General features: G+C 36.3%; 35 protein-coding genes. 15 read left to right on the top strand and 20 right to left on the bottom strand.

Features of this window, described 5'->3' with window-relative positions:
* The first annotated feature begins 122 nt into the window (after positions 1-122).
* Positions 123-701 (top strand): hypothetical protein, encoded by a 579-nt coding sequence (locus tag ABD792_RS12675; protein WP_345006589.1) that lies wholly within the window; start codon positions 123-125, stop codon positions 699-701.
* A 27-nt stretch (positions 702-728) separates the two neighbouring features.
* On the opposite strand, the gene ABD792_RS12670 is transcribed toward ABD792_RS12675, so the two are convergent.
* The 5 genes from ABD792_RS12670 to lysA all read right to left on the bottom strand — a co-directional run bounded on the left by ABD792_RS12670 (position 729) and on the right by lysA (position 7,492).
* Positions 729-1,670 (bottom strand): hypothetical protein, encoded by a 942-nt coding sequence (locus ABD792_RS12670; protein ID WP_345006588.1) that lies wholly within the window; start codon positions 1,668-1,670, stop codon positions 729-731.
* 323 nt (positions 1,671-1,993) lie between these two features.
* A complete protein-coding gene (locus tag ABD792_RS12665; protein ID WP_345006587.1) occupies positions 1,994-3,298 on the bottom strand; it encodes an APC family permease in 1,305 nt (434 codons plus the stop codon).
* 154 nt (positions 3,299-3,452) lie between these two features.
* Positions 3,453-4,775 carry an MBOAT family O-acyltransferase gene (locus tag ABD792_RS12660; protein WP_345006586.1) on the bottom strand — a complete coding sequence of 441 codons (1,323 nt, stop codon included), beginning with the start codon at positions 4,773-4,775 and terminating at the stop codon, positions 3,453-3,455.
* Between the two features lie 95 nt (positions 4,776-4,870).
* Positions 4,871-5,908: a hypothetical protein gene (locus ABD792_RS12655; protein WP_345006585.1), complete on the bottom strand. Its 1,038-nt coding sequence runs from the start codon at positions 5,906-5,908 to the stop codon at positions 4,871-4,873.
* 345 nt (positions 5,909-6,253) lie between these two features.
* A complete protein-coding gene (gene lysA, locus ABD792_RS12650) occupies positions 6,254-7,492 on the bottom strand; it encodes a diaminopimelate decarboxylase (RefSeq protein ID WP_345006584.1) in 1,239 nt (412 codons plus the stop codon).
* 197 nt (positions 7,493-7,689) lie between these two features.
* Between lysA and sucC the strand changes: the two genes are divergently transcribed.
* A complete protein-coding gene (gene sucC / locus ABD792_RS12645; RefSeq protein ID WP_345006582.1) occupies positions 7,690-8,880 on the top strand; it encodes an ADP-forming succinate--CoA ligase subunit beta in 1,191 nt (396 codons plus the stop codon).
* 136 nt (positions 8,881-9,016) lie between these two features.
* The gene (locus ABD792_RS12640) at positions 9,017-9,361 is read left to right on the top strand and encodes a hypothetical protein (RefSeq protein WP_345006580.1); all 345 of its coding nucleotides are present in this window, start codon (positions 9,017-9,019) and stop codon (positions 9,359-9,361) included.
* A 36-nt stretch (positions 9,362-9,397) separates the two neighbouring features.
* Here the strand turns inward: ABD792_RS12640 and ABD792_RS12635 are convergent, their stop codons facing one another.
* A complete protein-coding gene (locus tag ABD792_RS12635) occupies positions 9,398-9,646 on the bottom strand; it encodes a DUF1456 family protein (protein ID WP_345006577.1) in 249 nt (82 codons plus the stop codon).
* Between the two features lie 372 nt (positions 9,647-10,018).
* On the opposite strand from ABD792_RS12635, the gene ABD792_RS12630 reads away from it, so the two are divergent.
* The gene (locus ABD792_RS12630; protein WP_345006574.1) at positions 10,019-10,420 is read left to right on the top strand and encodes a TerB family tellurite resistance protein; all 402 of its coding nucleotides are present in this window, start codon (positions 10,019-10,021) and stop codon (positions 10,418-10,420) included.
* A gap of 66 nt (positions 10,421-10,486) precedes the next feature.
* Here the strand turns inward: ABD792_RS12630 and uvrB are convergent, their stop codons facing one another.
* The 7 genes from uvrB to ABD792_RS12595 form a co-directional block, all read right to left on the bottom strand.
* Entirely contained in the window at positions 10,487-12,490 is a 2,004-nt protein-coding gene (uvrB, locus tag ABD792_RS12625) for an excinuclease ABC subunit UvrB (RefSeq protein ID WP_345006571.1), read from the bottom strand.
* 25 nt (positions 12,491-12,515) lie between these two features.
* Entirely contained in the window at positions 12,516-17,615 is a 5,100-nt protein-coding gene (locus ABD792_RS12620; protein ID WP_345006569.1) for a T9SS type B sorting domain-containing protein, read from the bottom strand.
* Between the two features lie 181 nt (positions 17,616-17,796).
* The gene (locus ABD792_RS12615; protein ID WP_345006567.1) at positions 17,797-21,384 is read right to left on the bottom strand and encodes a T9SS type B sorting domain-containing protein; all 3,588 of its coding nucleotides are present in this window, start codon (positions 21,382-21,384) and stop codon (positions 17,797-17,799) included.
* Between the two features lie 59 nt (positions 21,385-21,443).
* Complete coding sequence (locus ABD792_RS12610; protein ID WP_345006565.1) at positions 21,444-26,255, bottom strand: choice-of-anchor L domain-containing protein; 4,812 nt, start codon at positions 26,253-26,255, stop codon at positions 21,444-21,446.
* A 149-nt stretch (positions 26,256-26,404) separates the two neighbouring features.
* Positions 26,405-29,122: a T9SS type B sorting domain-containing protein gene (locus ABD792_RS12605; RefSeq protein WP_345006561.1), complete on the bottom strand. Its 2,718-nt coding sequence runs from the start codon at positions 29,120-29,122 to the stop codon at positions 26,405-26,407.
* Between the two features lie 28 nt (positions 29,123-29,150).
* Entirely contained in the window at positions 29,151-29,975 is an 825-nt protein-coding gene (locus tag ABD792_RS12600) for an ABC transporter permease subunit (RefSeq protein WP_345006559.1), read from the bottom strand.
* Positions 29,976-29,980: 5 nt separating this feature from the next.
* The gene (locus ABD792_RS12595; RefSeq protein ID WP_345006557.1) at positions 29,981-30,889 is read right to left on the bottom strand and encodes an ABC transporter ATP-binding protein; all 909 of its coding nucleotides are present in this window, start codon (positions 30,887-30,889) and stop codon (positions 29,981-29,983) included.
* 121 nt (positions 30,890-31,010) lie between these two features.
* On the opposite strand from ABD792_RS12595, the gene ABD792_RS12590 reads away from it, so the two are divergent.
* Positions 31,011-32,069, top strand: coding sequence for a hypothetical protein (locus ABD792_RS12590; RefSeq protein ID WP_345006555.1), 1,059 nt, complete (start codon positions 31,011-31,013; stop codon positions 32,067-32,069).
* A gap of 11 nt (positions 32,070-32,080) precedes the next feature.
* Here the strand turns inward: ABD792_RS12590 and ABD792_RS12585 are convergent, their stop codons facing one another.
* The 4 genes from ABD792_RS12585 to ABD792_RS12570 form a co-directional block, all read right to left on the bottom strand.
* On the bottom strand, positions 32,081-32,596 hold the full coding sequence (locus ABD792_RS12585; protein ID WP_345006553.1) for an IS1096 element passenger TnpR family protein: 516 nt from the start codon (positions 32,594-32,596) through the stop codon (positions 32,081-32,083).
* A gap of 37 nt (positions 32,597-32,633) precedes the next feature.
* On the bottom strand, positions 32,634-33,653 hold the full coding sequence (locus ABD792_RS12580) for a COX15/CtaA family protein (protein ID WP_345006551.1): 1,020 nt from the start codon (positions 33,651-33,653) through the stop codon (positions 32,634-32,636).
* Between the two features lie 29 nt (positions 33,654-33,682).
* Positions 33,683-35,101, bottom strand: a complete 1,419-nt coding sequence (locus ABD792_RS12575; protein WP_345006546.1) for a CCA tRNA nucleotidyltransferase — start codon at positions 35,099-35,101, stop codon at positions 33,683-33,685.
* 65 nt (positions 35,102-35,166) lie between these two features.
* Entirely contained in the window at positions 35,167-35,727 is a 561-nt protein-coding gene (locus ABD792_RS12570; RefSeq protein ID WP_345006543.1) for an L-threonylcarbamoyladenylate synthase, read from the bottom strand.
* 68 nt (positions 35,728-35,795) lie between these two features.
* Here ABD792_RS12570 and ABD792_RS12565 point away from each other — a divergent pair, with 68 nt between their 5' ends.
* Complete coding sequence (locus ABD792_RS12565; RefSeq protein ID WP_345006540.1) at positions 35,796-36,560, top strand: lipopolysaccharide kinase InaA family protein; 765 nt, start codon at positions 35,796-35,798, stop codon at positions 36,558-36,560.
* Here ABD792_RS12565 and ABD792_RS12560 read toward each other — a convergent pair.
* Positions 36,546-37,310 (bottom strand): glycosyltransferase family 2 protein, encoded by a 765-nt coding sequence (locus tag ABD792_RS12560; protein WP_345006537.1) that lies wholly within the window; start codon positions 37,308-37,310, stop codon positions 36,546-36,548. The genes ABD792_RS12565 and ABD792_RS12560 overlap by 15 nt on opposite strands.
* Before the next feature lie 53 nt (positions 37,311-37,363).
* Here ABD792_RS12560 and ABD792_RS12555 point away from each other — a divergent pair, with 53 nt between their 5' ends.
* Positions 37,364-38,191 carry a glycosyltransferase family 2 protein gene (locus tag ABD792_RS12555; RefSeq protein WP_345006535.1) on the top strand — a complete coding sequence of 276 codons (828 nt, stop codon included), beginning with the start codon at positions 37,364-37,366 and terminating at the stop codon, positions 38,189-38,191.
* Here the strand turns inward: ABD792_RS12555 and ABD792_RS12550 are convergent.
* Positions 38,188-39,021, bottom strand: a complete 834-nt coding sequence (locus tag ABD792_RS12550; RefSeq protein ID WP_345006532.1) for a glycosyl transferase — start codon at positions 39,019-39,021, stop codon at positions 38,188-38,190. The genes ABD792_RS12555 and ABD792_RS12550 overlap by 4 nt on opposite strands.
* Positions 39,022-39,134: 113 nt before the next feature.
* Between ABD792_RS12550 and ABD792_RS12545 the strand changes: the two genes are divergently transcribed.
* On the top strand, positions 39,135-39,950 hold the full coding sequence (locus ABD792_RS12545) for a glycosyltransferase family 2 protein (protein WP_345006529.1): 816 nt from the start codon (positions 39,135-39,137) through the stop codon (positions 39,948-39,950).
* A gap of 2 nt (positions 39,951-39,952) precedes the next feature.
* Here ABD792_RS12545 and ABD792_RS12540 read toward each other — a convergent pair whose 3' ends face one another.
* Complete coding sequence (locus ABD792_RS12540) at positions 39,953-40,768, bottom strand: 2,3,4,5-tetrahydropyridine-2,6-dicarboxylate N-succinyltransferase (protein WP_345006528.1); 816 nt, start codon at positions 40,766-40,768, stop codon at positions 39,953-39,955.
* 327 nt (positions 40,769-41,095) lie between these two features.
* Between ABD792_RS12540 and ABD792_RS12535 the strand changes: the two genes are divergently transcribed.
* The 7 genes from ABD792_RS12535 to ABD792_RS12505 all read left to right on the top strand — a co-directional run bounded on the left by ABD792_RS12535 (position 41,096) and on the right by ABD792_RS12505 (position 45,663).
* Positions 41,096-41,410 (top strand): hypothetical protein, encoded by a 315-nt coding sequence (locus ABD792_RS12535; RefSeq protein ID WP_345006525.1) that lies wholly within the window; start codon positions 41,096-41,098, stop codon positions 41,408-41,410.
* Between the two features lie 100 nt (positions 41,411-41,510).
* Positions 41,511-41,921, top strand: a complete 411-nt coding sequence (ruvX, locus tag ABD792_RS12530; protein WP_345006523.1) for a Holliday junction resolvase RuvX — start codon at positions 41,511-41,513, stop codon at positions 41,919-41,921.
* A gap of 265 nt (positions 41,922-42,186) precedes the next feature.
* A complete protein-coding gene (locus ABD792_RS12525) occupies positions 42,187-42,765 on the top strand; it encodes a T9SS type A sorting domain-containing protein (RefSeq protein ID WP_345006520.1) in 579 nt (192 codons plus the stop codon).
* 75 nt (positions 42,766-42,840) lie between these two features.
* A complete protein-coding gene (def, locus tag ABD792_RS12520; protein WP_345006517.1) occupies positions 42,841-43,431 on the top strand; it encodes a peptide deformylase in 591 nt (196 codons plus the stop codon).
* 57 nt (positions 43,432-43,488) lie between these two features.
* Positions 43,489-43,914, top strand: a complete 426-nt coding sequence (locus tag ABD792_RS12515) for a DUF5606 family protein (RefSeq protein WP_345006515.1) — start codon at positions 43,489-43,491, stop codon at positions 43,912-43,914.
* A 137-nt stretch (positions 43,915-44,051) separates the two neighbouring features.
* Positions 44,052-44,732, top strand: a complete 681-nt coding sequence (locus tag ABD792_RS12510; protein WP_345006513.1) for a Crp/Fnr family transcriptional regulator — start codon at positions 44,052-44,054, stop codon at positions 44,730-44,732.
* 64 nt (positions 44,733-44,796) lie between these two features.
* Positions 44,797-45,663 (top strand): anti-sigma factor, encoded by an 867-nt coding sequence (locus ABD792_RS12505; RefSeq protein ID WP_345006511.1) that lies wholly within the window; start codon positions 44,797-44,799, stop codon positions 45,661-45,663.
* Positions 45,664-45,787 lie beyond the last annotated feature (124 nt).

The following is a 45,787-nucleotide window of genomic DNA, read 5'->3' as shown; positions in this document are numbered from 1 at the left end:
AGGACAAACTCTTCGATAGGTTGGTTATTGCTAATATCACAGGATTATGACGAAAAACGGATATTCAAATAATTTTATAACAAAATTTAGCGTCATTAATAGATACACAAAATTTTAAACGTATGAAACAGTTAGCCTTTTTCGTTCTCCCTTTGCTTTTTTTTAATCAATTAACAGCACAAGACATGTCAAAAGAAGCGTTACCATATTATGAAATCCCAGAATATCCCGAGACATATACTGCAGGTACTGTTGCCGCTAGGGTTGTTGATGGTTTGGGTTATAGATATTATTGGGCCACTGAAGGGTTACGTGCTGAAGATTTAGCCTATAAGCCAAGTGATTCGGGGCGGACAACAGCAGAAACTATAGACCATATTTACGATTTAAGTAATGTAATCCTTAATGCAGCATTGCAAAAGGTTAATGCTAAGAATGATGATAAGGAAATGAGTTTTGAACAGAAGCGAAAAAAGACCTTAGAAAATATTAAAGTAGCCGCAGATATTTTTAGAGTTTCATCAGATATTTCCATGTATACAATAAAATTTGGTAAGCGTGAGTTTCCGTTTTGGAATGGAATAAACGGACCTATAGAAGATGCTGTTTGGCATTGTGGCCAAGTAGTTTTGTTAAGACGTGCTTCTGGAAACCCTTTTAATTCGAAAGCTAACGTTTTTACAGGTAAGCTTAGGGAATAAAACTCCAAGGCTTGTTCTTAGAGGGGATTACTTGTAATCTAAAACCCTGTTGTTTGGATCTAGTGGTTCTTTTAATAGAATTCTACAAATCTGGTAATACCCATTTCTGTAGCCAGTTATCAATAGGTTAATATCGTTTGGTGACCACGTGGGGAGAATATCCTCAACGTCATTGTAAGTGATTTGGATTTTGCGTTTGGCATCATTACGCATTATAAATATTTCCGAATGTTGCATGTCATCTACTTTAGCGGAGAAAGTTACTCTACGTCCGTGGCTATTGGACCAGTTTGGAAATTCGCTATGATCTTTAAAGTAGCTTAACCTGTTTCTATCTTCAGTTATGATATTATAAGAATAGATAATGTTACTTTCTCCCTGCGTATTTTTGTTTGAATAATAGATAACATTGTCACCTCTTGGCGAAAAGTGGGGGTATAAATTGATATGTTTGTCGGCTATAACCTTTTTTAATCGTTTGCCTTTATTGGAGCACATATAAATATCAACAATGTCATTTTTGGCCTGATGACTAAAAATTACTTGTACGCCATTGGGAGCAAATCTAGCAAAAGATTTATTGCCATCTAAGGCAATAGGAACCTTTTTTATTGTGTTCGTTTCCAGATCGTAGGTGAATATTTCGGTTGCGCCATTTCTGTCGGATTCAAATAATACAATGTCCTTGTAAGGGTGCCAAGTTGGGCGTCTGTCATTAAAACTACTTTTAAATAAGGGCTTTTGGTGATTGCCTTTAACGTCCATAGTGTATATCTGCCAACGACCATCACGATTTGATTCAAAGACAATCTTTTTGCCCGTTTTGTTATAACTGGCGTATCTGTTGTCGGCACTCGTATTTGTTAATTGCTCTTCTTTATAGCCTAGATCCTGACAAAATCCAAGATAAACTTTAAAAATAAAAGCGAGGAGAAGTGTTGCTGTTCTTAAAGCAGGTATTTTTAGCATGTGCCGTATTCTATATTATTGGAAACCCTAATATATAAAATAATAACGAAAGCATGCTGTAAGCATTAAATACCCACTTAAGTGTTTCTGGGTAGATAAGCTTAACTGTTGAGCTAAAAAAATGTCCAACATAAGCATTGTACATTTTTATAATTAAGATTTACTCGATAATCGAGGTTTAAATACTCCGAGGTAGTTTACTGGGCAACTAATCTTTTAAGGCCAGATCGCTTCACTGCCAGAGCAAAGATGATGTACGCATTGAAAATTAGTTAGCCTAAATCTTTTTTGTCTAAAAGCAAAATGGTTTTTAGTCAAACTTTTTAATTGCCATGATTTTTTTTAAGTAGTCTAATAAGTAGATATATAAAAGAGAGGACGATAAAAACACTGCCAGTCCCAATAAGTTCGTTTAAAGGAAGGTTTGATAGAAAATAGATTATAATTAATATTGAAAGAACAGGTACAGTCCAGCCTCCAGGGATTTTGAATTCTTCTGGTTGTGTTTCATGAGATTTTCTTAGTTTGATTACAGAAACAACCACACCTAAATACAGTATTAACATAGAGCTACTGGCTATAATTGCCAATTGCTTAAAGCTACCGGTTACAGCTAAAATCAAGCCAATTGTTGCGTAGCTAATAATAGCTATGTGAGGGGTTGTGTATGATTTATGGATTTTAGCTAAAGGTTTAATAGGTATAACATGGTCTCTAGAAAGCGCATATAATATTCTGGGACTGTTAAGTAAAGTGCCACTCATATAGCCAAACATAGAAATGAAAGCACCAACTGTTAAAAGTACATAGCCAAAAACGCCTAATGCAACTTTAGCTGTTTCGGCTAGTGGGGCTGCTTCAAAATTAGGAAATACATCTCCCAATACACCTTGGGCTACAGTTTGTATTGAAATATAGATTATCAAAACAGTAGCAATACTTATTAATATTGCCTTAGGAACGGTACGTTTGGGATTGGTAATTTCGCCACCAACAATTATACCGGTTTCACATCCTTGGAAAGCAAAAAAGAGGATTAACGATGTTTCCCCCAGCGTTTTTATACTCGGATAATCATGAATAACCAAATTGCTTGGGGAAATTGCTTTGAAACCAAAGATTATAAGAACAAATAATGGAAGAAGTTTAATAATAGTGTTAAACTTTACCAGTCCTATTCCTTTTTTTATGCCTATTACATTTATGTAAGCTAACCCATAAAAGAGAATAAAAAGGAAAGTTAACCGCAGTCCTTGATTCTCAAAGATAGGATACGTAGATGCCATAATATTAACTAAGGCATTTGAAACAGCTGCATCGGCAAATAAGTTACTTCCAACTGCAAAACAGCCGCCCACAAATCCAGCATAGTCACCAAAGGCTGTTTCAATGTACGTATAGGGGCCTCCCGTATTATTTATTTTACTGCCAGCTTCTGCAAAGCAAAGCATTACAAGTGTTATTAGAAGACCACAAAACAGGTATGCCATTATACTAGATGCTCCCATATAAGAAGCTATTATGGCAGGTATGACAAAAATACCGGAACCGATTATGATATTGATAATGTTAGCCGACAAGCCTAAAACACCAACCTGTCTTTTTAATTTTTCACTATTTTGTGGCATAGTTAATATATAACTTTTAATAACTCGAAAGAGACAAAGTACTGATTCAATGACTTAGCGAGTATAACCGCACCATCTAAAATATGCATGGATCCTCAATTTTGTTGAATCTATAGGATCATTAATTGATTTTTAAATTTCCTATTGGTCGCGATTAAAATTGAAAATAAATAAATTGTTCACCACTACCTTGAGCAATTACAATAAGAAAAACCATAATGCCCCAAAAAACACCTAATACCCAAGGCTTTGTTTTTAACGAAACGTCTTTCATGCTTGTATCTCTCATAAACCAATGGCATAAAAACAGGATGGCTATTAAGACACTCACTTTTACAATAGTAAAAGTATCTAGGATTTTTGCTCCTTCGGTTTGCGCATAAAACATGGACTTGATCATGTTCCAAGCTGTGTCAAATTTACGAGCTCTAAAAAACACCCAAGTAATGTTTATACAACTAAACGTTAAAAACGCTAAGGGTATTCCATTCCATGCTGTTATTTTGAATGGCACATAACGTTTTTGAAGTTTTTCCAGTATTAAATAAATGCCATGCAAGCCTCCCCAAACAATAAAAGTCCAGGCAGCACCGTGCCACAAACCTCCTAAAAGCATTGTAACCATTAATGCGACATACATTCTTATTATGCCATGACGATTACCGCCAAGGGGTATGTATAAATAATCTTTTAACCAAGAAGACAGAGATATATGCCATCTGCTCCAAAGATCCGAAAACCCTAGAGAAGCATAAGGATACCTGAAATTGTCGGGCAAAATAATACCGAGCATAAGTGCAATACCAATAGCGCAGGTTGAATACCCCGCAAAATCAAAAAATATTTGTCCTGAAAATGCTATGGTGCCTATCCAAGCATCTAAGCCATGCAATAGTTTATCTGAACCAAAAACAGTATCGGCGGTTCCGGATAAGAAGGTGTCAGCTAATACTATTTTTTGAAATAAGCCAATTGTTAAAAGAAACACCCCCCAAATAAACTGGTTGGTGGTGGCTTTTTTTTCTTCATAAAATTGGGATATTAAATCTTTAGCCCTTACAATAGGCCCGGCTACTAATTGTGGAAAGAATGTTACATATAGTGCAAAGTCTAGAAATGTTTTGGCTCGTTCTGTTTGTCTTTTGTACATATCTATAGTGTAAGACATGGTTTGAAACGTGTAGAACGAAATTCCCATGGGTAAAATAATATCCATAGGTTTCGATTGATAACCATAACCATATGAATTAACAACTGTTGTAAAATTATCCAAAAGAAAATCGCGATATTTAAAAAATGCTAGAAATCCTAGGTTAACTACCATACTTAAAATGAGCCAAGCTTTTCTTTTACGTTCATCATCTTCTATAGCCAATTTTTTTCCAGCAGACCAGTCAACAAACGTTGAGATCCAAAGTAAGATTACTAAGGGAGGATTCCATAAACCATAGAAGACATAACTAGCTAATAAAAGCATACGCTTTTTATTAGTCCAACTAAACAGCTTAGTATAATAAAGAATTAATACTAAGATTAAAAAAACTAAAAAACTTAATGAATTGAATAACATACTTAATTGGATTTAGAATTAGGGACAATACCTTCGTTAAGCATGATTTTTGCCAGTTCTCTAGTGAAATATTGAGCATCTTTAGCAGATAAATGCGACTCTTCAGGGCATTTTAAATGTTTAAATTGTTCAAGATCTTCAAAGTGATAGGTTTTGACATTTGCTTGACTTACCAGATCGTCCCAGAAATCGGCTTTGGGCAACCCCATATTTTCTCCCATTCTTACTCCACCACTAGAAGGGCATCTAACCAACACAACGGTGCCATTTTTTTCTTTAAAGCGTTTTAAATCTTTCATGAAAAACGCCATAGTTGATTTTTTATCAGGTGGAGGCGCTCCTTTTCCAAAAAAATGCCACACTTTAATAATACTGTTGGCAAATGCAGTATCTGTAACGGTACGTTCCATCATTTTAATATTTCTGGGAAGGGATACATCTCCAAAATTATAAAAGGGAGGCATTATGGGGTCAGCGCTTCTGTGCCCCATCTGTATGCCTTTTAGTAATGATTTCAAGTCAATATCATCCGACCATTCTTCTTCGTCGGCCGACATCAATACAAGATTTTTTTGTAAAGGGACAGACAGTCGATAGTTTAGGCGTTGTGCATAGGTTCTGTTTTCATAAAAATCTACTTTGGATTGTGGTCTTTGCCATGGAAAAGCTTGAGGGTAGGTCGTAGAAAAGAACAACCCAGGTGTTACTCCTATTATAATAGTGCCATTAAAGCTTGTATTATTTACAATGTCGTGAAAGGTTGGTAATGGAGACGAACCTGTTGAAGCCAATTGTAGGGGCTGTTTTCCTGTTAATTTTTCCCATTCATCGACCTGAATGTCAAAGTAGGCTCTAGATGAGCCTAGGATAATGACGTCTTCTTTTGTGGCATCTTCAACTTTTGATCTTGTTATGGCCCAAAGTGCTTTTTCGTCATTAAGGGTAGGATGATAACCTTGTGAGCGCCAATAGAGTTCCCACGAGATTATACTAATTATACTTATTGCAACGGCAATAAGTAAAGATTGTTTTAGCTGCATGTTGGTTATTTTGGTTAGTATATAGTAAAGGTCAATAGTTTTATTGTTGTTTGGAACTAGTTCAATAATAAGGAATACAGTTAGGGTGATATAAGGTTTCTGAATAATAACTTCTGTTAAATGTATTTGATCGGCTGGGTAATCCTGAAGTTATATATGGCATATCTTGTCTTTTGATAGAATTACATTTTTAAAACAAGATTCAGGGGATGGTTTTGTGAATTTATAAAAAAACTAATATTTAAGCAAATAATATTTTAAAGTTAAGAAAGCCATTGTTTTTATAAAAAAAAAAGTTCAACAAATACATGCTGAACTTTTTTAACTAAGATTTAATACAATGGTTTATTTAGTTAAAACAGCTTCTTTTTTAGAGTTGCTAAAATCAACTTCTACTTGATTTTTTATAATATCATCAAAGGTTTCTCTTTTTCTTATTAAATGGGCAGCACCATTGTACCACAGCACTTCGGCAGGACGGAATCGGGAGTTATAATTGCTGGCCATTGAAAAACAGTAAGCACCTGCATTTTTAAAGCGTAAAATATCTCCTTCTGTGATTTCATTGATACGACGGTTATTGCCAAAAGTATCTGTTTCACATATATATCCTACTACAGTATAAAAGCGTTCTCTTCCTTTAGGGTTCGATATATTAATTATATCGTGATGTGAGCCATAGAACATGGGTCTTATTAAATGGTTGAACCCAGAGTCGACCTGCGCAAATACGGTGGAGGTTGTTTGTTTTACAGCATTTACCTGTGTTAAGAAACTGCCCGCTTCGCTAACTAAAAATTTACCTGGTTCGAAAGCTAGGGTTAGATCCTTGCCATATTCTTTACAAAAGGCATTAAACTTTGTAGTCAATTTTTTTCCTAACTCTTCAATGTTGGTCTCTATATCACCATCCTTGTAAGGTACTTTAAAACCAGAACCAAAATCGATAAATTCAAGGTTTTTAAATGACTTTGCAGTTTCAAACAGAATTTCACTAGCATATAAAAACACATCAATGTCCAAGATATCACTGCCTGTATGCATGTGTATACCGTTAATAGTCATTTTTGTGTTTTCTATAATTCTCAATAGGTGTGGAATCTGATGGATTGAAATGCCAAACTTAGAATCTATATGTCCAACAGAAATTTTACTATTACCACCTGCCATAATATGCGGGTTTATTCTGATGCATACGGGAATATCTGGATGTTTGGTTCCAAATTGTTCCAATATAGATAAGTTGTCGATGTTTATCTGAACGCCTAATTTGGCAGCGGTTTCGATTTCGTTTAGCGATACACCATTAGGAGTAAAGATTATTTGTTCGGGTAAATAACCAGCAGCCAATCCCAGATTAATTTCTTGAATAGAAACAGTATCTATACCAGATCCCAGTGTACTAAGGAATTTTAATATAGATATATTAGACAAAGCCTTTACTGCATAATTAATTTTTAGGGTATTAACACCTTTAAAAGCATTGGTTAACCGTTTGTATTGAGCAGCGATCTTATCGGCATCATACACATAAACAGGGCTTCCATAATCTTGTGCTATTTTTAGCAATTGATCATTAGTCATATGTTCTATTTTTTTGCAAAGATATTTCTTTAGCTTTAATAAAAAATAAATAAACAAAATTTATACAAATTAAACATTTTGTTAATTATATAACACGCCTATGGGCTGAAGTAGTTAGTTACGGATTCTTGAATAAAATATTAGTGTAATTAATGGCTATTATTTACATTTGCCATTCATAAACGATTAAGAAAATTATGAATTTACACGAATATCAAGGTAAGGAAATATTAAGTAGTTTTGGAGTGCGTATCCAACGAGGTATTGTTGCTCAAAATGCACAGGAAGCAGTAGCAGCTGCTAAACAATTAACAGCAGAGACAGGTACTGGTTGGCACGTTATAAAAGCTCAGATTCATGCTGGTGGACGTGGAAAAGGCGGTGGTGTTAAGCTAGCCAAGAACCTTCAGGAAGTTGAAGAGATAGCAGGTCAAATTATAGGTATGAACCTAATTACACCCCAAACATCTGCCGAAGGTAAAAAGGTACACCAGGTTTTAGTCGCTGAAGATGTTTATTATCCAGGAGATAGTGAAACGAGTGAGTTCTATATATCTGTACTTTTAAACAGATCTACTGGTCGTAATATGATTATGTATTCTACCGAAGGCGGAATGGATATTGAAACGGTTGCTGAAGAAACTCCCCATTTAATATTTACAGAAGAGATTGACCCGGCTGTTGGTATTATGCCATTTCAAGCTAGACGTGTTGCTTTTAATCTTGGTTTGTCTGGAACCGCTTTTAAGGAGATGACAAAGTTTGTTACCAGTCTTTACACAGCTTACGTAAAATCTGACGCGTCTTTATTTGAAATTAATCCAGTTTTAAAGACAAGTGATGATAAAATAATGGCTGTTGATGCTAAAGTAACTATTGATGATAATGCGCTTTACAGACATAAAGATTATACGGATTTAAGAGATTTGCGAGAGGAGAACCCTATAGAGGTTGAAGCTAAGGAAGTTGGTTTAAATTATGTGGATTTAGATGGTAACGTAGGATGTATGGTCAATGGAGCAGGTTTAGCAATGGCAACCATGGATTTAATAAAACAAGCAGGAGGAGAGCCAGCTAACTTTTTAGATGTAGGAGGTACAGCAGATGCTGCGCGTGTTGAAGCGGCTTTTAAAATCATTTTAAAAGATCCTGCTGTTAAGGCTATCTTAATAAATATTTTTGGAGGTATTGTACGTTGTGACCGCGTAGCACAAGGAGTTATAGATGCTTATAAAAATATGGGGGATATAAATGTTCCTATTATTGTACGTTTGCAAGGTACCAATGCAGATATTGCTAAAGAGTTAATAGATAATTCTGGACTGGATGTATTGAGTGCTACCGAATTCCAAGAAGCAGCAGACAAAGTACAGCAGGTGTTAGCTTAGGCTTAACATGTAGTAAAATTTATTAATTTTTAGATATAGTTTTGTTAAGAGTAGTGTAAAGCACTACTCTTTTTTATTGTATAGTTTTGAATCGTAATTTAAAAGGAATAACAAAAACAATAATAAAACAAAAACTATGAAAACAATTAAATTATTAACAGTACTGGCAATTTTAGTATGTACGAACCTGAGCATTGCTCATACCGATCCTAAAAAAGAAGCCCCAAAGGTGGAGACCATATCCAATGAAATACAAAGGATTTTGGGACGTTCTAATTTGGTAGTTAAAGAAGACGCATTGGCAAAAGTCTATTTTACTATAAACGTAAAGAATGAGATAGTAGTTTTAAATGTGGATTCAGATTTGTTTGCACTGGAAGAATTTATTAAGTCCAATCTGAATTACAGTAAAATAAAAACAAAAAGCGTAAGACAGGGAAAAAGATACGTTATACCTGTTAAGTTCGAAGCGCGGAAATAGTAAATAAGTAGCAATGTTTAATTAAGCTCCTAAATTTTATTTAGGAGTTTTTTTTTCTCCTTTTGGTGGCATTGGCCCTCGAAGGTGAATTACAAGGCCATTTAAAAAATTACGTAAAATTTGATCACCGCATTCTACATATTTAGGATGGTCTTCTCGTCTAAAAAAAGCGCCCAATTCACTTTTGGAAACTCTAAAGTCTACAAGAGCCAAAATTTTTATTATATCGTCATCGCGTAACTTTAAGGCCACTCGAAGTTTCTTTAAAATATCATTATTGGTCATAAGTTTGGTTTTGGAAACAATATATTTATTTTTTTGCATAAATAATTAATAAAATACGCTTTAGCTAGCGTTTTTGCGATTTTTGTAAAATGTACCAAATTAAATTCTCAAGTTATCATTATTTGTTAATTGTTTTGCTGTTTTTAAATAGCTGATAATTAATGGTTTATTCTTAATTTTGATCGAAAACCACTTGGTTCTATTATGTCTTTTTTTGTCAAAACATCGATTGTTTTTTTTTCTTTATGAGATGAAGTCAATAAAATCTACGATAAAATACGAGGTGGTTTTCGATAAGAGACAATATATATACGATTAATAAAGTACGGTTATGCGTATCTTTATAGTATAATTAATTAATCCTTCCTAACGATGATTAATAGGGTAGAAAAATTAAGTCTTCTATCAGAAATGATAGCATTTGCTAAGTATGATAAAGATATAAATAATGTTGAATACAATTTTTTGCTGGGAGTGGCAAAACAGTTGGAAATCAGTCGTTCTGATTTTGACTATTTGATAGAACACCCCGTAACCTATACACATTTAAAATCGCATAGCGAGCGTATTGTCCAATTTCATCGATTGGTATTATTGATGAATATTGATAGCGAAAGTGGTTCTTCTGGGGTTATAAAGTTATATAACTTTGGTTTACGTATGGGATTAAGTCATGAGTCTATTACTAAGGTGTTATATTTAATGGAAAGTTTTCCAAATAAAATTGTACCACCAGATGTACTAATAGATATTTTTAAAACACAGTATAATTAATAAATAAATTCTGCTAAGTTTAATTATAATGTGTTATTGCCCTTAAGAAAAAGAAAAGCTAAAAGTTTAAACTTTTAGCTTTTCTAGTTTTGTTTGGTAATTTTTAATTTCGTCCCTTAGTTTAGCTGCAACCATGAAATCTAATGCTTTAGCAGCAGCTTCCATAAGTTTGCGTTTTTCTTTAATTTTCTTTTCCAATTCAGGTTTGCTTAAATAATCATTTTCGGGTTCTGCCGCCTTTAAGGCCTCTAATTCATAACTGTATGTACTTACAGAGTTTTTTGCCAGTGCATTATCCAAGCTTTTGTTTAGAGCTTTAGGAACGATATTATTTTTTGTATTGTAATCAATTTGCTTCTTACGTCTGTACTCGGTTTCATCTATGGTTTTTTGCATGCTCTTGGTTATGGTATCGGCATACATAATGGCTTTTCCGTTTAGGTTTCTGGCAGCACGCCCAACTGTTTGCGTCAGGGAGCGCGCAGATCGTAAAAAGCCTTCTTTGTCGGCATCCAAAATGGCCACTAAAGATACTTCGGGTAGATCCAAGCCTTCGCGTAATAAGTTTACACCAACCAATACGTCAAACAGCCCCTTGCGTAAGTCCTGCATGATTTCTACACGCTCTAATGTGTCAACGTCACTATGAATATAGCGACACCGTATTTGAATGCGATCAAGATACTTTGTCAGTTCTTCTGCCATACGTTTGGTAAGTGTAGTTACCAGAGTGCGCTCATCTTTTTCAACACGTAATTGGATTTCTTCTATCAGGTCGTCTATTTGGTTTAGACTTGGTCGCACCTCTATTTCTGGATCTAATAGTCCCGTTGGCCTAATTACCTGTTCAACGTATACACCATCTGTTTTTTGCAATTCGTAATCTGCTGGTGTTGCGCTAACATAGATAACTTGGTTTTGAAGTGCTTCAAATTCTTCAAATTTTAAAGGACGGTTATCCATTGCTGCGGGTAACCTAAAGCCGTATTCAACCAAATTCTCTTTACGGCTCCTGTCGCCCCCATACATGGCGTGTACTTGCGAAATGGTCACGTGACTTTCATCTACTACCATTAGGTAGTCGTCTGGGAAATAATCCAGAAGGCAAAAGGGGCGTGAACCAGGTTGTCTGCCATCCAGATATCTAGAATAATTTTCAATGCCAGAGCAATAACCCAATTCCCGAATCATTTCTAAATCGAATTCGGTGCGTTCTTTTAGGCGTTTTGCTTCAAGATGTTTACCAATTTCCTTAAAATAATCATATTGTTTTACCAGATCGTCCTGAATATCCTTAATAGCATTTTGTAGTACTTCGGGAGAGGTTACAAACATATTTGCTGGATAGATATTCAAGCGGTCATATTTCTCCACAATTTGATTGGTTTGTATATTAAAGGCTTCAATATCTTCAATTTCGTCCCCAAAGAAATGGATTCTAAAGGCGTCATCAGCATAACTAGGAAAAATATCAACGGTGTCTCCTTTAATTCTGAAATTCCCCCGGTTGAACTCGCCTTCGGTACGTGAATAAAGACTTTGTACCAATTGGTGCAATAATTTAGTTCTTGAAATTACCTGATCACGTTTTAATGTGATGACACTTTTCTGAAACTCAACAGGATTTCCGATACCATACAAACAGGAAACGGAAGCAACTACCAATACGTCCCTGCGCCCGGATAGTAGTGAAGAGGTAGTGCTTAAGCGCATTTTTTCTATTTCTTCGTTAATAGATAGATCCTTCTCTATGTAAACACCCGAAACGGGAATGTAGGCTTCTGGTTGGTAATAATCATAATAGGAAACAAAATACTCAACAGCATTGTTAGGGAAAAACTGTTTAAACTCTGAATATAATTGAGCAGCCAAAGTCTTATTATGTGCTAATACCAACGTAGGGCGTTGCACTTCTTGAATGACGTTAGCAACTGAAAATGTTTTGCCTGATCCGGTTACACCAAGTAGTGTTTGGTATTTCTCACCAATATTAATGCCATCGACCAATTGATCGATAGCTTGGGGTTGATCTCCAGTAGGATCAAATTCTGATTCAATTTTAAAACGCATGTTGCAAAATTACATAAAATATATGTCAGCGTTTCAAACTAAAATGTCCCATAAATGTTCTTCCGTCCTGAAGCATAACCTTGAACCAGTAATCGTCGGATCTCATGCGCTCTCCGTTGAAGGTTCCGTCCCATCCACTGGAGGTGGTGGCGAGCTGTTTTAACAGCTTGCCATAACGGTCGAAGATGTATATGCTGCTGTTGGGCTGGAACTGTGCGTTGATCCCTTTGATTTGCCAGTGGTCATTGTACCCGTCGCCGTTGGGCGTAAAAAACTTGGGGTAGCCTATAACGGATATGTCAATGGAAGCGGTACCGCATCCCTTTTTGTCCCTTACGAAGAGGGTATGTATGCCAGCCTTTACCCTCTCAAAGAACGGTTCGTCCTGATAGGGCCCGAACTCGTCGTCCATTGCAAACTCGTAATCGCCCAGTCCCAGGTTGTTCTCGTTGATGGTAACGGTATTGTTGTCCGAAAGGTCCACAACGGTAATATCCTCCTGTGTAATGGTAGCCAGTTCGGAGGCATTGACAAAGACCTCTCTGGACCTGGAACAACCAGTGCCATCCGTTTTGGTCAAAGTCACGGTATAGATCCCAGGGGTTGATACGGTTAGTGTGGGGGCATTGGACAGGACGCTGCCGTCCTGGTATTGCCACAGGTAGTCGAAAACTTCGTTGGGGTCTGCTTCAACGGGGTCCAACACGATGGTAAAGGTGGGATCGGAAGAGCATACGATCTGTGGGGTTTCAATGGTGAAATCGGGCAGCGGGTTGACCGTCAGTTGTATATCTGTAGCTGCCGAACAGGTGTTGTTCAGTGGGTTTCTGACCTCTACCGTAATGGTCTGTGACCCCGACATTAATGGGTTGGGCAGGGTAGGGCTATCGGTGACGGCATTTCCGTTTTGGTCTATATAGCCGTAATAGATCTCCATAGTAGATTGTGTACCCAAAATAATACCTGCAAAGCTTGAGGTATCAAAAGGGTACACACCGTCATCATCTATATCTCCAGCATCGCCGTCACAGACAGGAGAAACTGTTACAGGGTCGGCAATAACAGGTTGTGTGTCAACAATAAATTCTAAAATAGTTTCATCGAAGCATGCATTATTGGTGTTATTAGTTAATCTGGCAGTAACGGATTGACTGGTAGTTAAAAAGGGGTTTGGCAGTGGACTTGGTAAGGCATTGCCTCCCTGATCTGTATATGTAACGGTAACATTGGCCGGATCCTGAGTGCCTAACAGTTGGCTTTCTATTAAAGAGGTGTCAAAAGGAAATGTTTCGTCTGCGTCTGTGGTGTCGTAGTCACATTGCCTGTCTATGGTAAGGGGATTAGCTACTGGCAAGGCTTCTACAACAAGGGTTATATAGGGACCAAATGCCTGGCAATCGTTATCAATTTGGCTGTCAACTCGAATGTATATTTGCTGCGTATTAGGGTAACCTATGTTTCTGTAGTTGGAAATATCTATTATCGGATTCATCTCTGTTAAGGCATCCGTTTCGTTTCTGTAAAAGTTAATATCGGGTGTTTGGGGAAGAAAAAAGCTTTCTACCATGGTTTTTACATAGCTAAAATCAAAAGAGGCAATCCCATCGCGGTCATCGTTATTGGCCGTGTTATTACCATCTATGTCCAGAAAATCGTCGCATTTGATAAGGGTTTCATTAATAGCGCCATTAGGGATTTGACTAACAGCTACGTTTAGTTGTATCTCAGCAACCATGGGGCAACCGTATTGTGATACTACTCTTGCCCAAATTGTCTGAGCATAAGGCGAACTAGTATTTTCGTAGGCCGTTGGAGTGGTGATATAATCTGGACTGTTAAGGTCACCAGAAAGTGCAGCACTTTGTGTTAGGTAATAACTGAACGTTTCGTTGCTAGCATTTGCAGATATTTCATTATTGGCTTCGGTTAGGTTAAAAAGGCTGATACCATCGGTATCGTCATCGCATTGGATTAATACCACTGGTGTATTGATAACAGGAAGTGGATGTACAGTCAGTGTAACGGTGTTTGAATAGATACCGCAACTATTACCGTCTTTGTCTAATTTTACTCTGTAGATGTAGTTGTTGTAAGATAGGGGCGTTGCGTTAATCGACAAATCAGAAGTTTGAGAACCGTTATAAATAGCATCGTCAGTTAGGGTAATCCAGTTTATGCTATCGGAGCTCATTTCCCATTGGAATGTGTCGGCATCGGAGACTACCAAAATGGTACCAGATAAGGATTCGCAGATTTCGGTATTCTCAGGTTGTGCTGTTATGCTTATAGGGGCTCCTGTTAAATAATCGGGATTGGGAAGTGTATAACCATCAGGAGCATTATTGACTAATCCAAACGCATCAACAGTTATCATAGAATCACCTAGTAGCCCGTCATCATTTCCATCTGAAAAACCGGCTTCGATAACATCGTTACAACCATCGCCGTCACTATCGAGATCTGTATAGCTAAATATACCATTGTTATCAGAATCATCGAGGATGTAGGTAATCATACCACTATCGGGACTGGTCTCGGCAGCATCAACCCAACCATTTAAACCAAAAGGGAATCCGCTATCTACAATACCGTCTAAATTAGTATCGGATAAAAGCCCCAATTGTCCGGTTTCAATTAAATCGTAAATGCCATCATTATCACTATCCAGATCATAAAAATCCGGAACGCCATCGGAGTCACTATCAACGGGTGGGTAGGGCGGATCAAAAGCATCGTCTAGCCCATCCAGATTGGTATCCAGATTGGTCGGATTTATTATGGTTCCGGTATTTTCAATAACATCAGGAATGCCATCGTTGTCACTATCTAAATCCAGAGCATCTTCAATGCCATCCATATCACTGTCTTTTGCAACGCAGGTTGCAGAAATACGGAATGTTACTTGATTGTTGTTTGTATCTGAATTGTTTTTATGTATATAAATAAGGTTGTCAACTGCATTGGCAGAGAAACTAAAGGTACCGGCTCCCAGAGCTAATGAACTGCCTTTTAACTTGAATCTAATTTCAAATGCCGAAATTTGAGTAATACCGGATTCGTATACACCGTCAAAATTCGTGTCGACTAACAATTGATCGTCGGGATCTAGAAGCGTTATTGTTTTAGTGTTTGGAACGCGAATTATAAATTCTTCATCATTCGTTAGTAATCCGCTACCCAAGAGAGTTGATGCTCCGTATTCAAATAACAGGTTTATATTATCACTGAAAGCCAGATTGTAGGCAACACTGGTTTCTAGGGCTCCATTTTTACCGGGAACTTCACTCATGAAGGTGCCATCGGAGCTTCCGATTAGTGGGGTTGTTGCTACATTTCCAGTTGTTGATATGGCACCTGTATAGCTATAATTACCGACAGATAAAGCGCCTCCATTTAAATTTGAGAGATCAATATTTTGGTTGCCATAGGATTCGGTACAGTTTAAAATGCCATCGTTGTCATTATCGATGTCAATATTGTCAATAATACCATCGTTATCTACATCATCAGGACAAATACTAACAGGAACTTCTATGGATTCTAAGGTTAAACCTGAACATGCCAGAACACCAACTAGTTTGTAAGTTCCGGAAGCGTTAGGGGTATATTGTAAGGTACTTATTCCAGTTGCCACGTAGCCCGTTCCGTCATCAAAATACCATTCAATGCTGTCAAAATTATCCATATTAGCAACCTCTAAAGTAACATTAGGAATACATATACCCAGTGGTGTTAGGGTGATATTGAAATTGATTTCGGGAGCTGAAGGAAAGCCAGAATAGAAGCTGCCTGATGTGGCTACACCATTAAGATTGAAGTAGGCACAATATAATTCGTCGGTACTTTGTACGGATATATTGCCACTTAGATTGGATACTTTGTAAGTTACATAATCGCTTTTACCTGTAACGGTACTGGGGCCAACAGTGGAGAAACTGGATATTGGCGAATTGTTTATGGTAACGGTGGCACCTGCCTTGGTAACAATTGTGATACCTCCTGTATATATTGTGTTTCCTATGCTTGTAATGTTGGCTATATTGTCTAGGTTTCCACGGGCTTCGCAACTTAAAGGGGGGACGAAGAACATGCCTTGATTTGCTTCATTGTTAGAGGCTCCTATGCCTTGATAAACAAAGACATCTTCTGAGGTTTCAACATACATGTTGCCGTTTGAGTTGTAATAGTTACCTTCGATCAAATGGTATTCACCAGCATTAATAGTAGCTACGGGAGCGCTGCCATTTATGCTAATCGTCGTGTTATTTGTATGTGCAACAACCAGAATATTTTCCCAACCGTTATCGCCAGAACCTCTCACAAAAATATATTCCTTGCCAACTTTGGACAGGTCAACAATTTGATCGATACCATAATCTCGCCCGTTGCCATTATGAAAGCTGCCATTGGCAGATCCGCAATTAACAACAACGTTTTTATCTGAGCTAACAAGGCATCCAATAAGCCCATCCCTGTTGGTTGTTGTATTGGAGCTATTTGTTGCTATAATGTAACTTTCTCCTTTGTTTAATGAGACGTTTACAGGTGTTGCGCCCGAATAGTTTTCTATTATCAGTCCTGTGGGAAGGTTGCTAAATGTTACTTGGGTATTGTCTTCGGTAGCCATTACCGAAACAAAATTTAAGTAATTGGTTTGTGGGTTTTCATTGGTATAACTACCAACTCTAAATGTGGTGCCCAAGGCCGCAAGTCCTTTGCTAACGAGCGCTCCTGCCTGGGCTCCAGCGTTGATCCGTACGGAAACGTAAACGGCGTCCTGTGCTTCTATAATGAAACCTTTATTAGATTTTACGGCACTGGTTTCAAATGCGTTAACAAATAGTTGTGTGTTTCTTCCGCTACCAATATTGTGTGTGTAAGGACTGGTGTTGGAAACTGTTCCTGTTATATGGTTTGCTGTGCTCAGTCCTACTGGTTTTATGGTAAAACTAACTGGGGCCGTACTAGGTGTGGAAATGTATATATAATGATCTTCGGGTGTGGAAGAATTTTCACCTGATTCTGTGATAGGGGGGATATAATGGGTTTTACTCAATTGGGAAAAACCAGTAGCTGTTAAAAAGAAAAATATTGCTATGTATCTTAATTGCCAAAGTGTTTGCATTTATATCTTAAAAATAATCGTTAATCTTTTAAACTTGGGATTAAATAACCAAAGTAATGTATTTAACTTGTTTAGACTCAAATAGAAGCAAAAGGTTTAACGTTTTTAGATAAAAGCAAATGAAAAAGATATCATTATAATTTTTTGAAATCTTTTTCTTTCGTAACTACTTGAAAAATGGTTACCGCTTCAAACTAAAATGTCCCATAAATGTTCTTCCGTCCTGAAGCATAACCTTGAACCAGTAATCGTCTGATCTCATGCGGTCTCCGTTGAAGGTTCCGTCCCACCCATTGGAGGTCGTGGCTATCTGCTTTAACAGTTTACCATAACGGTCGAAGATGTATATGCTGCTGTTGGGCTGGAACTGTGCGTTGACCCCTTTGATTTGCCAGTAATCATTGTACCCGTCGTTGTTGGGTGTAAAAAACTTGGGGTAGCCTATAACGGATATGTCAATGGAAGCGGTACCGCATCCCTTTTTGTCCCTTACGAAGAGGGTATGTATGCCAGCCTTTACCCGCTCAAAGAACGGTTCGTCCTGATAGGGCCCGAACTCGTCGTCCATTGCAAACTCGTAATCGCCCAGTCCCAGGTTGTTCTCGTTGATGGTAATGGTATTGTTGTCCGAAAGGTCCACAACGGTAATATCCTCCTGTGTAATGGTAGCCAGTTCGGAGGCATTGACAAAGACCTCCCTTGATCTGAAACAACCAGTACCATCTGTTTTGGTCAATGTCACGGTATAGGTTCCGGGGGTCGATACGGTTAGTGTGGGGGCATTGGACAGGACGCTGCCGTCCTGGTATTGCCACAGGTAGTCGAAAACTTCGTTGGGATCTGCTTCAACGGGATCCAACACGATGGTAAAGGTGGGATCGGAAGAGCATACGATCTGTGGGGTTTCAATGGTGAAATCGGGCAGCGGGTTGACCGTCAGTTGTATATCTGTAGCTGCCGAACAGGTGTCGTTCAGTGGGTTTCTGACCTCCACCGTAATGGTCTGTGACCCCGACATTAATGGGGTGGGCAGGGTAGGGCTATCGGTGACGGTATTTCCGTTTTGGTCTATATAGCGGTAATAGATCTCCATAGTAGATTGTGTGCCCAAAATAATACCTGTAAAGCTTGAGGTATCAAAAGGGTACACACCGTCATCATCTATATCTCCAGCATCGCCGTCACAGACAGGAGAAACTGTTACTGGATTTGCGACTGGCTGTACATCCACGATGAACTCCAGTGAGGTTTCATGAAAGCAAGCGCCATCGGGATCACTAGTGTTGTTATTGGTTAGCCGTATTGTGATGGTCTGGCTGTCCATTAAAAGTGTATTGGGCAGCGGGCTGGTTACGTCGTTGCCACTAAAATCCTTTAAGGGGTTTCCGGTGTTGTCAAAATACGTTATGGATACATCATTATAGGATTGCCCCCCCAGTACGGTAGTTTCCAGGGTAGAGACATCAAAAGGGTAGGCTCCGTCAAAATCGTCGTCGCATTGCCTGTCGATACTTACGGGGTTGGCATAGGGCAGGGCTTCCACAATGAGCAGCCCCGGGAATTCTTCTAGTCCTAGACAGTTGTTGTTGAGGTCGCTTTTAACGCGTACCCAGATGTCCTGACTGTTGGGGGAATTTATATTTTGGTGGTTCGTCAGGTCGGTTATTTCATTGATCTCCAGCTCGGCATCGGATTGGGTTTCATAAAGGTGTGCGGAGGCATTGAACGTTGAAAAAACAACATTCTCTATGTGGTCTTTAAAACCAGACAGGTCGAAGGTCGAGATCCCGTCCCTGGGATCCATACCATCATCGCACTGATGTATCGGGTTCGGGTTATAAAGGGCCAAGGCGCCACTGTAGGGGTTCACTTCGAGTGTAAGGGGCACGACTCTGTAACAGTTATTGGGGTTTTCAACCCGTATGTAAACGATTTCAGGGACGAAGCCGGGCGCATCAAGATAGGCTCCGGGATTGGTTATGGCAGTGCCGTTGTTTTCTGCTTCGTTTAGGTCTTCGTAATAGGTGAATTGAAGTCCCTCTGTAGTATGGTTTGGGTTGATCTCGCTTTTGATACTGTCCAGGGTCAGGTTAAAAAGGGCCTGGCCGTCATTGGAAACATCGTCGCATTGCGAATAGGTGCTGGGATTGTTAACTACAGGAAGTTCGAGTACTTCAATTTGAACTGCGGTACCGGCATAGCAATCGCCATACTGGTTGTTGGTGACCCGTACGTATATGGTTTGTCCGCCGGAAACCGTATTTTCAAACGATGATGGATTGGGGATGGGGCTGTTATAGGTGTCATCGGAATAATATGAGATGTTAAAACCATTTGGATCCTGTCCGTTTAGGATATCGGTTTCCCTTTGGGTTATATCAAATACCACGAGGCCATCGGTATCTGTACCTACGGAGGTATTGTCACATTCCTGTATGGGAAGGATACTGGAGGCATCCATAGGGACGGGTGTTTCGTAAACTTCCAGGTCAAAACTGGAAATGGCATAACAAGATGGGTTCAGGTTGTTTTCAACCCGTGCAAAAATAGTGGTGCTTCCGCTTTCAAAAGGGCTTGTTAGTGGTGCATTGCCGGATTCGGCCAAGGGTTGTGAGGTGTGGTAGGTTATGGTTACCTCATTGGAATCGTTTATATAGCTTTTTTGTGATGCTAAATTAAAAAACATCAATCCGTTGTTGTCATCATCACATAACTGCATCACTGGAGCAGTATTGGCATAGGTTCTATAGTAGGAGATAGGTTCTGTAAAGAAATGACACTTTGAGTTGAGAAGGTTGTTGGCGTTGTGAGCGAATTTAAGTCTTAACTGATAAAAAGCACTTGTGCTAGGAATGGTATAATTTAAAGTATTGCCTGTTTCTCCAGTCATATCTGTCCATACGCCAGAGACTGTTGATTCTTGCCATTGCATGACAAAAGTGTTGGGGATATTTGCGGAGATACTAATAGAGGTGTCATTGGAGTCTTCAATACAATAGGTTTCATTAGTTATTATGTTATTTGTAAATGTATCTGTAAGATCTATTTGAGGACCACAGGGTCTTACTTCTATATCATCAATAGCCAGATCGTTTCCTGCTACTCCTGAGACATTATTTCTTAACATAAAGTAGATGTTTTCAGTTCCTGTAGGTACAGTAAAGATCAAACTTTTACGATGCCATCTGTTTGCTCCGACACCTTCTATAGGCCCTGTGTCTGCTTCGACAATACTGCCAATATTTTGGTCGTTTATATCTGTAAAGCCTATTATAAGTTTAATATTGGGGTCTATGAAGTAATCGGGAGCGTTTGTTTTTGCAAACCAAGCGGATAGCTCGTATTCAATATCATCGCATAAGCCATCTATTTTTTGAGCATAAAACACATTGAGGTCTTCTTTAGCATCGCAATAGTATAAATAGCCATTAGGATTGCCTGTGTGGTCTGGAAAACTATCGTTCCATCCAGCACCACCGGGAGCGGCATCTTTTGGGTCTTTCATGATACCGTATTGGTCATGTCCTACACTTCCTGAGCCAACGTAGGTATATAAACTGGCAGGTCTGTAATTGGGGTGAACATTTGCATTTGGATCTTGGTTTAAGGACGGGCCTAGACGGTTTGTGCCTGAGCCAAAGTTTTCAACAAACACAGGGTCTCCTAAGGAACATGCGGTTTGGGTGTGAGCATTTTGAGTAAAAAAAATAAAAATTATAATAAGGTTTATTACAATTTTAAAATGGTTGTTAAGGTCTAGGTCTTTCAATGGTTAAACTATTAGCGTAGCTAACAAATATATAACTATGCTTTAAGTAATCAAAGAGCCTAACGTTTTAAAGCAAAGTGTCCTCTTAAATCAAAGGCCACACCATCTTTTTTAACTTTTGCAAAGAACCAATAATCATCTGCTGGCATATTTTGACCGTTAAAAGTACCATCCCAACCGATTGAAGTATGTGGTAGGGTTTTAAGAAGTTTTCCGTAGCGATCATAAATATATACGACGGTTCCCGGAAGTTCTTCGATACCAACTATATGCCAATAATCAAAGGCACCATCGTTATTTGGGGTTACGAATTTAGGGGCATCAATAACGATAACTTCTTTACTAACATCGTTACAGCCGTTTAGGTCTCTTACCGTAACTGTGTGCAGTCCAAGCCATACATTTTCGAACACATTGGAGGTTTGGGGGTCGCCGTCATCCAGAATGTATACATAGTCTCCCATTCCACTTATATCTACGTTAATACTGTTAGGGTCGGCAAAGTCGACCGTAGTTGTAAAGTTTATAGTAGCTGCTTCAGACTCTATTAATGTGAAATCTTTTGTGTAAGCACAGTTGTCAGGGGTTGTAACGGTTACCCAATGATCTCCTAAATTGGAGAAGTCTACTTGTATTTCGGGTGTTGTGGCACCGTTGGACCATAGGTAAGTGTCACCTGTATTTCCTGTTTCAGCACTTAGGTTTTTAGGTATGTCGTTAATGCATAAAGGTTCTATGTCGTTAATTGGAATAACAGGTAAGGGGTTGATTATGATATTAAATTGCGTGATGCTGTAACATTCTGTATTATTGTGCTGTACCCTTGCATAGATCGTTTCTCCATTTACGGCTTCATGTAATGTATCCAATCTATTGGTGTCATTTTCTGCATTGTTAATATTGTTGTTATAGTAGTAAACAGAAAAATTGTTAGGGTCTTGGGAGCCTAATATGATGTGTTCGTTTTCTGTTAAGTCAAATTCTAAATATCCATCAAAGTCATCGTCACAGTCTTCTAAATTTGGAGGTGTGTTGGCTATTGGGTTTGGGTTGATTTGTAAGTTGAAAGTGGTAAACGCCAGACATCCGGTAACGGCATCTTCAATGCGCGCATAGATGGCATATGTGCCTGGTGTTGGATAGTCAAATTGTTTGTTGACATATGTACCTGTGTTGTTTTGGGCATTAGTTTGGGAGTCATGATAACTTATAATGGCATTGGTGCTGCTATGGATTAAGAAGGTGTCTATTTGACCTAAATCATAACTATTAGTTGGGTTTTCACAATCTGTAAAAGTGTTTACACTTAACAAGGTAGGGGGAAGATTAACTTGTAGTTCTAAGGGTGAAGAATGGCTGCAACCTGTATCAACTTCAGCTTTTATATAAATGGTTTTACTGGTGTTAACTGGATAATTGGTAATCTGTCCAGACGGTATTTCGGTTGTTAGGGCTTCATCTTCAAAATAGGATATGGTCACATCGCTAAATCTCACATTTTCTATATCGTACACGGCATTGGTCAGATCAATGGTCGTACTGCCATCATAATCAGTATCACACACGGGATCTATGGAAGCGGATATAATATTGGGTGTAGGAAATGTTATAAATCTAACTTCTTCAACGACAGTACAGGAGTTTGCTGTATTTTCAATTCTAACATAGAATTGTCCTTGGAGTGCTTGCGATGTATATTGGTCAGGTAACGGCGTACCTGTATTGTAATAAGCATCATTTTCAGATAAATAAAACTCAATGCTTAAATTATCTGTGCTTCCTTGTGCTATTTCTTGTCGTTTGGCTTCTAAGTCAAATGTATGGTTTCCAGCAATGGTTTGGCATACGGGAGGGAAGTCGTCGAAATCCCTGTTATAGTCAGGGTTAGAGGCGATTTCTAAAGTAAAAGAAGATGTGCTGTTACAATCTGGATCTGTTATATTTTCTACACGTACATAAATGGTTTGAGCTCCAGAACTAGAGTAAGGGCTGTATTTGTTAATAGGGGTTGTAAATGCAGCATCTTCATAGTAAAAAACTTCTTTGCTTGTCTGACCGTTTAAAATTTCAGAGTCTTTGTCGGCTAAAACAAAAGTTGTTGAAGTAACGCCCTCATCTACACACATTTGGAAAGGTGTAAGGGGTGGGATTACTGGTATGGTGTTTATAATAACATCAAAGGAAACAATATTGTAACATCCTGGAGATGCAGTGGTTTGTACTCTGACATAGATGGTTCTTGAGATCGTGTTATAGGCTTGGTCGTCGAGTGCTTCTACATTGTTGTTGGCGTTATCGAAGGATTCGAAAAAATCTATTATAAGTCCAGTGGGGTCGGATACAATTTCGGAAATTTTATCTTCTAATTTTATGGTGGCGTTGCCGGTACTGTTACAAATTACAATATTGGAAGGTTGATTTACAGACGGGGCTGGAACGATATTTATGTCAAATTCATTTACAGTATAACAGTTTGTGTTTATATTTTCTATCCGGGCATAAAAGGTATTTGAAGCGGAATCATAGTAGCGGGGTAATTGGTTTGTTCCAGAATCTGCATCGTTAGGATCTAGAAAATACCGCACACTAAAACCAGGGGTTCCTCCAGTTAAAATGGAATCCAAAGAATCGAAATCTATGGTTGTAAAACCATCATCGTCATTGTCACAATAATTTATTGGCTCTGTATTTGGAAAGGCAACAACAGGGTTTATTCTTAATAAAACTTCCGATACTTCAGAGCAACTACCATTTTCAAGATTAATGTAAAGTGTTACGTCGCTTGTTATGGTTAATGGTGATGAGGTATCTAAGGCCCCTATGTTGTTATCTCTGTTGCTTTCTGTATCATAAAAAGAAACAGTAACATTAGGAATTCCGTTAGCAATAACACTCTCTAATGGGTTTAAATAGACATCAACGCTACCGTCATTATCATCATCACAAAAAGCAAACCCTAATTCTGGTATATTTGTAGCGGTTAGTAAAAGATTGCTGTGGATTTCTATGGGTACAATAGCATAGCAGCCTGTGGTACTGTCTTCTAATCTAACATAAATGGTTTGTTCTTCTGGATTTGTGTTTTGATAGTTTGTAGGGTTTGGGATTGGGTTGGATCCAGATTCGGCATCACTTTGGCTGGTATGGTATGTAGGAGGCAAAAAGCCTGTTTCTCCATTTAAAATAGTGTTGATTGCTTGTGTAAGGTTAAAATTGGCTGTACCATCGTGATCTGCATCGCAGGCATCAATGTATTGAGTGTCCCTGACAATGCCAGTGTTACCATTGGTTATGTTTAAAACTAAAGATCCGGTTGATATACAGCTGGTAAGGGTGTTTTCTACTCTAACATATAGTGTTTCATTTGGATTAGAGTTTACATAAGGAGGAGGGATTGGGCTATTACCATTGGCAGCATCGAGAGGTGTATAGTGGTAACTCACATTAAGGTTAGCTTGTCCATTGGTGAATTCGTTATCTTTTTCCCTTAAGTCTATTTGCGTGCTGTTATCTGGAACGTTGTCGTTATCACATACATCCCAAGTTACCTGTTGGGTAATTGTTGGTGGATTATTGACTTCCAAGGAAATATTTCCAAAAATAACACAACCTTGATCGGTATCTTCTACACGGACATATATAGTGCGGGAAGCAGTTGATATAGGAGATGTTATGTTATTTGAATCGTTTCTTGAATCTGCGTCTGTATAATAATATTTAATGGTATAGTTTACTGGTAGGTTAGGAATGGCATTGATAACATCTTGGTCTTTAGTTGATAAATCAAAAACTTCTTCACCATCACCATTGTCATCGCACAATAAATAAGGTTCTATAGGGTTAGTAGTAAGCTCGCTATCTATGGTAACATTGACTTCATCTGATATGGTACAGCTAACACCATTAATGTTGATTTCAACTCGATACAGGCCACTTAATGACGTATTTAGCGTAGGGTTGGTTTCTCCTGGAATAAGTCCTCCATTTCTATACCAAGAATAAGTGGCTAATGGGTTTTGTATTTCTCCGTTAAGGGTAATATTTCCTGAGCAGCTACTAATATCTTCACCAAGTTCTAATTCGGTAAAAGTATTGGCTTCAATAAACACGGCGGTATCGAAAGAGGGATCATTGCCTTGATCGGCAACGATTAATTTTACATGGTATTGTACGTTAGGAGTTACATTACTTGCAGCGGTAAGCACAGTTGTTCTTCCGTTATAATTTGTATCTCCAAAGCTATAACCATCAAAATACGTATCGTTGGCTGCCGCACATTGGGTTAAAATCTCATCATGGATATTGTTAATTGTTACAGGTGTATTGGTTCCAGGAACGAGGGCTATGTTTTGATATGGCCCCGTGCTTGTACTTTCCCGTATTAAAAAAGCAAAACCGTCTGAGGAATTACAAGGGTAATTGGCGTAATACTCTTCGGAAGCCAATAAGTAATTAAACTGTATGTTGTCTGAAAGTGCAATAAAATCAAACTCAATAACAGTAGCATTTACAGTATTACTAACACCAAGTGCCGTTTCTATATCTGCATCTGTCCCCCAATTTAATGTACCATCACTTAAGTCGGTTGTATTTTCACCATTACCTGCCGAAGCTGCGTTTCCTGTAGAAAGTACAATACCATTATTTAAAGGAAAATTGGAGCTGCCTCTTTGAAAGGCACCAAAGCTGGAAAAGCCATCTGAGGTACCGTTAAGGGATGATGTGACATTGGAAATTTCCACACAACCATCGGCGAAATTGTTTTCTATAAGGTCTTGTGCAGGAATATTATTATCAACGGTAATTTGTTGGGATAATGTTATGTTATAACAGCAAATACATATAATCAAGATAAGACGTATTGATCTCATACTAAAAGTAGGTTTCTTTTTATTTGGTGTTTTAGGCATAAATAGCACCGTTTCAACGGATTAATTCAAGGCGAAAAGTAGGTATAATTTAGATGAAATGCAAAAAAAATCAGATGAAAAGTAGGTTTAGTGTCTTTTTTGGAAGAAAATTATAGTTTTAAGCTAAAATGATTCTTAACGATTCTTCCATCTTGCAGAGTAATTACAAACCAATAATCGTCTGAAGGTAGTTTTTCGCCATTAAAGGTGCCGTCCCAACCCTTTCCAAGAGGGTTTAGTTGCTTTAATAGTTTACCGTACCTGTTATAAATAAGAATTTTAGTGTTTGGTTGGAACATATCGGAGACACCATATATCTGCCAAGTATCATTAAAACCATCATTATTGGGAGTAAAATACTTAGGAAATCCAATAACAGAAACGGGTTCTTGTACGGTTCCACAATCATTTTTTACATCTTTTACAGAAATAGTATAAATTCCGGGAAAAACATTCTCAAAAGTAGGGTTTTCTTGAAAAGGTTTGTAAATCAAACCATTATCATCAAGTAATGCATATTCATAAATGCCTTCGCCAGAAACCGTTACAGTAATCGTATTGTTAGGGGAGATGTCAACTACTTCTATGGATTGAAAACTAGCAGTATTTGAGGCTTCAACGGTAATAGTACGTGTTTCAGAACAGTTATTGGAATTTATAACTTCTACAGTATACAAGCCGGGCATGTTTACACTTATTTGGTGGGTGCTTTCTCCTGTAGACCATGAGTAATTGTAATCGTTTATTGAACCGTTAACAACACCTGCATTTATATTAATCGTTTCTGGGTATTTATTAAGGCAATAATAAGCAATACTTTCAGTAACGATCTCTGGAAGTTTATTGACTGTTAGTTGTACTTCACTAATGCCATAACAGTTGTTTGCATTTTCAACACGGGCGTAAATAGTTTGCGAGTAGGGTGTTGTGTTTGTATAGTTTGTTCCTAAATTGTTTTGCTCGGTCAGAGCATCATGGTAAGTTTCAAAATAGGAAATATTTAAGCCATCGGGAAGTCCAGCAACTATTAAATCATCGGCTTCACTTAAATTAAAAGCATGTAATCCGTCTTCGGTACCATCGTCATCGCAAACGGCAGGGAGTTCTACATCATTGGAATCTGTAACACTTACAGATAGGGTTAATTCACAGGTATTGGAGCATCCTGTATCGTTGTTAATAACTTCAACATATAGGGTTTGTGGATTACTGGTATTGTTAAATGTAGTACTATTTGTAACTATGGTGGTCATAGATGCATCCAGATAGAATACGGTGAATAGGTTTGCGTTACCCCCAGTTAGTTCTTCATTGGCTTCATTAAGATTGAATATAGAGATGCCATCTTTTAAACCATCTTCATCGCATTGTAGTAGTGTCGTGTTAAAGGCTTCCGGATTTTTGTTAAAGCTAACGTATGCTTCTCCTTCAATTGGGCAGTCTCCATTATTACGGTCAATAAGCACTTCGTAATGCCCACTTTTAGTAACTTCAAGTTGGTATGTGTTTGCACTTAAAGTTGAGCCATCTTGTTGCCATATATAGGTAGCGCCAGTAATATCTTCGGCTTTTAAAGTATATGAATCTTCTTCGCACAGAAGCAAGCTTACAGAACTTTGGCCATTTTGGATGATATCAATTTCTATGTTAAAAAAGGATGTAATAAAAGGAGGTAAGCCTTGTGAGGATTCAAAGGGACTTAAGTTTATCGCATTGTGTATATAGTTACAGTTTGTTCCAAGTTCGTTTGGACTGTTAATAACACCAAGATAAGATGAGCCTTGTTCATAAGTGATGCTTAATGCTCGATATATTTTTCCGTCGGGACCTAATTGAAGACCGCCTCTATACAATTGTCTTTCTTCTAATGTTATTTGGCTATTTTGTATGTCTGTAGCTATTAAATCGAATTGTGTTAAGGTAGATTGATGATTTATAGGGTTATTATCGGCTGCGCTTTGAGAAAAGAAATCATTGGAAGAACTTACGTATAATAGCTGACTATTGGGAGAGAATTCGATACCATATGGAAAGGAGCTTCCGTTTCCTGAATTTATAGTAAGGGAAATATCGTTTGAGAGCTTTCCGGATGTTGGATCGAAATCATAGATAAACAAACCGTCCCTTACATTGGCACAGGCTACTTTTGATCCATCAGGTGATAATTTTAAGTAGCCCCTAGCATCTCCAATGAGTGTTTGGAATGTAGATTTTACGGATGTTGCATTAACTCCGGATTCACTAACTTCAAAAGCATGAAATGTATCATAAACATTTTCAGTTCCATCTTGAGAGGCAAATGTCATGACCCAAACAGATTTGCTTACACAATCTTTTAGAACAGCTGTTAATTTTTCGGAGCATTTTTCGAGTAAAGGTCTATTTTTAGCAGTAACGGCACCAAGGCCACCATCTGATGTGATATCAACAATAGAATAATTTAAGCCTAGATTTACATTCCTTTGGTTTCTGCTATCTACAGTAAAAATATAATAGATGTTTGGATCTTTTGGTTTTGGTACAATAATGGCAGATTGTGTACTGGAAGCATCTCCATATAAACCAGAGCCATTTTGCATTAAGCTGTGATTTTTATTCCAAACATTAGAACCATCGGTGTAAAAAAGTAAGTTGCCTAATCCATCAGAAATAGAAGCACATCCTTCATTTGTTGTTAATTGTCCATCAGTAAGTTTTGTAACGGTGTTGGCTGCCTGGTTGAAATTGATACCAGCATTATACCCAAAATACCAGTTTGCAGCCTCATTTTGGGAAAAAACAGATAGGCCAAAAAAACTAAATAGTATAACAAGAAAAGGTGTTTTCATATTTTGGAAGCCATAGCAACCAAAGATATTACAAATCCCGGTGTTTTAATAATCTATACGATAAAAAGACAAAGAGAGCTGTCCAACCCATAACAATTACAATTTCATGCCAATGTACAGCGTAGTCGTATACCAGATTTTCTTTGTCTGGGAATTTGGACATGGCTATGCGTTGAAAGGGTTGATCTATAAGTTTATGCATAGATTTTAATGGGAAGAAGTTCTGTGTTTTTTCAGCTATAACAGCATTGAATTTCCAAGTAATGAGCCCAAATGTTATCCATTCTAGAATAAATAGGATAAATAAAAATGCTAGGGCAAAAGCCGAACGTTTTGCTAATATGCCAAAGAAAAGGCATAAACTAAAAAAGCCAATGAGTTTAATGAAATAGGCGAGTAAGAACTCTGTTTCTCGAAGAATGATTGATGCTTCTGTATAACTTGAATAGTAGAGTCCAATGCATAATGAAAGTAAGCAGATTAAAAGAGTTGATACTAAAGAAAAGAAAGTAATGGTATAAAATTTAGAAAGAATAAATTCCTTTTTACTTAAGCCATCAATTAAATTTTGTTTAATGGTTTTATTGCTATATTCGTTACCAATCATACTTACAACTACTATGGCAAAAAAGAATTTAAACTGAGCAGCAAAAAAGGTTGTTAAATGCCATATGATTGGAAAATTGAAGATTCCTAATTCTCCCAATTCCAATGTAAAAAAACCAAAAACATTAATCTTCAAAGATGAAAGGAGAATGATGAAAAAAGGAAGTATAAACGAAATGAAAATAAGGATTTTACTCGTTTTATTAAGCAATAGCTTTTGTAATTCTAAGTTTAAAAGACGTAACATGTAGTTTAATTAGGTAGTTGATGGTTGTCCGTTAGTTGAAGGAATTGCTCCTCAAGGCTTTCTTTTCGTTGTGTTAAGTAGCTTAATACGATACCTTTATCAAACAGTAGCTTGTTAAGTGCCTGGGATTCCATGGGTTCATTTAAAAAGGCTCTAACGGTATTGCCTTCTATTTTAATTGTTCCAAAGGCAGGGTGTTCTTCAAGTGTTTTTGTTAGTTCATGAATGTTGTCACACTGTAGTTCAAAAAAGCCATGGCTGGAAATCATTTCATCTACCCGTCCAGAATATAGTTTCACACCTTTGCGTAATACCACAACATGTGTGCATACCTTTTCGACTTCATCGAGTAGGTGAGAGGCTAATAAAATGGTGGTGCCTTTACTGGCTATTGTTTTGATGATCTCCCGTATTTGGTGAATGCCCTGTGGATCTAATCCATTGGTAGGTTCGTCTAAAATCAGAATTTCTGGATCGTTTAATAGGGCTGAAGCTATGGCTAAACGTTGTTTCATACCCAACGAATAGGTTTTAAACTTACTATCTTTACGCTCTAAGAGTCCAACTATTTCAAGTTTTTCCTCTATTTTATCGTAAGGGACACCTTTTATTTTACAAACCAATTTTAGGTTTTGTTCAGCTGTCATATATGGATAGAAGTTTGGACGTTCAATAATGGCACCTACCTTTTTTAATGCGTCGTGAGTTGATGTTTGACCGTCGAACCAATGGAATTCACCATGTGTTTTGTTGACAACATTTAAAACGATTCCCAAAGTGGTTGATTTACCACTGCCATTGGGGCCAAGTATGCCATAAACATTACCTTTGTTAATGGTAAATGACAAATTGTTAACAGCAGTTATACGTCCAAATATTTTTGTTAGATTATTAATTGAAAGAATTGACTCCAAGATATAAAGTGTGTATTGAAACTTAAATTAATAGCATTGATTATGGTTATATGACGATGATACCTGTTTTTTGTTACAGGCATATTGATAAAAGCTTTAAATTTGACTAATTTGAATACTTATGCAAGATCTAAAAATATCTAAAAGAAAACCTTCTTATCCTATAATGGATAGATTGCACAATTATCTTACGGAGTATAACAGAAATATAAAAATCCCAATATTTTATGACGATTTATTGCGTTTCCAAGGATCGGTAGTCGTTTATGATAAAGAGGACAATGATACGCTTTGGATTCGTGTTTATTACGACGAATTTGAAAGGGAAGAGATTGATTTATCATTAAAGAAGGTGTATACTATCCTGCATTCTGATGGCAATGAGAGCACTATACCGTTTCTTAATGTAGATGCTATTGATTATTGTACGTTTGGGAATTCAAAGCCTTTTAGGATAAAGATCAGGAATATTCTAAATGATAATTACACCTATTTTTATGTAAAAACAGCAGATGCGTCACGTATTTATGGTTTGGAGTTGGAGCATATGTTATCTCCCTATAATTTAAACTTTTTGGTGTATAAAAATACCTTAATAGAAGAGCATATTACAGGTATTCCTGGGGATGAATTTATAAAGAATATGTTGCCTAAATGCAGTAAACCTGAAAAATCGCAGATAGCCAAAGAGTTTGTTAAGTTTAATGAACGCTGTATGATCCGGCTTTTGGGTGATATGCGTTCGTATAATTATGTAATTGTCCCAACACACGATTTTGACCATGTGGTGTATAAAATACGTGCTATTGATTTCGATCAACAATCATACGAGGGCAAATTCAATATTTATAGACCCCAGTTTTTCAAAGAAAATTTAAAAATGGTAGAGTTGGTGGCAGAAAGCATACAAAAGCTATCTATAGACCAATATAAAATAGAGGAACGCTCTATACTTGTAAAACGTTTAAAAAGTTTTCACGGCAGGATAGATAAATTGTTGAATTGTATGGTTTCCGATTCTATTTCTAAAAAGGAACATGTTGATTTGCTGAAGTCGAAAATTTTCGAATACACTCAAGATGTTAAGTTTAAGCGTTGTAAGGGTATGGGAGAAATCTTAAAAAGGTCTTTAGAGTATTTAACCCGTAATTATGAGAATGTAAAGATTAAAAACTTATGAATTAAGTTGTCTTAATTCCAGTTTTCATCAAAATCTAAAGTATCATAATCGTCAATATCCATACCGTCGTCAAATTCATCAAAATGGTCTTCAGTTTCATCTGCTTGAAATGATTTTTCTGGGGCTACATCTGGAATTTGCCCATGAACAAACATAAGGTTAGGGTAGTCGATACCATGAGTTTCTTCAACAATTTCTGCTAATTCAACATAAAAAGTCCACATGCTCAAAAAATCGTATACATATATGAGCTTTGTTTGCTTTTCATGAACGGTATCGCTAAGACTGGTTTCGTTCATTAAACGCGCAGAGTTATCGTCACTTAAATCGAATAGCGAAATTTCTTCACCTTGGTTCCATTGGTCATCACTAAGATAGAATGAAGCCATTTCGGTGCCATCAAAACCAAAGGATTGTGTAATTATATTATGTAAATCTTCAAGCGTGTCTGTGTCCCGAATTTCTAAATCCCTAAACACATCATCTTCAGTATTGTTATCCAAAATAACTCTAAATCTATAGATCATGGTGAAATAATTATGCTGCAAAGGTATACTTTTTAGGTTATTTGCTAAAACGTTGCAGTGTAAATGTCATAGCTGTTAGCAATAAAAATGCACCTATTTGATGCGCAATGCCTAACCAAAGTGGTACGGCATAAATTATAGTGAATACCCCTAATAAAAATTGAAGTAAAACCAAAATAATTAAAGCCATAACTCCTTTGTTTTGAGGAGGGGTAAGTGACATGTTTCTGGATTTAAACCAAATAGCCAAAACAGATATAACTACAGCATAAGCTATTATTCTATGTATAAATTGAATGCCACTAGGGTTTTCTATAAAGTTTTTATAAAAAGGATCTAAGATATAAACCGTTTCATGCATAAACTTGTTTTCGTTCATGAGCGGCCAATGGTTATGTAATAGACCGGCTTTTAAGCCGGCAACAAATGCACCATATATTATTTGAACGATAAGTATAATGTAACTTACTATTATCAGATTCCTAAATTTGATGTTTATTTGTTTTTTGTTAGGGTATAGTATATCTAGGGCAACCCAAAGGGTAGCAGCAAATGTTAAAAACGCTGTTGTTAAATGGGCGGCCAATCTAAAGTGGCTTACATCGGGCATATCTACCAATCCACTTTTAACCATATACCAACCTAAAAAGCCTTGAAAGCCCCCTAGAGCTAACAAAACCAAGCATTTCTTGATGGTTTTTTGTGTTAACTGTTTGGTAGTTAAAAAGTATAGAAAAGGGATAATAAATACTAAACCAATAAGCCTCCCTATTAAACGATGTAACCATTCCCAAAAATAAATGCCCTTAAAGTCTTCTAAGGTAAAGTGATAATGTAGTTTTTGGTATTCTGGAAATTGTTGGTAGAGTTCGAAAGCTTCTTGCCACTCAGTTTCATTTAGGGGGGGAATGGTTCCTGTTATTAATTTGTAGTTGGAGATTGATAAGCCAGAATCTGTAAGCCGTGTGATGCCCCCAATGACTACCATTATGAAAATTAATAGGCAACCGGTAAGTAACCAGTAAACCACCTTTTTGTTGTCTTTTGTTTTTGCCACGAATTCACAAATATTAATTTTTCTAACTTCTAACTTCTAACTTCTAACCCTAATCGTTTTCCTTCATCAAGCATAAGTTGATAAGCAGCTTCATATTCGTTTGGTATGTCTCCTTCTAATATAGCTTCTTTTATAACGTCTTTAATGATTCCTATTTCACGTGAAGGTTTTAAGTTGAAGGTTTTCATGATCTCCTCCCCAGAAATTGGTGGTTGAAAATTACGAACATGGTCGCGTTCCTCAACTTCAACGATTTTCTCACGAACAATTTTAAAATTGTTGTGGTATTTCTTGAATCTTTTAGGGTTTTTGGTTGTGATATCTGCTTCGCATAATGTCATTAGGTCTTCTACATAGTCTCCAGCATCGAAAATTAAACGTCTTACGGCAGAATCTGTAACAATATCTTGAGCGAGTACAATTGGTCTGGAGCTCATAAACACCATTTTTTGAACGAATTTCATTTTATCGTTTAATGGCATTTTTAGCCTCTTAAACAATCTAAAGACCATTTTAGAGCCTTCAAACTCGTGTCCGTGAAACGTCCACCCAACTTTTTTACTGAATTTTTTTGTTGGGGCTTTACCTATATCATGAAGCAATGCAGCCCATCTTAACCAAAGGTTATTGGTGTTTTGGGTAATATTATCAACAACTTCTAGTGTATGGTAAAAATTGTCTTTATGCCGTTGTCCTTCAATTTCGTCAATGCCTTTTAAAGCTGTTAACTCAGGTAGAATAAAGTCGAGAAGCCCTGTTTGTTCCAACAACAAAAAGCCAATAGAAGGTATCTCACTTTCAAGTATTTTATTAAGTTCGGTAACAATACGCTCTTTGGTTATTATCTTTATTCGCTCTTTATTTTTTTTAATTGCTTCTAGAGACGTTTCTTCAATTTTAAAGTTCAACTGGGTAGCAAATCGTATGGCACGCATCATGCGCAATGGATCGTCACTATAAGTAATATCTGGATCCAAGGGTGTACGGATAATCTGATTGTTTAAATCAGCTACCCCATTAAAAGGGTCAAGTAAATCACCATAATTATTCGAATTCAAACTTAAAGCTAAGGCATTGATCGTAAAATCACGACGATTTTGGTCGTCTTGCAATGAGCCTTTTTCGACAGATGGATTCCTACTGTCTTCAGTATAAGATTCTTTACGGGCTCCAACAAATTCAATTTCAATATCCTCATATCGCAGCATAGCAGTACCATAGGTTTTAAATACCTGCACTTTTGGGGTGTTGTAAAGATTTTTTGAAACGTGTTTTGCTAGTTTTATTCCATCTCCTATGGCAACGACATCAATATCTTTGGCGTTACCCCGGTTTAAAATGAAATCGCGTACAAAGCCGCCAATAACATAAGCATCCATTTGTAGGGTTTCAGCCGATTGTGAGATGATTTTAAAAACAGCGTGATTTAAAGCTTGTTTATGATTCATAATGATCAAATTTCAAGGACCAAATTCCAATTAATATTGGGATTTGGAATTTGAAAATTAGCATTTTATTGTCTTATAATTTTTACTTCACCATTATTTTTCAATTTAATAATTGAAGATGGCTTAGCACAGGTTTTTTCTTGGTGCAAATTTACAACATAGTCTACACCTTTTAAAATGGGAGAAGCTATTTCTTTAAATGATTTTGGGGTTGGTTGCCCACTTATGTTAGCTGATGTTGAAACGATAGCGCCATTAAATCTTCTTAAAAGTTGAAAACAAAAATCATCATCAGGAACTCGAATGGCTATGGTACCGTCTTCTGCAATCAAATTTGGAGCTAGATTTTGTGCGCCGTCATAAATTATTGTAGTTGGGGATTCGGAAACTTCTATAATGTTAAAAGCCACATTGGGAACAGTTTTCACATATTTTGTTAACATTCTGTCGTCTGCCACAAGACAAATAAGAGCTTTGCTGTCTTCGCGTTCTTTTAGTTCGTATATTTTCTTTACAGCATCAGGGTTGGTAGCATCGCAGCCTATGCCCCAAACAGTATCGGTTGGGTAAAGTATAAGGCCTCCTTCTTTTAAGACCCTAACGGCATTGTTTATTTCTTTGTGCATGGAATTACTTTTGAAGGCAAATTTAGTATTAGTTTTCTACATTGTCTAAATCTTTGTAATATTGCCGAATGAAGAAGGTTTATCACAGCCAATACAAAGCACTTGGTGCATCAATTGACAATCTAATAATGGATTTTGACAATATTGGAGAGTCTATTAAAGATTCAAGGAATAGGTTGAAATTATTTCAATTAGATGGCCAAATTATAAACGTTAAAGCTTTTAAAATCCCTAATGTTATAAATCAAGTGGTTTATAATTTTTTTAGAAAGAGTAAGGCGCAACGATCTTTTGAATATGCTAATAAATTACTGGATTTAGGGATAGGAACACCAGCACCTATAGCATTCTATGAATTTAAAACGCCTTTATTGTTTAAAAAAAGTTTTTATGTAAGTGAACAGTTGGATTACGATTTAACCTATAGAGAGCTTACAAAAGATTTTGGTATACCTGATTACGATATTATATTAAGGGCTTTTACAAGATTTACTCATACTTTACATAAAAAAGGGATTCATTTTTTAGACCACTCTCCAGGGAATACCTTAATCAAGAAAAATGGAGATTCTTATGATTTTTATCTCGTGGATTTAAATAGGATGAAATTTGGAAATATGGGGTTTGATACTCGAGTCAAGAATTTTTCCAGGCTTACAATTCATAAATCCATGGTTGAAGTGATGAGCGATGAATATGCTAAATGTACTGGGGAAGATTATAATAGAATCTTTGAGTTAATGTGGAAGGAAACGGAAGATTTTCAAGAGCGATTTTATCGTAAGAAGCGATTAAAAAAAAGATTAAAATTTTGGAAATCAACTTCTAATTAATCGTTTGAGCTCTTGATAACGATAATAAACCCCATAAGCATTTAAAGCACATATTGTATAGCCCGCTTTTCCATCCAAAAATCCCAATCTTAAAAAGTAGTTTATTGTAAATTTGTAAATTGGCTTTAGATAAAAATGGAAGGCATTGGGTTTTTTGCCTTTTTGAAAGAGTTCTAGTGCTTTTAACTTGGCATAGTGCTCAGCTTTCGCTTTGTAACTATTATAATCACTAAATGAATAGTGGAGCATGGTGTTTTCAAGCGTTTTGCTATTGCCTTGGATTTCTAAAATTTCATGTACAATCCTATCTTCCTTATATTTAGAGGTTCCCTTTATGAACAATCTAAAAACAGAGTCTGATTGCAATCCGCTAAACCTCATAATTCTGTCTTCAAAAACAAAGTTTCTTTTAAACTTAAATGCTGTAAAATTATCTGGAGACTTGGTAACACATAGTATTTCGGTTGTTAAATCTGTAGAAATGCGTTCGTCGGCATCTATAAATAATACCCAGTTATAATTAGCTTGTTTGATGGCAAAATTACGTTGGTCGGCAAAATTTATAAATTCACGCTGTAACACTTTTACATGCTCCATAGATTTTAACCTTTCATAAGTACCATCTGTACTAAAACTATCAATAGCAATGATTTCGTCTGCAAAACTAATATTGTCAATAACAGCATCAATATGCTCAATTTCATTATAAGTAATTAGTAGTGCAGAAATTTGTGTAGAAACGTCTTTCAAAATAAAGTCTGTAGTGTCATTATTAGTAGGTAAAAATAGTTAATTTTGTTGCAATGAGCACACTTAAAGCATCAGTAATTATTAGTACTTATAACCAGCCAGAATGGTTGGAAAAAGTGCTTTGGGGATATGAACAGCAAACGGAACCGGATTTTGAAATAGTTATTGCTGATGACGGGTCTAATGAGACAACCAGAAAACTTATTGATAAATTTATTGAGACCTCTCGATTAAGAATAGTTCATGTATGGCATGAAGATAATGGTTTTCAAAAAACGGTAATTTTAAATAAGGCTATTTTAAAAACCTCTTCAGACTATTTAATTTTTACCGATGGTGATTGTATTCCTAGAAACGATTTTGTTGCTACCCATTTAAAACTAAGAAAGAAAAATTATTTTTTATCTGGAGGGTATTTTAAATTACCAAAAACTATTTCCGAGCTTATTTCTAAACAAGACATTATTAGTCAAACTTGTTTTGATTTGAAATGGTTGGTTAGTAATGGCCTAAAAAAGAATTTTAAGGCTAATAAGTTAACAGCTAAAGGTTTTAAGGCTTGGTTGTTAAATACGTTTACACCAACTAAGGCGACTTTTGATGGCATGAATGTTTCCGGATGGAAAGCATTGGTTTTAGCCGTGAATGGATTTGATGAACGTATGCAATACGGTGGAGAGGACAGGGAAATTGGTGAACGGTTAATGAATAAAGGCGTTAGATTCAAACAAATACGTTATAGTGCTATTTGTGTGCATTTGTATCATGAACGACCTTATAAAAATGAAGCAGTTATTTTAAAAAATAAAGCAATACGATCAACGACTAAAAGGGAAAATGTAATTTTTAGCGATTATGGTATAAAAAAAAACCGCACTTAATTCTCTTTAATTAGTTTGTCTAGATTAAAATGTTTAGATAAAGCTGCCCATTGCTTATCATTTTTGTTTTTTGAGATGTTATCCTTTTTTAAGGCAACTTTTTGGGAGCCAATTATAGGAATGGGTTCTTTGGGAGGATTTTCAGATTGCCTTGAATTTGTACCATTTAGTAAAGCCATTGCTTTAAACCATAAGTCATCAGCTTTAGGTGTTAATTTCAAAAACAAGTCTTCGTTGAAAACTTTATTTGAAAGGGAGTTTGGAGGGTATAATATGCACCATGCCCCAACAGGTATTTGTGCTTTGGGGTTGAAGGGTGGTGCTTTGAATTTCCAAGCGTTATAAGGTAAATAACCATTTTTATTGTCAAATTTTATTTGATATGTTGTATTAGCGGTTATCTCGTTGGGAAATTTTAAATATTCTGTATATAGGTTAATAAGTAGATTTCCTCTGTAAATTAAATCATCATCACATGTAATGATTATAGCCTCTTGATGCTCTTTGAGTGTATGGATAAGTTTTCTGTGTGAACACGTTAAATGTGAGTACTTAATTTCGAAAAGGTTTGACTGTAATTTTTCCAACCGTTTAGGGAGTTTGGTTTTTAGGTCTTCATGAAGCCATAAAATAATTTTTAAGGGTAAGTGGCTTTGGTTAAAAAGACTTTTTATTACAATATGTAAGCTGTTTAATCGTGAAGGAATTGACGTTAATGAAACAGTTACGGGTAACTTTTCTTTTTTAGAACTTATGAGAAACCTAGTTGGTACAAAATGTAAAAATAGGCTAAATAGTATAGATTTAGGGAGTTCCTTTACTAGTTTCATTTTAATTTTTTAAAGTAAAAGCAAATATAGTAAATACTTTAGGCTTATTTTTTTTAGTATTGCATGTTGTTTTATATTTTTTAAGTTTAATAATATAGTTTTTATAAATTGTTATGCCACAAATATCTGTTGTAATAAGTACATATAATGCTGAAGCTTGGTTGGAAAAAGTGCTATGGGGGTATAGTTGTCAAACATTTAAGGATTTTGAAATTGTAATTGCTGATGATGGATCTGGTCCCAAAACAAAAGATTTGATAAATGATTTTATCAATGAAACAAATTTAAATATTGTTCACGTTTGGCAAGAAGATGATGGTTTTCAAAAATCTAAAATTTTAAACAAGGGCATCGTTGCCTGTAAAGCAGATTATATTGTTATGAGTGATGGTGATTGCATACCACGAGCTGATTTTTTAGAAGTACATCAAGATAATAAACAAAGCGGGTATTTCCTGTCTGGAGGGTATTTTATGCTTCCTATGGATGTCTCTCAAAAAATAGATAAGAACGATATTTTGTTAGGAAATTGTTTCGACATAAAATGGTTAAAGCGTTGTGGATTAAAATCTTCTTTCAAAAATAATAAGCTAACTTCAAGTGGAGTAAAATCGAAGTTCCTAAATATAGTAACGCCTACCACCCCTAGTTGGAATGGTCATAACGCTTCGGGTTGGAAAAAAGATATTGTAGCTGTTAACGGGTTTGACGAACGCATGCAGTATGGCGGGCAAGATAGGGAATTGGGCGAACGCTTGGTTAATTATGGTATTAAACCAAAACAAATAAGGTATAGTGCTATTTGTGTGCACCTTGATCATAAAAGGGGGTATAAAACGCCTGAATCTATAGCTAAAAACCAAGCTATAAGAAAGCATACAAGGGGTTCAAAGACCCCTTGGACACCTTATGGAATTGTAAAAGATTAAATTTATACAGCCACATCATGTTCGCGCAAAGCGTCGTTAAGTGATGTTTTTTTATTTGTACTTTCTTTACGTTGTCCAATAATTAACGCACAAGGGACATTATAATTGCCTGCAGGGAATTCTTTGGTGTAACTACCAGGTATAACAACTGAACGTGCTGGTACTTTTCCTTTCATTTCAATGGGTGTATCTCCTGTAACATCAATTATTTTTGTTGATGCCGTTAAAACAACATTCGCTCCAAGTACTGCTTCGGTTTCAACATGAACACCTTCAACAACAATACAACGCGATCCAACAAAAACATTGTCTTCTATAATAACGGGAGCAGCTTGTAAAGGTTCTAAAACGCCACCAATACCAACACCACCAGAAAGGTGGACATTTTTGCCTATTTGTGCACAGCTTCCAACGGTAGCCCAAGTGTCGACCATAGTACCTTCGTCTACATAAGCACCAATGTTTACATAACTAGGCATTAAAATAGTGCCTTTGGAAATGTAGGCACCATGTCTTGCTACGGCATGCGGTACAACACGAATGCCCTTTTCTGCATAACCCGTCTTTAAAGGTATTTTATCATGAAATTCTAAAGGACCAGCCTCTATGGTTTCCATTTTTTGAATTGGAAAATATAAAACAACAGCTTTTTTTACCCATTCGTTAACTTTCCAACCATCAGCAACTGGTTCAGCAACCCTAAGTTCGCCCTGATCTAGTAAATTTACTACCTTTCTTATTGCAGTTGTTGTTGTGTCATCATTCAAAAGAGCCCTGTTTTCCCAAGCTTCTTCTATAATATGTCGTAATTCTGTCATGTGTAATTATATTTTCGGCAAATATACTGTGTAAGATTTAAAAACAGGAACGAAATGCGGATAATGTGTATTTTAACGACGAAGTACGAGACGATTATCTTCATTTTTTGTGGCTTACAAACCCAATTTTTCCTTTGAATGAATTGATTAAATGGATGAATTGCATAGTGAAGGGTATTTGGTCGGTAAAAATGCCTTTTTTATCTTATCATCGGTGAAATAATACACGTTTTCTAATAATCGAAAATACAGAGGGATACAACTATTTTTTTATGTGGACAGGGGATCTGATTCTATATTTGAATCGTTAAACAACCCCAAATCAAGATGAGAACAAATTACTTCATATTAACCGTTTTACTTTTTTCTTTTTCTTTTGTAAATGCACAAACTAATACTGTTGTAGATGCCGATTCTGATAAATTGGTAGTCGTTTCTAAAGAAGTAAAAGAAAAAGTTCAAGTAAGTGATTCATCTGATGTTTCAGAAAAAATAGAGGATTCCTTAATTATAGATATTAACGCTGCTAAAGAAGAAATTGCTAAAAGTACTAGTGATATTAGAACATATTTCAACCGTTTGAGAAATGTTGATAATATTAAATTAATATTCCCAAAAATTAATAAAGCTAGAAAAGCTTAAATTGTAGATTGACCATAATAAAATTTTAGGTTTTTGAATTTGAAGAGGCTGCCTTTAAGGCAGTCTTTTTTATTTCGCTATTTTTGCTTAAAAATTATATATGGGGCGTATTTTAGCGATAGATTATGGAATGAAACGCACAGGTATTGCGGTAACAGATGAATTGCAAATTATAGCTTCTGGCCTTACTACGGTGCAAACAAAAGATCTGATTTCTTTTTTAAAAGAATATACGGCTAAAGAAGCTGTAGAGCTATTTTTGGTAGGAGAGCCTAAACAAATGGATAATACAGCCTCAGAAAGCGAAGTGTTGATTGTGCCTTTTTTGACTAAACTGGAAAAACAGTTCCCTGGTATACCTATAAAACGAGTTGATGAGCGCTTTACATCTAAGATGGCGTTTCAAACAATGCTCGACAGCGGGTTAAAGAAGAAACAACGAAAAAATAAAGCATTAATAGATGAAATTAGTGCGACGCTTATTTTACAAAGTTATTTGTATTCAAAATAATATTTGAATATTCGTTGTGCCATAATGTAAAAAGTGTTTTGTTATTCCGATATTTTGACAAGCTCAACACGGGCTTTAGAGGAACCTCTTAGACAATCTTATATGATTCAAAGATTCTTCACTACCAATTCGGCTGCTCTCAATGTCCGTTCTGAATGAACAGGGTTCAATGTTATTATTAATAACTATATTGATAACTAATACAGAAAAAATATTTATTGGTAAGAAAAATGTTTACTTTTAATGCAATTAAAATTAATCCACTATGAAACAAATTTACTTATTATTTTTTGCAGCCTTAAGTTTTAATTTTTTATCTGCTCAAACATGTCCGCCTACCACCCTTAATAACGGAGATACTGTCTTTTTTATTGACGAAACAAATTCTATTAATTGTTTTGAAATGCCATCTACCATTACTATTGAAGGTAGTACATATACAGGTGTTTCATGTTCTGGCGATTTAATTACTTATAAGTTAGATGCGGGAGGAACACAGGCTAGTGATACAGACAATTTTGATGTTGATTTTGGAGGAGGAACAATTTGTTCTTATAGCGATAATACATTACCAGTAGAAAAAATTGACTTTATTAAAAGGGCATCGTTGCGTTTGAGTCCAAATCCTGTTACTGATAATGATTTATTGAATGTTGAATTGGCTATAAATACATCTGCTAAAATTTACATATATAGTTTAACGGGCGTACTTGTCCTGAAAAGCACAATGGGTAATGTTAGTTCTAAAAAAATTGAAGTTTCTGGTTTAAAAAATGGTATTTATATTTTAAAACTAGAAACCAATACTTTCTCGGCAACCCGTAAGTTTGTTGTTGCTAATTAAGTTTTAAAAGGTTCTCGATGTTTTATATAATTTAGTGTTGTATTTTTGCAATCTGAAATTAGATAATACACAAAAATGATTTTACCTATAGTTGCCTACGGCGATCCGGTTTTAAAGAAACAAGGAACAGATATTACAAAAGATTATCCCAACTTCGATACGCTTTTATCTAATATGTTCGAAACCATGTATAATGCCTGTGGTGTAGGTTTGGCTGCACCCCAAATAGGTTTACCAATACGGGTGTTTTTGGTAGATACGGCACCTTTTTCTGAAGATGATGACCTATCGCAAGAAGAACAAGAAACTTTAAGGGGGTTTAAGCGTGTTTTTATTAATGCCAGAATATTAAAAGAAGAAGGTGATGCGTGGGCGTTTAGTGAAGGTTGTTTAAGTATACCAGATATTAGGGAAGATGTTTTTAGGAAGCCAAAAATTACTGTGGAATATTTAGACGAAAACTTTAATAAACATACAGAAGTATTTGAAGGGCTCATAGCCAGAGTGATTCAGCACGAATACGACCATATTGAAGGAATACTGTTTACCGATAAATTATCTTCATTAAAAAAGCGTTTAATCAAAGGTAAATTAACCAATATTTCTAAAGGTAATATTAGTGTAGATTACAAAATGCGCTTTCCGAACCAAAAAAAGAAGCGATAATACTTGCAATGCATTTGGAAACACATGATATTTGTGCCTTTCAAAAAAAAGTAAATTATGAGTTTAGATACTGTACTGTCTATATCAGGAAAACCAGGGCTATATAAGTTAATTACACAAACACGCGGTGGCTTTGTTGCCGAGTCATTAATTGATAGCAAACGTATATCGGTTAATGCGCGGCAAAACGTTAGTGTTTTAAGTGAAATTGCTATTTATACACTAACAGAAGAAGTGCCTTTGAAACAGGTCTTTTTGAATATTAAAAAGAAGGAAAATGGAGCTCTGGCAAGTGTGAAGCCAAAGGATAGTAAAGATAAGTTAGAAGAATATTTTTTTGATGTATTGCCAGACTACGATGAAGATAGAGTATATGCAAGTGATATAAAAAAGGTAATTCAGTGGTACAATTTATTGCAAAAGCACGATATGCTGGATCAGTTGGAAGAAACAGAAGAGCAAGAAACTTCTGAAGAAGAATAATTATTAAATGAAGTCATATAGACTTTTCAATAAGAACTATTGCTGAAACCTCTTTTTTTAAGAGGTTTTTTTGTGCTTTTTAGTAAGATTTTTTATAATTTACGACTTTATGTTAACTAATAATAATCAGGTTTTTAATGAATTCTCTTTGGTTTTTTGAAGACGTAAATCTCTTTAATATACTTTGTCCGCATAAATTCAAAGCATATAAGGCCAGTCATGATTTTGATGTTTATAAGAAAAAAGATTACATCTATTTTGAAGAAGATTCGGCTAATAAAGTGTATTTAATAGAAAAAGGAAAGGTTAAAATAGGATATTATAGTGAAGCAGGAGAAGAAGTTGTAAAAGCTATTTTAACACGAGGAGAACTGTTTGGGGAAGCAGCTATTTTAGGGGAGTCCAAACGGCATGAATTTGCCCAATCTATTGATAATACTACCAGTATTTGCCCCATAGGTGTAGAAACGATGTATGATCTTATGCGAAAGAACCAATCTTTCAGTTTTAAGGTATACAAGTTTATTGGATTTAAGTTTAAAAGACTGGAAAGACGCCTTAAATTGTTGTTATTTAAAGATACTAAAACGCGATTAATTGAATTTTTGGAAGATTTATGTGCGGACTATGGCTATGACTGTGAAAAAACAGGTGTTAAGATTATCAAGCACCCGTATACACAAAAGGACATAGCATCATTAATAGGAACTTCTCGCCCCACACTTAATGTGTTGCTAAATGAATTAAAGGAAGAGAAACTAATTGAATTTAGCAGAAAGGAGATAATAGTGCACAAAGAAGCTTTTAATGTTAGCTAGCTAACATTTTAAAAATAATGGATCATTTATTTTTGAATTAGAAATAATCTTAAAAATAAATGTTATGATAAAAAAAATGTTTTTAGCTGTAATGGTTGTAAGTGCTTTGGTTTCTTGTACAACGGGGAACATTGGGAATCCGAGTTCAAATCTTACCTTACGGCTTTCAGGTTTAGAACCACTGGGAGATGATTTTGTTTATGAGGGTTGGTTAATTGTCAATGGGGCACCTGTGTCAACAGGAGTCTTTTCTAGCGTGGATTTCCCTCAAACTTTTTCGGTAAAGCCAAGCACGTTGCATAGAGCGACAAAATTTGTATTATCTATTGAACCGGCAAACGATGTTGACCCAGCACCTTCCATGACTAAAATTTTAGTGGGGGATTTTACAGGCAATGTTGCTTCTGTTAGTTCTAATGGTGTCGTGGGTGATTTTTCAAATGCTTCGGGTAAGTATATTTTGGCAACGCCAACAAATGGAGGAGACACAGATGAACTAAGCGGTATTTGGTATTTGGATTTGTCGAGTGGTACGCCCGAGGTTGGATTGGACTTGCCAGTTCTAGACGGTGGATGGAAGTATGAAGGCTGGGTGGTTATTGATGGGGTTCCAGTAAGTACTGGGACTTTTAGTGACATAGCTGATTTTGATGATAACGCTATGACCTCGCCATTTAAAGGTGATATGGGAGATGGCCCTGCTTTTCCTGGAGAAGATTTTCTTCAAAATGCACCTTCAGGCCTTAGTTTTCCATTGGATTTAAGAGGGTATGCAACTGTTATTTCGGTAGAACCTTATCCAGATAATAGTCCAGCGCCATTTACTTTAAAACCGTTATTGCACATAATACCCGAAAATGCTGACGATCATGTTACAATACCTATGGAGGATGGTCCTTTAGCAGATCTAACAGGGACAGTTGTTAGGTAATTTTTAGTTAACAACGTATAGGAGAGGTCTGAAGAGTGTCATTCTGAATGACAAAACAAATCACTTTTCAGACCTTTTTTATGTTTGTATTTGGAAATGTTTTGTTATCATTATCTAGGGAATA

Source organism: Snuella lapsa, assembly GCF_039539345.1.
Classification (GTDB): domain Bacteria; phylum Bacteroidota; class Bacteroidia; order Flavobacteriales; family Flavobacteriaceae; genus Snuella; species Snuella lapsa.
The sequence above is the reverse complement of the archived record's forward strand: the minus strand, read 5'-3'. Positions and strand labels throughout refer to the sequence as shown.

Excerpts from the sequence above, each read along its gene's own strand:
- ABD792_RS12605 (WP_345006561.1), bottom strand. The coding sequence starts at position 29,122 with ATGAAAACACCTTTTCTTGTTATACTATTTAGTTTTTTTGGCCTATCT.
- ABD792_RS12505 (WP_345006511.1), top strand. The coding sequence starts at position 44,797 with ATGATAAAAAAAATGTTTTTAGCTGTAATGGTTGTAAGTGCTTTGGTT.
- ABD792_RS12620 (WP_345006569.1), bottom strand. The coding sequence starts at position 17,615 with ATGCAAACACTTTGGCAATTAAGATACATAGCAATATTTTTCTTTTTA.
- ABD792_RS12510 (WP_345006513.1), top strand. The coding sequence starts at position 44,052 with ATGAATTCTCTTTGGTTTTTTGAAGACGTAAATCTCTTTAATATACTT.
- ABD792_RS12575 (WP_345006546.1), bottom strand. The coding sequence starts at position 35,101 with ATGAATCATAAACAAGCTTTAAATCACGCTGTTTTTAAAATCATCTCA.
- ABD792_RS12515 (WP_345006515.1), top strand. The coding sequence starts at position 43,489 with ATGAGTTTAGATACTGTACTGTCTATATCAGGAAAACCAGGGCTATAT.
- ABD792_RS12635 (WP_345006577.1), bottom strand. The coding sequence starts at position 9,646 with ATGACCAATAATGATATTTTAAAGAAACTTCGAGTGGCCTTAAAGTTA.
- ABD792_RS12525 (WP_345006520.1), top strand. The coding sequence starts at position 42,187 with ATGAAACAAATTTACTTATTATTTTTTGCAGCCTTAAGTTTTAATTTT.
- ABD792_RS12570 (WP_345006543.1), bottom strand. The coding sequence starts at position 35,727 with ATGCACAAAGAAATAAACAATGCCGTTAGGGTCTTAAAAGAAGGAGGC.
- ABD792_RS12630 (WP_345006574.1), top strand. The coding sequence starts at position 10,019 with ATGATTAATAGGGTAGAAAAATTAAGTCTTCTATCAGAAATGATAGCA.
- ABD792_RS12550 (WP_345006532.1), bottom strand. The coding sequence starts at position 39,021 with ATGAAACTAGTAAAGGAACTCCCTAAATCTATACTATTTAGCCTATTT.
- ABD792_RS12610 (WP_345006565.1), bottom strand. The coding sequence starts at position 26,255 with ATGAGATCAATACGTCTTATCTTGATTATATGTATTTGCTGTTATAAC.
- ABD792_RS12655 (WP_345006585.1), bottom strand. The coding sequence starts at position 5,908 with ATGCAGCTAAAACAATCTTTACTTATTGCCGTTGCAATAAGTATAATT.
- ABD792_RS12600 (WP_345006559.1), bottom strand. The coding sequence starts at position 29,975 with ATGTTACGTCTTTTAAACTTAGAATTACAAAAGCTATTGCTTAATAAA.
- ABD792_RS12540 (WP_345006528.1), bottom strand. The coding sequence starts at position 40,768 with ATGACAGAATTACGACATATTATAGAAGAAGCTTGGGAAAACAGGGCT.
- sucC (WP_345006582.1), top strand. The coding sequence starts at position 7,690 with ATGAATTTACACGAATATCAAGGTAAGGAAATATTAAGTAGTTTTGGA.
- ABD792_RS12545 (WP_345006529.1), top strand. The coding sequence starts at position 39,135 with ATGCCACAAATATCTGTTGTAATAAGTACATATAATGCTGAAGCTTGG.
- ABD792_RS12585 (WP_345006553.1), bottom strand. The coding sequence starts at position 32,596 with ATGATCTATAGATTTAGAGTTATTTTGGATAACAATACTGAAGATGAT.
- ABD792_RS12670 (WP_345006588.1), bottom strand. The coding sequence starts at position 1,670 with ATGCTAAAAATACCTGCTTTAAGAACAGCAACACTTCTCCTCGCTTTT.
- ABD792_RS12590 (WP_345006555.1), top strand. The coding sequence starts at position 31,011 with ATGCAAGATCTAAAAATATCTAAAAGAAAACCTTCTTATCCTATAATG.
- ruvX (WP_345006523.1), top strand. The coding sequence starts at position 41,511 with ATGGGGCGTATTTTAGCGATAGATTATGGAATGAAACGCACAGGTATT.
- ABD792_RS12565 (WP_345006540.1), top strand. The coding sequence starts at position 35,796 with ATGAAGAAGGTTTATCACAGCCAATACAAAGCACTTGGTGCATCAATT.
- ABD792_RS12555 (WP_345006535.1), top strand. The coding sequence starts at position 37,364 with ATGAGCACACTTAAAGCATCAGTAATTATTAGTACTTATAACCAGCCA.
- ABD792_RS12535 (WP_345006525.1), top strand. The coding sequence starts at position 41,096 with ATGAGAACAAATTACTTCATATTAACCGTTTTACTTTTTTCTTTTTCT.
- ABD792_RS12640 (WP_345006580.1), top strand. The coding sequence starts at position 9,017 with ATGAAAACAATTAAATTATTAACAGTACTGGCAATTTTAGTATGTACG.
- def (WP_345006517.1), top strand. The coding sequence starts at position 42,841 with ATGATTTTACCTATAGTTGCCTACGGCGATCCGGTTTTAAAGAAACAA.
- ABD792_RS12660 (WP_345006586.1), bottom strand. The coding sequence starts at position 4,775 with ATGCTTTTATTAGCTAGTTATGTCTTCTATGGTTTATGGAATCCTCCC.
- lysA (WP_345006584.1), bottom strand. The coding sequence starts at position 7,492 with ATGACTAATGATCAATTGCTAAAAATAGCACAAGATTATGGAAGCCCT.
- ABD792_RS12675 (WP_345006589.1), top strand. The coding sequence starts at position 123 with ATGAAACAGTTAGCCTTTTTCGTTCTCCCTTTGCTTTTTTTTAATCAA.
- uvrB (WP_345006571.1), bottom strand. The coding sequence starts at position 12,490 with ATGCGTTTTAAAATTGAATCAGAATTTGATCCTACTGGAGATCAACCC.
- ABD792_RS12665 (WP_345006587.1), bottom strand. The coding sequence starts at position 3,298 with ATGCCACAAAATAGTGAAAAATTAAAAAGACAGGTTGGTGTTTTAGGC.